The 45,352-nt window shown below is 70.6% G+C and carries 43 protein-coding genes and 1 pseudogene; 28 read left to right on the top strand and 16 right to left on the bottom strand.

The features are described 5' to 3' along the window. The 6 genes from JHN45_RS31900 to JHN45_RS31875 all read left to right on the top strand — a co-directional run. A partial coding sequence (locus JHN45_RS31900) for an aminotransferase class I/II-fold pyridoxal phosphate-dependent enzyme (RefSeq protein ID WP_201052237.1) occupies positions 1–1,050 on the top strand: 1,050 nt, incomplete at its 5' end. Further along, on the top strand, positions 1,047–2,021 hold the full coding sequence (locus JHN45_RS31895) for a diiron oxygenase (protein ID WP_201052231.1): 975 nt from the start codon (positions 1,047–1,049) through the stop codon (positions 2,019–2,021). The genes JHN45_RS31900 and JHN45_RS31895, both read left to right, overlap by 4 nt. Further along, complete coding sequence (locus tag JHN45_RS31890; protein ID WP_201052223.1) at positions 2,018–2,749, top strand: tryptophan 2,3-dioxygenase family protein; 732 nt, start codon at positions 2,018–2,020, stop codon at positions 2,747–2,749. The genes JHN45_RS31895 and JHN45_RS31890 overlap by 4 nt, the downstream gene beginning before the upstream one ends. Before the next feature lie 143 nt (positions 2,750–2,892). After that, positions 2,893–3,864, top strand: a complete 972-nt coding sequence (locus JHN45_RS31885) for a pirin family protein (protein WP_200715684.1) — start codon at positions 2,893–2,895, stop codon at positions 3,862–3,864. 223 nt (positions 3,865–4,087) lie between these two features. After that, positions 4,088–4,480 carry a peptidase inhibitor family I36 protein gene (locus JHN45_RS31880; RefSeq protein ID WP_201052221.1) on the top strand — a complete coding sequence of 131 codons (393 nt, stop codon included), beginning with the start codon at positions 4,088–4,090 and terminating at the stop codon, positions 4,478–4,480. A gap of 63 nt (positions 4,481–4,543) precedes the next feature. Further along, positions 4,544–5,614, top strand: a complete 1,071-nt coding sequence (locus tag JHN45_RS31875) for an AI-2E family transporter (RefSeq protein WP_201052215.1) — start codon at positions 4,544–4,546, stop codon at positions 5,612–5,614. Here the strand turns inward: JHN45_RS31875 and JHN45_RS31870 are convergent. Continuing rightward, entirely contained in the window at positions 5,560–7,728 is a 2,169-nt protein-coding gene (locus tag JHN45_RS31870; protein WP_201052213.1) for a SpoIIE family protein phosphatase, read from the bottom strand. The genes JHN45_RS31875 and JHN45_RS31870 overlap by 55 nt on opposite strands. Before the next feature lie 174 nt (positions 7,729–7,902). Between JHN45_RS31870 and aspS the strand changes: the two genes are divergently transcribed. The 5 genes from aspS (at position 7,903) to JHN45_RS31845 (ending at position 11,920) form a co-directional block, all read left to right on the top strand. Then, positions 7,903–9,666 carry an aspartate--tRNA ligase gene (aspS, locus tag JHN45_RS31865; RefSeq protein WP_201052207.1) on the top strand — a complete coding sequence of 588 codons (1,764 nt, stop codon included), beginning with the start codon at positions 7,903–7,905 and terminating at the stop codon, positions 9,664–9,666. A 155-nt stretch (positions 9,667–9,821) separates the two neighbouring features. Further along, positions 9,822–10,787, top strand: coding sequence for an intradiol ring-cleavage dioxygenase (locus JHN45_RS31860; protein ID WP_200715679.1), 966 nt, complete (start codon positions 9,822–9,824; stop codon positions 10,785–10,787). 153 nt (positions 10,788–10,940) lie between these two features. Then, on the top strand, positions 10,941–11,342 hold the full coding sequence (locus JHN45_RS31855) for a hypothetical protein (protein ID WP_307783249.1): 402 nt from the start codon (positions 10,941–10,943) through the stop codon (positions 11,340–11,342). Positions 11,343–11,480: 138 nt separating this feature from the next. Next, positions 11,481–11,726 carry a Scr1 family TA system antitoxin-like transcriptional regulator gene (locus JHN45_RS31850; protein WP_307783248.1) on the top strand — a complete coding sequence of 82 codons (246 nt, stop codon included), beginning with the start codon at positions 11,481–11,483 and terminating at the stop codon, positions 11,724–11,726. Positions 11,727–11,728: 2 nt separating this feature from the next. After that, positions 11,729–11,920: a DUF397 domain-containing protein gene (locus tag JHN45_RS31845; protein WP_201052205.1), complete on the top strand. Its 192-nt coding sequence runs from the start codon at positions 11,729–11,731 to the stop codon at positions 11,918–11,920. 29 nt (positions 11,921–11,949) lie between these two features. On the opposite strand, the gene JHN45_RS54475 is transcribed toward JHN45_RS31845, so the two are convergent. Then, positions 11,950–14,484, bottom strand: coding sequence for an FG-GAP-like repeat-containing protein (locus JHN45_RS54475; RefSeq protein WP_307783246.1), 2,535 nt, complete (start codon positions 14,482–14,484; stop codon positions 11,950–11,952). 197 nt (positions 14,485–14,681) lie between these two features. On the opposite strand from JHN45_RS54475, the gene JHN45_RS31835 reads away from it, so the two are divergent. Beyond that, the gene (locus JHN45_RS31835) at positions 14,682–15,698 is read left to right on the top strand and encodes an intradiol ring-cleavage dioxygenase (RefSeq protein WP_201052203.1); all 1,017 of its coding nucleotides are present in this window, start codon (positions 14,682–14,684) and stop codon (positions 15,696–15,698) included. Between the two features lie 110 nt (positions 15,699–15,808). Then, positions 15,809–17,170 (top strand): polysaccharide lyase family 1 protein, encoded by a 1,362-nt coding sequence (locus JHN45_RS31830; RefSeq protein WP_200715934.1) that lies wholly within the window; start codon positions 15,809–15,811, stop codon positions 17,168–17,170. A 51-nt stretch (positions 17,171–17,221) separates the two neighbouring features. Here the strand turns inward: JHN45_RS31830 and JHN45_RS31825 are convergent, their stop codons facing one another. Together JHN45_RS31825 and JHN45_RS31820 are read right to left on the bottom strand one after the other, a co-directional pair. Further along, entirely contained in the window at positions 17,222–17,698 is a 477-nt protein-coding gene (locus JHN45_RS31825) for a hypothetical protein (protein ID WP_200715935.1), read from the bottom strand. Positions 17,699–17,744: 46 nt separating this feature from the next. After that, entirely contained in the window at positions 17,745–18,389 is a 645-nt protein-coding gene (locus JHN45_RS31820; RefSeq protein WP_200715936.1) for a TetR/AcrR family transcriptional regulator, read from the bottom strand. A gap of 116 nt (positions 18,390–18,505) precedes the next feature. On the opposite strand from JHN45_RS31820, the gene JHN45_RS31815 reads away from it, so the two are divergent. Beyond that, positions 18,506–19,249, top strand: coding sequence for an SDR family oxidoreductase (locus JHN45_RS31815; RefSeq protein ID WP_201052201.1), 744 nt, complete (start codon positions 18,506–18,508; stop codon positions 19,247–19,249). Here the strand turns inward: JHN45_RS31815 and metG (JHN45_RS31810) are convergent. From metG (JHN45_RS31810) to JHN45_RS31800, 3 genes are all read right to left on the bottom strand, one after another. Beyond that, the gene (metG, locus tag JHN45_RS31810) at positions 19,246–20,835 is read right to left on the bottom strand and encodes a methionine--tRNA ligase (protein ID WP_201052187.1); all 1,590 of its coding nucleotides are present in this window, start codon (positions 20,833–20,835) and stop codon (positions 19,246–19,248) included. The two genes, JHN45_RS31815 and metG (JHN45_RS31810), sit on opposite strands and share 4 nt — an antisense overlap. A gap of 4 nt (positions 20,836–20,839) precedes the next feature. Beyond that, entirely contained in the window at positions 20,840–22,564 is a 1,725-nt protein-coding gene (gene metG, locus JHN45_RS31805) for a methionine--tRNA ligase (RefSeq protein ID WP_201052185.1), read from the bottom strand. 134 nt (positions 22,565–22,698) lie between these two features. After that, positions 22,699–24,642: a VWA domain-containing protein gene (locus tag JHN45_RS31800; RefSeq protein WP_201052179.1), complete on the bottom strand. Its 1,944-nt coding sequence runs from the start codon at positions 24,640–24,642 to the stop codon at positions 22,699–22,701. A 214-nt stretch (positions 24,643–24,856) separates the two neighbouring features. Between JHN45_RS31800 and JHN45_RS31795 the strand changes: the two genes are divergently transcribed. Continuing rightward, entirely contained in the window at positions 24,857–25,390 is a 534-nt protein-coding gene (locus JHN45_RS31795) for a hypothetical protein (protein ID WP_200715845.1), read from the top strand. Positions 25,391–25,485: 95 nt separating this feature from the next. Here JHN45_RS31795 and JHN45_RS31790 read toward each other — a convergent pair. Next, positions 25,486–25,776, bottom strand: a pseudogene (locus JHN45_RS31790) (FUSC family protein); the annotation flags it as partial. 71 nt (positions 25,777–25,847) lie between these two features. Between JHN45_RS31790 and JHN45_RS31785 the strand changes: the two are divergent. Continuing rightward, on the top strand, positions 25,848–26,423 hold the full coding sequence (locus JHN45_RS31785; protein ID WP_201052177.1) for an IS607 family transposase: 576 nt from the start codon (positions 25,848–25,850) through the stop codon (positions 26,421–26,423). Then, the gene (locus tag JHN45_RS31780; protein ID WP_201052174.1) at positions 26,416–28,065 is read left to right on the top strand and encodes an IS200/IS605 family accessory protein TnpB-related protein; all 1,650 of its coding nucleotides are present in this window, start codon (positions 26,416–26,418) and stop codon (positions 28,063–28,065) included. Before JHN45_RS31785 ends, JHN45_RS31780 begins: the two co-directional genes overlap by 8 nt. Before the next feature lie 40 nt (positions 28,066–28,105). Here the strand turns inward: JHN45_RS31780 and JHN45_RS31775 are convergent, their stop codons facing one another. Together JHN45_RS31775 and JHN45_RS31770 are read right to left on the bottom strand one after the other, a co-directional pair. Then, a complete protein-coding gene (locus tag JHN45_RS31775) occupies positions 28,106–29,104 on the bottom strand; it encodes an endonuclease/exonuclease/phosphatase family protein (RefSeq protein WP_201052172.1) in 999 nt (332 codons plus the stop codon). Positions 29,105–29,209: 105 nt separating this feature from the next. Beyond that, positions 29,210–30,148: a hypothetical protein gene (locus JHN45_RS31770; protein ID WP_201052170.1), complete on the bottom strand. Its 939-nt coding sequence runs from the start codon at positions 30,146–30,148 to the stop codon at positions 29,210–29,212. 188 nt (positions 30,149–30,336) lie between these two features. Between JHN45_RS31770 and JHN45_RS31765 the strand changes: the two genes are divergently transcribed. Then, complete coding sequence (locus tag JHN45_RS31765; RefSeq protein WP_200715841.1) at positions 30,337–30,903, top strand: SH3 domain-containing protein; 567 nt, start codon at positions 30,337–30,339, stop codon at positions 30,901–30,903. 80 nt (positions 30,904–30,983) lie between these two features. On the opposite strand, the gene JHN45_RS31760 is transcribed toward JHN45_RS31765, so the two are convergent. After that, positions 30,984–31,430: a hypothetical protein gene (locus JHN45_RS31760; RefSeq protein WP_200715840.1), complete on the bottom strand. Its 447-nt coding sequence runs from the start codon at positions 31,428–31,430 to the stop codon at positions 30,984–30,986. Positions 31,431–31,533: 103 nt separating this feature from the next. Between JHN45_RS31760 and JHN45_RS31755 the strand changes: the two genes are divergently transcribed. From JHN45_RS31755 to JHN45_RS31745, 3 genes are all read left to right on the top strand, one after another. Next, entirely contained in the window at positions 31,534–32,169 is a 636-nt protein-coding gene (locus tag JHN45_RS31755) for an NAD(P)-dependent oxidoreductase (RefSeq protein WP_201052168.1), read from the top strand. 5 nt (positions 32,170–32,174) lie between these two features. Next, positions 32,175–33,359: a PP2C family protein-serine/threonine phosphatase gene (locus JHN45_RS31750; RefSeq protein ID WP_307783244.1), complete on the top strand. Its 1,185-nt coding sequence runs from the start codon at positions 32,175–32,177 to the stop codon at positions 33,357–33,359. Positions 33,360–33,452: 93 nt separating this feature from the next. Beyond that, the gene (locus JHN45_RS31745; protein ID WP_200715838.1) at positions 33,453–34,673 is read left to right on the top strand and encodes a hypothetical protein; all 1,221 of its coding nucleotides are present in this window, start codon (positions 33,453–33,455) and stop codon (positions 34,671–34,673) included. Positions 34,674–34,679: 6 nt separating this feature from the next. On the opposite strand, the gene JHN45_RS31740 is transcribed toward JHN45_RS31745, so the two are convergent. The 3 genes from JHN45_RS31740 to JHN45_RS31730 form a co-directional block, all read right to left on the bottom strand. Further along, on the bottom strand, positions 34,680–35,921 hold the full coding sequence (locus JHN45_RS31740) for an amidohydrolase (protein ID WP_200715837.1): 1,242 nt from the start codon (positions 35,919–35,921) through the stop codon (positions 34,680–34,682). A gap of 98 nt (positions 35,922–36,019) precedes the next feature. Continuing rightward, on the bottom strand, positions 36,020–36,817 hold the full coding sequence (locus tag JHN45_RS31735; RefSeq protein ID WP_201052166.1) for an NPP1 family protein: 798 nt from the start codon (positions 36,815–36,817) through the stop codon (positions 36,020–36,022). Positions 36,818–36,891: 74 nt separating this feature from the next. Continuing rightward, positions 36,892–37,656: an NPP1 family protein gene (locus tag JHN45_RS31730; protein WP_200715835.1), complete on the bottom strand. Its 765-nt coding sequence runs from the start codon at positions 37,654–37,656 to the stop codon at positions 36,892–36,894. A gap of 276 nt (positions 37,657–37,932) precedes the next feature. Between JHN45_RS31730 and JHN45_RS31725 the strand changes: the two genes are divergently transcribed. Both JHN45_RS31725 and JHN45_RS31720 read left to right on the top strand, forming a co-directional pair. Further along, positions 37,933–38,730, top strand: coding sequence for a hypothetical protein (locus tag JHN45_RS31725; RefSeq protein WP_201052164.1), 798 nt, complete (start codon positions 37,933–37,935; stop codon positions 38,728–38,730). Between the two features lie 46 nt (positions 38,731–38,776). Then, entirely contained in the window at positions 38,777–39,379 is a 603-nt protein-coding gene (locus tag JHN45_RS31720) for a Uma2 family endonuclease (protein WP_201052162.1), read from the top strand. Positions 39,380–39,644: 265 nt separating this feature from the next. On the opposite strand, the gene JHN45_RS31715 is transcribed toward JHN45_RS31720, so the two are convergent. Beyond that, positions 39,645–39,962 (bottom strand): DUF6401 family natural product biosynthesis protein, encoded by a 318-nt coding sequence (locus JHN45_RS31715; RefSeq protein WP_201052160.1) that lies wholly within the window; start codon positions 39,960–39,962, stop codon positions 39,645–39,647. A 112-nt stretch (positions 39,963–40,074) separates the two neighbouring features. Between JHN45_RS31715 and JHN45_RS31710 the strand changes: the two genes are divergently transcribed. The 5 genes from JHN45_RS31710 (at position 40,075) to JHN45_RS31690 (ending at position 44,296) form a co-directional block, all read left to right on the top strand. Then, complete coding sequence (locus JHN45_RS31710) at positions 40,075–40,914, top strand: helix-turn-helix transcriptional regulator (RefSeq protein WP_201052157.1); 840 nt, start codon at positions 40,075–40,077, stop codon at positions 40,912–40,914. Continuing rightward, a complete protein-coding gene (locus tag JHN45_RS31705) occupies positions 40,883–41,068 on the top strand; it encodes a DUF397 domain-containing protein (protein ID WP_200715830.1) in 186 nt (61 codons plus the stop codon). Before JHN45_RS31710 ends, JHN45_RS31705 begins: the two co-directional genes overlap by 32 nt. Before the next feature lie 48 nt (positions 41,069–41,116). Then, positions 41,117–42,460 carry a helix-turn-helix domain-containing protein gene (locus tag JHN45_RS31700; RefSeq protein ID WP_201052155.1) on the top strand — a complete coding sequence of 448 codons (1,344 nt, stop codon included), beginning with the start codon at positions 41,117–41,119 and terminating at the stop codon, positions 42,458–42,460. A gap of 139 nt (positions 42,461–42,599) precedes the next feature. Continuing rightward, positions 42,600–43,559, top strand: a complete 960-nt coding sequence (locus JHN45_RS31695; protein ID WP_200715846.1) for a permease — start codon at positions 42,600–42,602, stop codon at positions 43,557–43,559. Continuing rightward, a complete protein-coding gene (locus tag JHN45_RS31690) occupies positions 43,556–44,296 on the top strand; it encodes a TIGR03943 family protein (RefSeq protein ID WP_201052239.1) in 741 nt (246 codons plus the stop codon). The genes JHN45_RS31695 and JHN45_RS31690 overlap by 4 nt, the downstream gene beginning before the upstream one ends. Positions 44,297–44,323: 27 nt before the next feature. Here JHN45_RS31690 and JHN45_RS31685 read toward each other — a convergent pair whose 3' ends face one another. Continuing rightward, positions 44,324–45,106: a hypothetical protein gene (locus JHN45_RS31685; RefSeq protein ID WP_201052153.1), complete on the bottom strand. Its 783-nt coding sequence runs from the start codon at positions 45,104–45,106 to the stop codon at positions 44,324–44,326. Positions 45,107–45,352 lie beyond the last annotated feature (246 nt).

Below are 45,352 nucleotides of genomic sequence, written 5' to 3'. Positions count from 1 at the left end.
CCCGTGACCCCGGCCTCCCGCCAGGCCGCCCAGCTGGTCGCCGGTTCCCCCGCCATCGCGGAGGCGCACTTCCGGGCGGAGGCGTCGCCGTACCACCCACGGCTGCGGCCCGACGGCTGGCTGAATCTCGGGACCGCGGAGAACCGGCTCGTGCAGGACCTGCACACCGAGCCGCCCCGCCCGCTCACCGCCCGCGACACCCGTTACGCGCCCCTGTACGGCAGCCCGGAGCTGCGCGCGCATCTCGCGCGGCACCTCACCGTCCCGGGGGAACGCCCCGTCGACCCCGAAGACCTGGTCGTGGTGGCCGGGGCGACGGCCGCCCTCGACGTCGTCGCCACGGCCCTGTGCGACCCGGGCGAGGCGATCGTCGTGCCCACGCCCTGCTACGGCGCCTTCGACACGGACTTGGCGGACGTGGCGGCCCACCATGGCGTGGACGTCGTCGCCGACGAGATCTACGCGGGCTCCGTGTTCGGGCCGCGCTCCTTCACCAGCCTGCGCACGGTCGCCGCCGACCCCGCCCGCGTGCACACCGTGTGGGGCTTCGCGAAGGACTTCGGGCTCCCCGGCTTCAAGGCGGGCGTCCTGCACACCACCGACCCGGAGATCCGCGCCGCCGCCCGCGCCCTCGCCTACTTCGCCCCCGTCTCCACCCACACCCAGGCCCATCTCACCTCGCTCCTCGCCGACCCCGCCCGGGTGCACGCGTTCCTCGCCGAGAACCGCCGCCGCCTCGGCGCCTCGTACGACCGCGCCACGGCCCTGCTCGACGCCTTCGGCATCCCGTACGCCCCCGCCCAGGCGGGCTGCTCGATCTGGGCCGACCTGGGCGACCGTCTGCCCCACCCCGGCTTCGCCGGCGAACGCGCGCTGTGGCGGGAGATCCTCGACCGCACCCACGTCAGCATCCTGCCCGGCGAGGCCTTCCACGCTCCGCGCCCCGGCTGGTTCCGCGTCTGCCACTCGCTCGACGCGGCCCTTGTGACGGAGGCCCTGACCCGCCTCGGCCGCCTGCTCGCCCGGAACCGGAAGGGGGGTACTCCGTGACGGCCCACGACACACCACCGGGCCCGCTCGACCGCTGGTACGAGCAGGCCGGCGTCCGCACCGGCGTGCGCCGCATGTTCCACGAGGAGACCGAGCGCGGCCGGGTCTTCTTCCCGGTGGCCCTGGTGCCGTACGCCCGCCACGAGGCCGTACGGGAACTGCCGCCCGAGCGGCTGCGCGAGCTGACCGTGCGGCACCTGTACCAGTTCCTGCTGTCGACGACCCACCTGGAGACCCGGGTCGTCAACACGGCCGCCGAGGCCGTCGCCAACGGCCGTACCGGACTCGGCCTGCCCGCCGCCCTGCGCCCGGACGCCTTCAAGGTCTACTGCGACGAGGGCTACCACGCCCTCTACAGCCTCGACCTGGCCGACCAGATCGCCGCCGTCACCGGCATCGCGATACCGGACCAGGACTACGGCGGCTTCGTCGAACGGCTACGGGCCTCCGCGCACCACGCGCTGCCCGGCGCGCCCGCCCTCGCCGGACTCCTCCAGGCGGTGGTGTTCGAGACGCTGATCACGGCCGTGCTGAACGAGGTGCCCGGCGACGCGTCCGTGGTCGGCGTGGTCCGCGACCTGCTGCGCGACCACGCCCGGGACGAGGGCCGCCACCACCGTTTCTTCTCCGCCCTCTTCCGCGAGCTGTGGACCCACCTCTTCGTCACCGACCGGACGGCCGCCGCCCACGCCCTGCCCGAACTGATCCGGGCCGCCCTGACCTGGGACCTCGCCCCCGTCCGCACCTCCCTGCGGCTGGCCGGCCTCGACCCCGACACCGCCCGCGAGGTCGCCGACGACTGCTGCGCGACCGGCCCCGACCCCCGCCGCCTCAACGACACCGCCCGCTCGACGCTACGACTCTGCGCGGCCGTCGGCGTCTTCGAACTCCCGGGCGCCCGCGAGCACTTCGCCGCCCACGGCCTCGGCGACGGCCAGAGCTTCGGCGACGGCCACGAGGAGACCCCGTGAACCCGACCACCACGAGCCTCACCTATGGCACGTACCTGCGGCTCCCGCAGCTCCTCGGCCAGCAGCTGCCCCTCGCCCCCGCCGCGCACGACGAGCATCTCTTCATCACCGTGCACCAGGTGCACGAGTTGTGGTTCAAGCAACTGCTGGTCGAACTCACCGACGCCCGCGACCGGATGCTGGCGGGCGAGAACGCCGTGGCGGTACGACGGCTGCGCCGCTGCCGGGAGATAGAGCGGGCGCTGCTCGACGCGCTGACGCTGCTGGACACCATGGCGCCGGACGACTTCCGGGAGTTCCGCGATGCGCTCGGCACGGCCAGCGGCGGGCAGTCCGCGCAGTTCCACGAGGTGGAGGCGCTCTCGGCGCGCCGGGACCACCGCACCCGCTCGATGCGCTGGCTGACGGCGGCCGAGCGGGCCCGGCTGGACCGGCGGCTGCTGGAGCCGACGCTGTGGGACGGGTTCCTCGCGGCGGCGGCGGATCTCCCGCGTGCGGGCCGGCCCGCGGCCTTCCTCGGTGAGGGCCCGCTCGGGGAACTCGCGGACGCGCTGCTCGGCCACGACGAGGGCTGGGCGCTGTGGCGGGCCCGGCACGTCCGGGTCGTGGAGCGGCAGATCGGCAAGGGGCCTGGTACGGCGGGCAGTTCGGGTGCCGCGTATCTGCGGGAGCGCAGCGGGGAACGGTTCTTCCCGGAGCTGTGGGAGGCTCGGGGCGCCGTGCTGTGAGCCCCTGACGTGCCCGCTGTGTGTGCCCGCCGTGCGGGCGGGTCGGGTGGAAGCCCGGAGGGAATGTCCTCCGGGCTTCTTCTGTTGTGGGGTAGCAGAAAGTTCAACGCTCAACTAAACTCGACGCACAAGGAGGTCCCGACATGCCTGCAGTGACCGTAGAGAACCCGCTGACCCTGCCCCGCGTGGCCGCGCCGGCCGACGCCGTGGCACGTCCCGTGCTCACCGTCACGACCGCACCCGGCGGTTTCGAGGGTGAGGGCTTCCCGGTGCGCCGAGCGTTCGCCGGGATCAACTACCGTCACCTCGACCCGTTCATCATGATGGACCAGATGGGCGAGGTGGAGTACGCGCCGGGCGAGCCCAAGGGCACCCCCTGGCACCCGCACCGCGGCTTCGAGACGGTCACCTACATCATCGACGGCGTCTTCGACCACCAGGACTCCAACGGCGGCGGCGGCACCATCACCAACGGCGACACCCAGTGGATGACGGCGGGCGCGGGCCTGCTGCACATCGAGGCGCCGCCGGAGTCCCTCGTCGTGTCCGGCGGGCTCTTCCACGGGCTCCAGCTCTGGGTGAACCTCCCGGCCAAGGACAAGATGATGGCCCCCCGCTACCAGGACATCCGCGGCGGCCAGGTCCAGCTCCTCACCACCCCCGACGGCGGCGCGCTCCTGCGTGTCATCGCCGGTGAGCTGGACGGTCACCAGGGCCCCGGCATCACGCACACCCCGATCACGATGGTGCACGCCACCGTGGCCCCGGGCGCGGAGCTGACCCTGCCCTGGCGCGAGGACTTCAACGGCCTCGTCTACGTCATGGCGGGCAAGGGCTCGGTCGGCGCCGACCGCCGTCCGATCCACCTGGGCCAGACCGCCGTCTTCGGCACCGGTTCCTCCCTGACCGTCCGCGCGGACGAGCAGCAGGACTCGCACACCCCGGACATGGAGGTCGTCATCCTCGGCGGCCAGCCCATCCGGGAGCCGATGGCGCACTACGGCCCGTTCGTCATGAACACCCGTGAGGAACTCCAGCAGGCCTTCGAGGACTTCCAGAAGGGCCGGCTGGGCACCATCCCCGCCGTGCACGGCATGGGCGAGGGCGGCCTGTAAGCCGCGTAAGCCTTCCTGGAACCTTCGTAGAGCCTTCGTAGCGCTGAACTTCCCGAAGCCCCGTCCTCCTCCGGACGGGGCTTTCGGCATGCGGTTCGGCGGCCCGCCCGGGTCCTCCGCCCGGGTCCTCCGTCCGGGTGACCTCGGCCCGGCCTGGGCATGAAGGTCCCGCTCATGGAAAGGGACGGGCTGAAAGTGGACGTCGAATGCAAGGAAGTCACCCGTGCGTATCCGCATGAGTCCGGCCGTCGTCATGGCAGCCACCTGTCTCGCCCTGACCGGCGCGGCGAGCCCCACCCAGGCCACCACCCCCTCCACCCGACAGGCCGCGAGCGCCGCGTCGCACCGCGCGGACGAGAACTGCGGGGCGGGGGAGATCTGCTTCTGGCACGACAGGAACTACTCGGGCACCCCCTGGCGGTGGACCCCCGGCTCCGGGTACCGCGACATGCCGTCCAACCTGCACGACCACGTGTACTCCTTCAAGGCCAACGCCAACGCGTGCTTCATCGACTGGAGCCCGCAGGAGAAGCGGCCGGTCCTCTCCGGCGACTACGCCCAGGCCTACGACACCAACTTCGGCACGCGGATCGACGCGGTGGGCCCCACCTGCTGAGTCCGTCACCCGGGCGGGCCGTCCCCACGGGACGGCCCGCCTTCCGCGTGTTCGGCTGGGACCGTGCAGCTCCTCCCGGATCCCGTACGACGCCTCGCCGCCTGGTGCGCCGTCCTCCTGCTCGTCTCCGGGGTCGGCTACGTCGGGATCCGGCTCTGTGTGGAGTTCAGGACCGCCGTCACGCCCGTGCTGCTCGCGCTGCTCGGCACCGCGCTGCTCGGGCCGCTGTACCGGCGGCTGGTGAAGGCCGGGGTCAACCGGTCCGTGGCCGCCGCCGTCACCTGTGTCGCCGTCGTCGCCGCGGTCGGCGGGGCCGTCTACATCGTGGTGGCCGCGCTGATCGACACCGGGGACCAGATCGTGTCCTCGCTCAAGGACGCGGCGACCTCCGTATCCGACCACTTCGGGGCCGCCGGGACCTCACTGGACGACCTGGCCTCCAACGCCAAGGAACTGCTCACCAAGTTCGGCGGGACGGCCGCCTCGAACGTGATCAGCGGGGTCAGTGTCGTCGGCGAGGTGATCGCCATGGCCGTGCTGGCGCTGCTGCTCGTGTTCTTCTTCCTGCGCGACTCCCACCTCGCCACCGGACTGCTGCGCTCGCTCGCCCCGCACGGCACCGCCGACCTCGTCGAGGCCATGGCCCGCCGGGCCTTCGAGGGCGTCGAGGGCTTCATGCGCGGGACCACCGTGATCGCCCTCATCGACGCCACCTGCATCGGCATCGGCCTGCTCGTGCTGGACGTGCCGGGTGCGGTGGGTCTCGCCGCGCTGGTCTTCGTCGGCGCCTACATCCCCTACCTCGGCGCGTTCCTCTCCGGCGCGGTCGCCGTGCTGGTCGCGCTCGCCGACCGGGGTGCCGTCATCGCCCTGTGGGCCCTCGGGGTCGTGCTCGCCGTGCAGGTGCTGGAGGGCCACGTCCTCCAGCCGATGATCCAGAGCCGGACCGTCCAGATGCACCCGGCGGTGGTGATGATCGCGATCACCGCCGGAGCCTCTGTGGCCGGCATCCTCGGCATGCTGCTCGCGGTCCCGCTCACCGCCGCCGTCTTCGGCGTCGTCCACGAACTGCGGGAGCGCTACGGCACGGCTGACCCCGCCGTGGAACCGTCGCCGTCGCCGTCGGACTCGTAGAGCTCGAACCAGATGCTCTTGCCCTCGCCCCTCGGGTCCACGCCCCAGGTCTCGGCGAGCAGCTCGATCAGCAGCAACCCGCGCCCGGAGGACGCCAGTTCACCAGGGTGCCGCTTGTGCGGGAGGTCGTCGCCGGCGTCCGTGACCTCGACCCGCATCCGCCGCTCACCGGGCTCACCGGCCACCTCGGCGGTCAGCAGGGCGTCGGCGTCGGTGTGCACGAGAACGTTGGTGAGCATCTCGGAGACCAGCAGCACCGCCGAGTCGACCTGGTCGGCGCCGGTCCAGTCGTGGAGGAGCTCGCGCAGCTGCTGCCGGGCCACCGCGATCCGCTCGGGCTCGGCCTGCGCGACCGTGAGCACCGTGCGGCGGATCTTCGGCGGGTCGGCCACCGTGTCGCCGCAGCCGCAGCTCTCGCCCTCCCGGGAGAGCAGGAGTACGGCGATGTCGTCCTCGCGGCGGTCGGCGAGCGGGCCGGTGGTGTGGTGCGAGGAGGGCCCGTGGACGGCCTGGACGAGCGCGTCGGCCAGTTCCTCCAGGTCGCCCTTGTGCTCCTCCAGGATGGTCCGGATGCGCTGCCAGCCGGTCTCCAGGTCGTGGCCGCCGGTCTCGATCAGCCCGTCGGTGCAGATCAGCATGGTCTCGCCGGGTTCCAGGGCGAGCGTGGTCGTCGGATAGTCGGCGTCCGGGTCGATACCGAGCGGCAGTCCGCCGGCCGTGGGCCGCATCAGCACCGTCCCGTCCGCCATGCGTATCGCGGGGTCGGGATGGCCGGCGCGGGCGATCTCCAGCACGCCGGTCTCCGGGTCTGCCTCGACGTACAGGCAGGTCGCGAAGCGCGGGTCGGTGATCTCCGCGCCGCCGTTGGTGATGCCGTGCAGGAAGCGGGAGGCGCGGGACAGTACCGCGTCCGGGCGGTGCCCCTCGGAGGCGTAGGCGCGCAGGGCGATGCGGAGCTGCCCCATCAGCCCGGCGGCACGCACGTCATGGCCCTGCACGTCCCCGATGACCAGGGCGATGCGCCCTCCGCCAGAGGGGGGACCCCCAGGCAGCGGGATCATGTCGTACCAGTCGCCGCCGACCTGGAGGCCGCCGCCGGTCGGTATGTAGCGGGCGGCGACGCTCATGCCCGGGATCTCCGGGCCCAGCGTGGGCAGCATCGAGCGCTGGAGTCCGTCGGTCAGCTCCCGCTCGGACTCGGCGACACCGGCCCGGGACAGGGCCTGGGCGAGCATCCGGGCGACCGTGGTGAGGACGGACCGCTCGTCCGGTGTGAAGGCGACCGGGTAGGTGAAGGCGGCCATCCAGGCGCCCATCGTGCGCCCGGCGACGGTCAGCGGCAGGAACGCCCAGGACTGCCGGTGGAAGTGCTGGGCGAGCGGCCAGGTGACCGGGTAGCGGGACTTGTACTGCTCGGGCGTGGACAGATACACGGCACGGCCGGTCCGGACGACCTCGGCGGCCGGATAGTCGGTCACCGTGGACATGTGCGAGAACGGGTCCTCGTCCCCGGGCTGGTGCCCGTGGTGCCCGATGATCGTGAGCCGGTCGCCCGACACCCCGAACACGGCGAGGCCGTCCGGTGAGAAGCCCGGCATCGACAGGCCCGCCGCGACCCGCAGCACCTCCGCCGTGGACCGTGCCTCGGCGAGCGCCCGGCCCGCGTCCAGCAGGAACGCCTCGCGGGAGCGCCGCCAGTCTCCGGTGACCGCCGTCCGCCCGGCGGGCGTGCCCGGCGTGGGCTCGGTGACCTCCTGGAGGGTGCCGATCAGCTCGAACGACCGGGTCTCGGGGTCGTAGGACGGCTTGGAACGGCTGCGGACGGTACGGATGACCCGGCCCCGCCCGTCCATGATCCGGATCCGGACCTCGGCGAGGGTGTCCTCGGCGACGGCCAGGCCGACGACCCCGGCGATCTCGTTCCAGTCGACGGGGTGAAGTCTGGCCCGGGTCTGGGCCTCCGTGAGGGTGGTCGGCTCGGCGGGCAGCCCGAGCAGCCGTGCGGCCTCGGCGTCCACCGTGACCAGCTCCGAGGCGGTGTCCCAATGCCACAGACCGGTCGCGAGGGCGGCGAGTACCTCCCCCACGGCGGGCAGGGGCTCACCAGTGCGCATTGCCCCACTCTAAGAAGAGGAGATCGAACCCTGCCACCGAGGGAGCCCTGAGCTAATGGTGGGGAGGCGCTCCATGGGTGGCCGGTACCCTTGGGGGGTCCGGGCTCCGGCCCCGGATGTTTCACGTGAAACACATGAAACAGACTCTGATCCGCGAAGGCTGGATGAACGACGATGCATCGGTACAGGTCCCACACCTGCGGCGAGCTCCGCGCCTCTGACGTCGGCACCGACGTCCGGCTGAGTGGCTGGCTGCACAATCGGCGCGACCTGGGCGGCATCCTCTTCATCGATCTGCGCGATCACTACGGCATCACGCAGCTCGTCGCCCGCCCCGGCACGCCCGCGTACGAGGCCCTCGACAAGGTCACCAAGGAGTCGACGGTCCGCGTCGACGGCAAGGTCGTCTCCCGGGGCACGGACAACGTGAACCCGGACCTGCCGACCGGTGAGGTCGAGGTCGAGGTCGGCGAGGTCGAGCTGCTCGGTGCCGCCGCCCCGCTCCCCTTCACGATCAACACCGAGGACGGGGTCAACGAGGAGCGGCGCCTGGAGTACCGCTTCCTGGACCTGCGCCGCGAGCGCATGCACCGCAACATCATGCTGCGGTCCTCGGTGATCGCCTCGATCCGCTCGAAGATGGTCGCCCTCGGCTTCAACGAGATGGCCACCCCGATCCTCTCCGCGACCTCCCCCGAGGGCGCGCGCGACTTCGTGGTCCCGTCCCGTCTGAACCCGGGCAAGTTCTACGCCCTCCCGCAGGCCCCGCAGCAGTTCAAGCAGCTGCTGATGATCTCCGGATTCGACCGCTACTTCCAGATCGCGCCCTGCTTCCGCGACGAGGACGCGCGTGCGGACCGCTCGCCGGGCGAGTTCTACCAGCTCGACGTCGAGATGAGCTTCGTCGAGCAGGAAGACGTCTTCCAGCCGATCGAGAAGCTGATGACGGAGCTGTTCGAGGAGTTCGGCGGTGGCCAGCCGGTCACCTCCCCGTTCCCCCGGATCCCGTTCCGCGAGTCGATGGTGAAGTACGGCTCCGACAAGCCTGACCTGCGGGCGAAGCTCGAACTCACCGACATCACGGACGTGTTCGAGGGCTCGGACTTCAAGGCGTTCAGGGGCCAGCACGTGCGCGCGCTGGCGGTGCCGGACGTGGCGTCGCAGTCCCGCAAGTTCTTCGACCAGCTCGGCGACTTCGCGGTCACCCTCGGAGCGAAGGGCCTGGCCTGGGTCCGCGTGACCGAGGACGGCTCGCTGACGGGCCCGATCGCGAAGTTCCTGACGGAGGACAACGTCGCGGAGCTGACCAAGCGCCTGTCGCTGGCCGCCGGTCACGCGGTGTTCTTCGGCGCGGGCGAGTTCGACGAGGTCTCGAAGATCATGGGCGCGGTGCGGGTGGAAGCCGCGAAGCGTGCCGGGCACTTCGAGGAAGGCGTCTTCCGCTTCTGCTGGATCGTCGACTTCCCGATGTACGAGAAGGACGAGGAGACCGGGAAGATCGACTTCTCGCACAACCCGTTCTCGATGCCCCAGGGCGGTCTGGAGGCCCTGGAGACCCAGGACCCGCTGGACATCCTGGGCTGGCAGTACGACATCGTCTGCAACGGCGTCGAGCTCTCCTCCGGCGCGATCCGGAACCACGAGCCCGACATCATGCTCAAGGCCTTCGAGATCGCGGGCTACGACCGCGAGACCGTCGAGGAGCAGTTCGCCGGCATGCTGCGCGCGTTCCGCTTCGGCGCCCCGCCGCACGGGGGGATCGCCCCCGGCGTCGACCGCATCGTCATGCTGCTCGCGGAGGAGCCGAACATCCGCGAGACGATCTCCTTCCCGCTCAACGGCAACGCCCAGGACCTGATGATGGGCGCGCCGACGGAGCTGGACGAGACGCGACTGCGGGAGCTGCATCTCTCGGTGCGGAAGCCGCAGCCGAAGTAGGAGGCGGCCGACGGGAGCCGAGGCTCCGGGGCTCGAAACCGGCGACGGTTTCGAGCCCCTTTCGCCTGTGCACAGGATTCACAGCGCATTCTCATGTTCATGTCATGTTGGGTGCCCCTAGCGTCCCGGGCATGACGGATTCCCCAGTACCCCCCATGGATTCTGAAGTCCCTGAGGACAAAGGCCAGTTGGCGCGCCGTACGGTCCTGGTGGCCGGCGGTGTGGTGGTGACGGCGGTGGGCGTCGCCGGAGCGCTGTCGGTGAACGCCTCGGCGCAGGAGCGCGGCGGTCCGCATCCGCCGAAAGGGACACCGCCGGCCTCGGGGGAGGCGTGCTACACGCTCACCTCCGAGCTGACCGAGGGCCCGTACTACATCGACGCCGACAAGATCCGCCGCGATGTGACGGAGGACCAGGAGGGCATCCCGCTCACCCTGGACCTGAAGGTGATCGACGCGGACACCTGCAGACCGCTCCGCAACGCGGCCGTGGACATCTGGCACTGCAACGCGACCGGTATCTACTCGGGCTACGAGGCGAGCAGTGGTGGCGGTGGCGGCCCGGCCCCCACGGGCGCACCGCCCTCGGGCACCCCGACCGGCACCCCGACGGGTGGTCCGCCGCCCGGTGGCGGCGGAGGCCACCAGGAACCCACCGACGCCGACCGCTTCCTGCGCGGCACCTGGCACACCGACCGCCACGGCCAGGTCACCTTCAAGACGGTGTTCCCGGGGTGGTACCAGGGCCGCTGCGTCCACATCCACGTCAAGGTCCACGTCGACGGCGAGTGGACGGACGCGGGCTACGAGGGCGGCCACACCTGCTTCACGGGCCAGCTGTTCTTCGACGAGAAGTCGGTACTGGCGTCGGCGCTGGTCGAACCGTACGTCTCGAACACGACGACCCGCACGACACTCACGGAGGACGGGATCTATCCCCAGAACGGCCACGAGGGCGGCCTGTTGTACCTCAAGTACGACAAGCGGCACATCGGGCGGGGTGTGCACGGGCATCTGACGCTCGGGGTGACGCCGGACGAGACGAACGACGGGGAGGGCGGCGGAGGAGGCCCGGCCCCGTCGGCTTCGGCGTCCGCCTCACCCTCGGCCACGACAGGCTGACGACCGGGTTACGACAACACCGGCCTCGTACGCCCCACTCGCCCCCCCACTCCCCCCACCATGGAAACCTCGCAGCGGACGCACAGGAATATCGATGTGCCTGCACAGAGGCAGGGCGTGTCATGGACGTACGAGGCCGGAACCGTCCGGCCCGTGGACCGTGAAGGCCGGGAGGAAGCGATGGGATACGTCGTACTCGCACTGCTGTTGACAGCCGGGGCGGCGTTCGCCGTCGTCGCGCAGCGCCGCTCGCACCGGCCGCCGGGCGTGTCCGACCTGGACGCGGAGGTCGAGGCCAGCGGCTGGGTACTGCGGCTCGGCGCGAGCCTGTCCGTCCCCGAGGCGAGGATCTGGGCGGGCGCGGGCGAAACGGCGACGCGGGCCCTGACGGCCGCCGCGGAATGCCACCGAGCGGCCGGCGCCCGACTGTCCGCGGCCCACACGGCGGACGAATACGCCCAGGCGACCCGGGTGGCCCAGGAGGGCCTCGCCCACATCGCCACGGCACGGGCCGCCCTGGGGAGCGGGCCGGTACTGGCGGACTCGGCGGCGTAGGCCTGGTCGGTGACGGATTCGGGCCGGGAAGCCTCAGGGGCCCAGACGAACAGGTCTTCGGCCGTGGACGCGGTCAGGGACCGGTCGAACCAGAGGGTGAGGGTGTCGAGGTCGGTGCAGGAGGCGATGCGTTCCCGGATGTCCGACCGGCGTGTGGCGCGGGGGCAACTCGACGAGCTCCTGGAGCCGTCGGAGCGACCCGGTGTCACCGTGCGCGTGATCCCGTTCGATGTCGACGGGTTCGCGGGTGCCAGTGCCGCCCTGCTGTACGCGGGTGGACGCGTGCCTGTGCTGGACACCGTGCAGAAGGACACAGTGGAGTGGGCATCACTTGAACCCGCCCCGTCGCGGGATTTCCTCCATCGCCTCGCCAAGGAGTCGTAGCCGTGGTCGAGTGGCAGAAGTCGACCTTCTCAAGCGGCTCGGACGGTTCCTCGTGCGTGGAACTTGCTTATGGCGAAGGTGAGTTGCTGCTCAGAGAGAGCGACGACCCCGCCCGAATACTCCCCGTCACCTCCACGGGTCTCGCCGCCCTCCTCCACCGCGTCGCCCCGCCCGCGGGCGCCCGGGACCACTGAAGCCCCAGGCGCCCATGGCAACGGTGGTTCTACGACAGGGACTTGTACCCGCCCCACCCGCTCGAGAGCTTCGCCCGCGCCCCGAACGACCCCTTGCCGTCACCGCTGTTGCGGTACAGGTTGCCGCTGGTGTCGCGGGAGACGAGGTCGGTCTTGCCGTCTCCGGTGATGTCGCCGACCCCGACGACCGTGTCGTACGAGCTGCCCCACGCGCCGAACAGCTTCACCCGTGCCCCGAACGTGCCGTGGCCGGTGCCGTAGTAGCGGTACAGGTTGTTCGCCTTGTCCTGCGCCAGCAGGTCGCCGACGCCGTCGCCGTTGAGGTCACCGACCCCGACGAGCTTCTTGTACGTCTTCCAGTTGGCGTACAGCTTCACGCGGGCGGCGAGCTTGCCCGCGCTCGTGCCCTTGTAGAGGTAGACGTCCCCGGTGGACGTGTTGCGCGCGATCAGGTCGGGGCGGCCGTCACCGCTGATGTCGCCGGGGGATGTCAGGACGTCGTACTGGTTCCAGCCGCTCGTGCCGAGGGACGTGTACGACGTCGACGGTTTCGCTGCCGTGCCGCAGGCCGGCTTGTAGAGGCGCAGTGCGCCGCTGCTCAGGCGGACCAGGACGTCGTTGCAGCGGTCGCCGCTCAGGTCGCCGAAGGCGATCGGCTTGATGGTCGCCGGCCAGCCCGTGGCGGTGGTCTTCGCGGAGAAACCGCCCTTGCCCGTGCCCTGCTGATACGTCAGCGCGCCCGAGGAGTTGAGGGTGAGGAGGTCGCCCGTGCCGTCCGGAGTCGAAGACGTGCCGGCGAAGTCGTGGGTCACCGCCGCTCCGCCGGTGACCTTGACCTGACCCGTGGCCAGCTTCACCGCCGTGGTCGCGCCCGTCTGGGTGGCGCTCAGAGTCCAGGTCAGGGGGCCGTTGGGGGCGTAACTCCCGGATGTCGTACGGCCGTTCCAGCTCAGCGTGGCCTTGAGGTCGGCGGCCGTGCCGGTCAGGGTGCGGACGGTTCTGCCCGCCCGGTCGGTGACGGTCACCGTGAAGGCGGAGGTGGGTCTGCTGAGCTGCCACGTCGGCGCCCAGGCGCTGCTGGACGTGCTGGTGCCCTTGAGCGCGGCGGTCGCCGGGACGGTGGAGGAGGTGACGGCGAGCGTGGGCCAGGCGGTCCGCGAGCCGTACAGCACGCCGACGCTGCTGCCGGTCCTGTTGCCCGTCCAGACGGCGGTCGCGGCGCCGTCGTCGCCGACGCTGATCCGACCGCGGACGTACGCGGCGGCCGATCCGGGCAGTTGGGTGGCGGTGGTCCAGGTGCCGTCGCTGCGCACCGACTCCATCAGCACGCGCCCGCCGCCGCCCGTCTGGGTCCACAGGGTGTGTACCGTGCCGTCGTCGCCGACGGCGCTGTCGTACTGCTCGGGGACGTACGACGTCGACAGCGTCCGTACGGCCGACCAGGCGCCGGTGTCCGCGTCACGGGTGGCGGTGCGGGTGCTGAAGGTGCTCGTGTAGTCGACCCAGACGAGGGTCACGTCGCCGTCTGGTGCGATCAGCGGTTCCGGGGTGTCGACGAGGTCGTCCGTGGCGGTCACGGACTCCGGCGCGGACCATGTGCCGTCGGTCGCGGCGCGGGTGGCCGTACGGATGGACTCGGACTGGTCCGTGGCGGTGGCCTCGTAGGCGATCGTCACGGACCCGTCGGCGGCGGCCGTTGCCTCGGGATCGCTGATGGACTGGTAGGAGTCCGTCGCGGCGCTCGGCGCGCTCCACTCGGTGGCGCCGGGTGCCTTGGACACCGTACGGACCGAGGCGGACTCGCCCACGGTCTGCTTGTACACGACGACGGTCGTTCCGTCGGGGGTGACCACGACGCTCGGCGCGTAGGCCGCGTCGGCGCCGTCCGTGTCCGTGGTGCTGAGCTGCACAGGGGCCGACCAGGTGCCGTCCGCGCCACGGGTGGCGGCGTGGACCTCGGCCTTCGACGTACTGGCGGCCCTGGTGGCCCAGACCGCGGTGAGCGCCCCGTCGGGCGCCTCGGCGAGGTCGATACCGCCGTCGTACCAGGCCGTGTCGGCGCCGACGAGTTCGGTGGGCGCGGACCAGGCGGAGTGGTCGGCCGCCAGCACGGAACTGACCAGGCGGATGTCGAAGTCCCCCGATTCCGGGGCGGTTTTGTCCGGGAACTCCACCCACAACGCGGTCACCGTGCCGTCGGCGGAGGCGTGCAGCTTGACGCTGCCGGGCTCGGTCGGGGTCGTGGCGAGCAGCGTGGGGGTGCCCCACGTGTCACTGCCGGCCGGTCGTACGGCGGCGTACAGCTTCCGTTCGCTGCTGCTGGTGCTCGCGAACTGGTTCCACACGGCGACGGCGGAGCCGTCGGACGCGGTGACGACATCCAGCACCGAGGCGTCGACGTCGGTGCCGGTGATCTGGGTGGCGCTCGCGGCCCAGGGCGCGACCGGAGCCGCGGCCGCTGAACCGGCGGCCAGGACCGGCAGCAGGGTGCCGCCCGTCAGGGCGAGCGTCACCGAGGAGATCGCGAGCGCCGTCCGGCGCCGCGAAAGGGCGTATCTGCCCACGTGTTCATCCCTCCCCACGGAGGAGGATGCGCCCCCTCCGCACAAGTGTGCGAACTTTACCAGCGCCTTCACGGAGGACGCGGAAGGGAGCAGGAGGGGAGCAGGAGGGGGGCCCGTCTCTCGACGCCTTCAGGATTCATGGGAAATCACAGCCCACTCCCATGCTTCTTACAGTCCTCTTACCTACCGTCCCGGGCATGACGGGAAACGAAACAGCGAACGAGTCGCCGGAACAACCGCGCAGCCAATCCCCCGCGCACAAACGGGACTTGACCCGACGCAAGGTCGTCGTGGCGGGCGGAGCCGCCGTCGCCGCGGTGGGTGTGGGCGGAGGGCTCGCCGCGAGCGCCTTCGCGGACGGGGCGACCTCCCCCCGGTCCCCGAAGAGCACGGCGACCGGTGCCGAGGCGTGCTACACGCTCACCTCGGAGACCACCGAGGGGCCGTACTACATCGACGCCGACAAGATCCGCCAGGACATCACCGAGGACGAGGAGGGCATCCCGCTGACCCTCACCCTCAAGGTGATCGACGCCGAGACCTGTAAGCCGGTCGGGAACGCGGCCGTCGACATCTGGCACTGCAGCGCGCTCGGCATCTACTCCGGCTACGAGGCGATGGGCAGCGGCGGAGCCGGAGGCGGCGGCGCCCCCACCGACGCGCCCTCGGGCACCCCCACGGACACACCGTCCGGCACCCCCACCGGCGAACCCCCGTCCGGCGCCCCCTCCGGCGGAACCGGCGGCGGCCACTCCGAGCCGACCGACGACGAGCGTTATCTGCGCGGGACCTGGAAGACCGACAAGCGCGGCCAGGTCACCTTCAAATCGGTGTTCCCGGGGTGGTACCAGGGCCGTTGCGTCCACATCCACGTCAAGGTGCACGTCGACGGCGAGTGGACGGACGCCGGTTACGAGGGCGGACACACCTGCCACACCGGCCAGTTGTTCTTCGACGAGAAGTCGGTGCTGGCGTCGGCGACGGTCGAGCCGTACTCCACCAACACCACCACCCGCACGACCCTCACCGAGGACACGATCTACCCGCAGAACGGCCACGAGGGCGGCCTGCTCTTCCTCGACTACGGCAAGAAGCGCACCGCCGACATCGCCAAGGGGGTCCGCGCCCACCTCACGATGGCTGTCGCCCCGGACGAGACCCACGACAGCACGGACACCCAGCCGAGCGCGACGGCGTCGGCGTCCGCGTCCTAGCCGGCCGTAACTGTGCTCAGGGTCAAGAAAGTTGGCGGGACGCGGCAACCTTCTTGATCCTGACGGCCACTGAGGAGTCGTAACCCCTCGCCGCACCAAAGGACTCCCCCGTGGCCACGCCTTCCCCCGCCCCTTCCCACCGCCGCTCCCTCCGCAAGCGCCGCACCGTCGTCGTCACCGCTGCCGCAGCCGTCGCAGGCATCGGTGCGGGCTTCCTCGTACTCAATGCGAACGCCGCCGGTACCGGCGTCGACCTGTATCACCAGACCCTCGCGGCCAAGGACGGCTGGGCCTCGTCCGGTGCCGGGACCACCGGAGGGGCGAAGGCCGATGCCGCGCACACCTTCACCGTCAGCACGCGGGCGCAGCTCGTGAAGGCGCTCGGGTCCGCCAGTGACACCACGCCCCGGATCGTCAAGATCAAGGGCACGATCGACGCCAACACCGACGACTCGGGGAAGAAGCTGAGCTGCGCCGACTACGCGGCCGGGACCGGGTATTCGCTGTCCGCCTATCTCAAGGCCTTCGACCCCTCCACCTACGGCCGCTCGAAGCTGCCCTCCGGTACGCAGGAGAAGGCGCGGGCCGCCGCCCAGGCCAAGCAGGGGAAGAACGTCATCTTCCGGGTGCCCGCGAACACGACCGTCGTAGGCGTGCCCGGCACCAACGCCGGGATCACCGGCGGCATGCTGCAGATCCAGGGCGTGGACAACGTCATCGTCCGCAACCTGACCTTCGCCGCCACCCAGGACTGCTTCCCGCAGTGGGACCCGACGGACGGGGACAGCGGGAACTGGAACTCGCAGTACGACGCCGTGACGCTGCGCGGTGCCACGCATGTCTGGGCCGACCACAACACGTTCACCGACGCGCCGGGGCTCGACACCTCCGACCCGACGTACTACGGGCGCCAGTACCAGATCCACGACGGCGACCTCGACATCACCAAGGGCTCGGACCTGGTGACCGTCGAGCGCAACCAGTTCACCAACCACGACAAGACGATGCTGATCGGCAGCAGCGACACCGACAGCGTCGGCAAGCTGCGCGTCTCCATCCACCACAACGTGTGGAAGGGCATCGTGCAGCGCGCGCCGCTGGCCCGGATCGGGCAGATCCACATCTACAACAACTACTACGACACGACGAACCTCAACGGGTACGTGCTCCAGTACAGCGTCAACTCGCGGGCCAAGGCCCAGGTCGTCGCCGAGGACAACTACTGGAAGATTCCCGCGAGTCAGAAGGTCGGCAAGCTGTTCAGCGGTGACGGCACCGGGTCCATCGCCGGCGGCGGCAACCTCGTCAACGGCACCGCCACCGACCTCGTCGCCGCCTACAACGCCGCCAACTCCAAGAAGCTGAAGACCACCGTGAACTGGACCCCGACCCTCACGGCCGGCCTGGAGACCTCCGCCAAGAACCTCCCGACGGAGCTGGCCACCACGACCGGGGCCGGGGTGCTCAAGTAGCGGTCGCGCTCTGGAGCCGCAACTACCTTGCTGGTGCGGGGAAGTTGCGGCTCAGCTGTCGTACGTGCCGTCCCAGGGCGGTCCGAACGCGTGCCGGTCCGGGTACAGCTCGGCCCAGCCGCCGTCCTCGTCCTCCTCGACCACGAGGCCGAACAGGACGCCGTCGACGGTGCGTTGGAAGGGCCGGACGGCGATGTCGGTGTAGCTGCGGCGGGGGAGGGCGCGCAGCAGTTTCGCCAGGTGGATGCGGGCCTGGGAGAGGACGGAGTCGTCGCCGTGCGGGGCGCGCTGCTGCTCGGCCCAGGTGCCGGCGCACCAGATCTCCGAGTCGCGGTAGCGGCCCGCGGCGTCGAAGGTGTGGAGCACCGTGTAGAGACGTTTCTGCTCTTCCCAGCCGTCGGCGGGACGGAAACCCTGGGGGAACGCGTAGGTGACCGACGCCAGGAACTGACCCTCCGCGTAGCGGCCGACGGCCCCGCTGCGCTGATTCGGGTCGTAGGCGATCGGGATGACCTCGGGGACTGCCATGGCGGCACCTTACGGGTTGGCGCGAACACGTCTACGTCGGGGTCCGTCACCGAGCCCGCATGACCTCGCTGAGTTGACCCGGGGTCAATGGTGGCACCGCGAGGGGACGCGCCGCACCAGCCCGCAGACCGTCGAGGAAGAACCCCAGGCAGCGGCGCCAGGCGTCGGGTGCCGTCGCCATCGACTCGCGGATCACCTGGGACATCGCCCAGATCAGGGTGACCAGGTCCTCCGGCTCGAAATCGGGGCGCAACTGCCCGCTGTCCCGGGCCCGTTCGATGATCTGCTCCGCGCGCCGGAAGCCCCGGTGACAGGCCTGTTCGACCTCCCCCGCCGCCCGGAACCGCTGCGCCAGCGCGTCGTTGAGGCCGTGGTCCTCGGCCTGCAGCGCGAAGAGTCCCTCCAGGTACCCGACGAACCCGTCCCAGGGGTCCGGGGCCGCCAGCGCCGAGTCGACGATCCGCTCCAGCGCGGCCAGCCGCTCCGGGAAGATCGCGTCCCAGAACGCCTCCCGGGTCGGGAAGTGGTTGTACAGCGTGCCGATGCTGACCCCGGCCCGCCGGGCGATCTCCTCCAGCGGCGCGTCCAGCCCGCGCTCGCCGAACACCTCGGTGGCGGCCACGAGCAGCTTGTCGCGGTTGCGCGCGGCGTCGGCCCGCAGGGGCTTGGGGGTGGGGGCGGGCTGGTGCATGACGCCATCATACGGAACTTGAGATGAGCCTCAGGTTCCGTGCTACGGTCGGAGACGTAAGTTGAGGTGAACCTCAAGTTAGCCGTGTCCGTGAATTCGCCCCGGAAGGCTCCGCCATGCCCGCATCCGCATCGCAACAGCCGAGGATCGCCGTCGTCCTCGGGGTCGGCCCCGGCCTCGGCATGTCCGTCGCCCACCGCTTCGGCCGCGAGGGATACACCGTGGTGCTCGTGTCCCGCAGCGACGTCCGGCACGCCGGCTATGTCGCGCAGCTGACGGCGGCGGGGGTCGAAGCGCGGTCCTACGTCGCCGACGTGCGCGACGCCAAACAGCTCGGCTCCGTTCTCGACACCGTCGCCGAGCGCTACGGCCGTATCGACCTCGTCTACTACGGGCCGGGCGCCCTCGACCTCGACAAGAGCCGCCCCGAGCCGATCACCGAGACCGCCTCCGCCGACGTCCAGGAGGCGATGAGCTGGATGTATCCGGCCGTCGACGTGGTGGGCAAGGTGCTGCCCGGCATGGTCGAACGGGGCGCCGGTGCCTTCGTGTTCGCGGGCGGGCTCAGCGCCGTGGTGCCGATGCCCACCCTCGGCGCGCTCGCCGTCTCGGCCGCCGCCCTGCGCAACTACGCCCTGACCCTCAACGCCGCGCTCGCCGACACCGGGGTCTACGCCGGGAACCTCGTCATCGGCGGACTCATCGAGCGCGGTGACATCCACCGGCTGATCACCTCGAACCCCGAGCAGTTCGGGAACGTCGGCGACCGCACCCTCGACCCGGACGAAATCGCCGACGGCGCCTGGGAGTTGGTGGCGCGCCGGGACCGGGCCGAGGACACGTTCAGCGTGTTCGGCTAAGCCTTCGAGGAGTCCTCCGTACGGTCCTCGAGGCGCGGGAAGAGAACCGCGCCCTTCGTCACCGGGGAGCCGGGCGGAAGCGCACCCCAGGCCGAGGCGTCCCGGATCCGCTGGCCGGACAGCGGACCCAGGGTCGCCGCCGCGCCCAGGGAGTCCCACAGCCGCTCCGACGTCTCCGGCATGACCGGTGCGAGGAGGATCGCGATCGCGCGGAGGGAGTCGGCCGCCGTGCAGAGGATCGTCGCCAGACGGGCGCGGGCCCCGGGGGAGTCGGACTTGGCGACCTTCCAGGGTTCCTGGTCGGTCAGATAGCCGTTGACCTGCCGGACGAAGTCGAAGACGGCCAGGATGCCGCCCTGGAAGTCGAGTTGGTCGCCGATACGGCGGTCCGCCTCCGAAGTCGCCGTCAGCAGGCCCGACTTGAGCGCGCGCTCGGCCTCGGTCTCCTCCCCCGGCGCGGGCAGCACGCCGTCGAAGTACCTGGCCGTCATCGCGGTCACCCGGGACGCCAGGTTGCCGTAACCGTTGGCGAGTTCGCTGGTGTAGCGGGCGGTGAAGTCCTCCCAGGAGAAGGAGCCGTCCTGGCCGAAGGCGATCGCGCGCAGGAAGTACCAGCGGTAGGCGTCCACGCCGAAGTGCGCGGTCAGGGACTGCGGGCTGATGCCGGTCAGGTTCGACTTGGACATCTTCTCGCCGCCGACCAGCAGCCAGCCGTTGGCGGCGATCCGGCCCGGCAGCGGCAGGCCGTTGGCCATGAGCATCGCCGGCCAGATCACGGCGTGGAAGCGGAGGATGTCCTTGCCGACCAGATGGACGTCGGCGGGGAAGGTCGCCGCGAACTTCGCCGGGTTCGAGCCGTAGCCCACCGCCGTCGCGTAGTTGAGGAGCGCGTCGACCCAGACGTAGATGACATGTGACGCGTCCCAGGGGACCTTGACGCCCCAGTCGAAGGTCGAGCGGGAGATCGACAGATCCTGGAGGCCCTGGCGGACGAAGTTCACCACCTCGTTGCGGGCCGAGGCGGGCTGGACGAAGTCCGGGTGGGCTTCGTAGTGGGCGAGGAGCCGGTCGCCGTACTCGCTCAGCCTGAAGAAGTAGTTCTCCTCCTTGAGGAGTTCCACCGGCCGGCGGTGGATGGCGCACAACAGGGTGCCGTCCTCCGCCTCGATCAGCTCGCCGGGGAGCTTGTACTCCTCGCAGTAGACGCAGTACGGGCCCTCGTAACCGCCCTTGTAGATCTCGCCCTTGTCGTGCAGATCCTGCACGAACTCCTGGACGCGGTCGGTGTGCCGGCGTTCGGTGGTGCGGATGAAGTCGTCGTTGGAGATGGCGAGATGGTCCCAGAGCGGCTTCCAGGACTCCTCCACCAGACGGTCCGCCCACTCCTGCGGGGGCACGCCGTTCGCCTCCGCCGTGCGCAGGATCTTCTGGCCGTGCTCGTCCGTGCCGGTGAGGAACCAGACGTCCTCACCGCGCCGGCGGTGCCAGCGGGCGAGGACGTCGGCGGCGACGGTGGTGGAGGCGTGGCCGAGGTGCGGGGCGTCGTTGACGTAGTAGATGGGCGTGGTGACGTAGTAGTACGTCACCGGGTCACCCCTGGTCTCCGCCGAACCGCTCCTTGTACGTCTCCAGGTCTTCCTCCGTGAGCTTCGCGAAGAGCACGGGGGGGACGGTGAAGGGGGTGCCTGCGGGGACCGTGGTGAGGGACTTCGCCTCGTCCGACGACACCCAGGTGGCCGTGTCGTCCTTCAGCGCGAACGCCGCGCGCATCGCCGCCGAGGAGGCCGGGATGAACGGCTCCGAGACCACCGCGTAGAGGTGGATCAGGTTCATCGCCGTGCGCAGGGTGAGGGCCGCGGCCTCGGGGTCGGTCTTGATCTCCAGCCAGGGGGCCTTCTCCTCCAGGTAGGAGTTGCCCGCCGACCACAGGGCGCGCAGCGCCGCCGCGGCCTTGCGGAACTGGAGGGCCTCCATCTGGGTCTCGTACTCGGCGAGGAGGTCGGCGATCTGTTCGCCGAGCTTCGCCTCCGCCGGGCCCGCCTCCGCGCCCGCCGGGACCTCGTCGCCGAAGCGCTTCTTCGAGAAGGACAGGACGCGGTTCACGAAGTTGCCGAGGGTGTCCGCCAGGTCCTTGTTCACCGTGGCGGTGAAGTGCTCCCACGTGAAGGACGAGTCGTCGGACTCGGGGGCGTTGGCGATCAGGAAGTAGCGCCAGTAGTCGGCCGGGAGGATGCTCAGGGCCTGGTCGGTGAAGACGCCCCGCTTCTGGGACGTGGAGAACTTCCCGCCGTAGTACGTCAGCCAGTTGAAGGCCTTGACGTAGTCGACCTTCTTCCACGGCTCGCGGATGCCCAGCTCGGTGGCCGGGAACATCACCGTGTGGAACGGGACGTTGTCCTTCGCCATGAACTCCGTGTAGCGGACGGGGTTCTCGCCCGCGTCGGACTCGTACCACCAGGACTTCCAGTCGCGGTTCTCCGGGTCGAGGTCCGACCACTCCTTCGTCGCGCCGATGTACTCGATCGGGGCGTCGAACCAGACGTAGAAGACCTTGCCCTCGGCCGCCAGCTCCGGCCAGGTGTCGGCGGGGACCGGGACGCCCCAGTCCAGGTCGCGGGTGATCGCGCGGTCGTGCAGGCCCTCGGTGAGCCACTTGCGGGCGATGGAGGAGGCGAGCTGCGGCCACTCCTCCTCGTGGGCGGCGACCCACTCCTCGACCTCGTGCTGGAGCTTCGACTGGAGGAGGAAGAGGTGCTTGGTCTCGCGCACCTCCAGGTCCGTCGAGCCCGAGATCGCCGAGCGCGGGTTGATCAGGTCGGTCGGGTCGAGCACGCGGGTGCAGTTCTCGCACTGGTCGCCGCGGGCCTTGTCGTAGCCGCAGTGGGGGCAGGTGCCCTCGACATAGCGGTCCGGGAGGAAACGGCCGTCCGTGGGCGAGTACACCTGGCGGATCGCGCGCTCTTCGATGAAGCCGTTCTCGTTCAGGCGGCGGGCGAAGTGCTGGGTGATCTCGCGGTTCTGCGGGGAGGAGCTGCGGCCGAAGTAGTCGAAGGCCAGCGCGAAGCCGTCGTAGACCGCCTTCTGCGCGTCGTGCGCCTGCGCGCAGAACTCCGCCACCGGGAGGCCCTGCTCCTTCGCGGCCAGCTCGGCCGGGGTGCCGTGTTCGTCCGTCGCGCAGATGTACAGCACGTCGTGGCCGCGCTGGCGGAGGTACCGGGAGTAGACGTCCGCCGGGAGCATGGACCCCACCATGTTGCCCAGGTGCTTGATCCCGTTGATGTACGGAAGGGCGCTGGTGATGAGGTGTCGAGCCATCGGGGGGCTGCTCCCAGGTCGGTGTGTTGCTGTTGTTGCGAACCTTGAAATCGTAGCCGACACGGGTGTGCCGCCCGCCTCCCGTTTTACGGGGTGGGAAGCGGGCGGCACGGGGGTTCTTCTAGGTGGTGCTGCTACGGGCGCCAGTCGATCAGTACGCCGTCGTAGAGCTCCGCGTCCGTGAGCTCCAGGGGGGTCGGGCCCGCGTGGAAGAAGGCCGTGTTGTCGGTCTTCAGCTTGCGGAGGTAGTCGAAGGCCTTGTTGTCGTGGTCGCCGAACGCGACGAACGAGAAGAAGACCGAGGCGTGCGACTTCGCGGCGTCCGTGAGGGACTGGGTCGCCGGGGTCTTCGCGTCCGGGGCGCCGTCCGTCTGGAAGACGACGAGGGCGGGGGTGCCGGGGGTCGCGTTCGCGTCGTAGTGCGCGAGTACGGCTTCTACGGCGGCGTGGTAGCTGGTACGGCCCATGCGGCCGAGGCCGGCGTGGGCCTCGTCGACGGCGTTGTCGGGGGAGGTGGGCGTCAGGTCCGTGGTGCCGTCCACTTCGGTGGAGAAGAAGACGACGTGGACGGAGGGGGTGGGGTCCGGGTCCAGGTGGGTCGCGAGGGCGAGGGTCTGGTCGGCGAGGGCCTGTGCGGAACCGTCCTTGTAGTACGCGCGCATGCTCGCGGAGCGGTCGAGGACGAGGTAGGTCTTCGCTCGGGTACCGGTGAGGGTGGCTTTGGCGAGTGCGACGGCGGCGGAGTCCCCGCCCACGGCCTCGGCTACGCCCTCGGCCTCGATAGTTTCCCCACCCGCACCGCCCGTGACGGATTCGTTGTCGGGTGCGGGTGGCCCCTGTGGGGCGGACTCGCCGTCGGCGGCCGCGGCGAGCGCGAGCGCGGGGGCGGGCTCGGTGACCGGGGCGGGTTCAGCGACGGTTTCGGCGGCGGGCTCCGGCTGGGGCTCCGCCTCCGGCGCGACCTCTTCGGCGACCGGCTCAGCCGCGGGCGCGGCTTCCGCCTCCGCCGGCTCCGGCTCGGCTTCCGCTTCCGGGGCGACCTCGGCGACCGGCTCGGCCTCGGGGGCGGCGGCTTCCGCGACGGGCTCGGCCTCGGGCTCGGGGGCGGCGGCTTCCGCGACCGGCTCCGCCTCGGGCGCGGGGTCCACGGCGGGCGCGGTTTCCGTGACGGGCTCGGTAGCGGGCTCCGGCGTCACCTCGGCCGTGGCCTCGGCTTCCGCCTCGGGTGCGGTCTCCGCGACGGGCTCCGCCTCGGGCTTGGTGTCTACGACGGGCTCGGCCGCAGGCTCGGTGACCAGTTCCGGCGTCACCTCGGCCGTAGCCTCGGCCTCCGCCTCGGGTGCGGTCTCCGCGACCGGCTCCGCCTCAGGCTCGGTGACGGGCTCCGTTTCAGGGGCCGCCTCGGCAGTAGGCTCAGCTTCCTCTGTCGTCGCCTCGACGACTGCCTCGGTGACCGGCTCCACCTCGGGCTCGACGACCGCCTCGGGCGCAGCTTCCGCGGCGGTCTCCGCGACCGGCTCGGACTCGGGCTCCGCCGCCACCTCAGCCGCAGCCGCAGCCTCGGCTTCTTCCGCCACCGGCTCTGCGGCTGCTTCTGCCTCGGGGGCCGCCTCGACCACAGGCGCAGCCTCCGCGACCGGCTCGGTCACCGTCTCCGTGACCGGCTCGACCACAGGCGCAGCCTCGACCGTCGGCTCAACCGCAGCCTCAACCGTCGATGCAACCTCAACCTCGGCCTCAACCTCAGCCGTCGCCGCACCCCCAGTGCCCTCCGTACCCTCTGTCCCTTCCGTCGACGTCGCCGGCTTCGGGACCGTCACGTTGTCGAAGGCCAGGGCCACGAGTTCGTGTTCGTCGTCCTCCAGGGTGGAGGACGGGCGGGGTTCCGGGACCTGGGCGACTGCCGTGGGGGCCGGGGTGGTGAGGTCGGGTTCCGGGGACGGGGACGGGACCTTGGCGTCCGGTTCCCGCGTGGTCTGCTGCTCTTGCGAAGGAGTGCGTTCCGCACTCTCTGCTTCCGCGGCACGCTCCTTGCGTGACCTGCCGAACGCATTCCGCAGGAGAGTGAGAATGCCCATGTGCGCAACCCTTCGCGTGAGTTGAAGCCGTCAATCCCTGGCCAGGACGGACACGTAAGGTTAGCGGCCTCGGACGGCGATCTTAGGCAGGGGCGACGCGCGTGGGACGCCATCTGTCAACACCCCCTGTTTCAGCCACCACTTCGCTCACCCGTTCACCTGCCACTTCACCGACCGACGGGCACTGTCAGTGGGTCGCCCTACCGTGCCTTCCATGACACACGTGACGCACCGCACGTACAGCACCCACTGGATCCACGGCCCGCTCGCCGGTCCTGAGGATGTCAACGTCGTCTTCTTCCGGGGGATGTCGTTGGACGCGCTCACGCGCGGGCTTCTCTCCATACGGCGCATCCCGCTCGCCTACGCCAAGGGTGCCGAAGGCGAATGGGGGCTGGTCATGCATGACATGTTCGGCTGGGACGAGGACGACTACGACCGCCCCGACTACCGGCCGTTGTGCGAAGACGGCGGTGAACTCGCCGTCTTCACCACGGAACCCTGCGTCGCCAAGGCCCACGGCCCCGACTTCGAATACCTTCGCAACGGCCGCTTCGTCTGCGGGTTCAGCTTCGAGAACCTGTCCGGTGGTGTCGGGGAACAGCCCGATCTGCTGGCGCCCGCTCTCACCGCCGCGCGGTTCATCGGGCCGCACGCGGAGTACGACCGGGAGTACAGGGAGGAACGGACCGTCCAGACGATCTCGGCCTTCTTCTCCCTGCCCGATCCCGACTTCTCCCTGACCTGAGCTGACCTGAGCTGACCTGAGCTGGCCTGGCCTGACTGGACCTGATGACCGGGCCTGATGACCGGGCCCGACCGGCCCCGAACTCGGCGCAGCGCTCAGTGCGGTGAGGCGATCGCCCGTGCCGCCGCGACCTCCTGCCGGAGCGGTTCCAGCACACTGCCCGCCGGCCCCGTCAGATCCGTACGGACCTCCACCAGCACCTCCGACTCGCGGACGCCCTCCGCCAACTCCCGCAGCTGGAGCGCCACTTGGGTCACCTCCGCCGCGGATGGCGGCGGCGCCCCGTGTTTCACCCGGACCCTCGCCGCCGTCGTCGCGTCGACGATCCGTTCCACGGCGACGACGAGGGGGAGCCAGCCGGCGGCGAGGCGGCCGGTGGGCGGGGGTGCTCAGCTGTTGGCTCTTAAGGTCGTTTGAGTGAGTTTTAGAGTGTTCAAGCGATGTTACGATCTTGCCTATGAACCTTACGGAGTGGGCGGAAGCGAACGGTGTGCATCGGCAGACCGCGTATCGCTGGTTCCGTGAGGGCACATTGCCGGTCCCTGCTGAGCGGGTCGGGCCGCGCACGATCCTGGTCAACATCGAGGCGAACTCCTCACCAGCCGCGACGGGTGGTGTTGGTTTGTACGCCCGTGTCTCCTCCCACGATCAGAAGGCGGACCTGGAACGGCAGACCGCCAGGCTTGCCCTGTGGGCAGCGAAGGCCGGGCATCGGGTGGTGCGGATCGAGTCCGAGGTCGCCTCCGGCATGAACGGCGCTCGTGCGAAGGCGCGTCGTTTGCTGGCCGACCCGGACGTGACCACTGTCGTGGTGGAGCACAAGGACCGGCTTGGGCGGATGAACGTCGAACTGGTCGAGGCCGCTCTCGCCGCGACCGGGCGTCGTCTGGTCGTCCTCGACGACGGTGAGGTCGATGACGACCTGGTGCGCGACATGGTTGAGGTCCTGACCTCGTTCTGCGCCCGTCTGTACGGCCGTCGCTCTGCGAAGAATCGCGCCCAGAAGGCTCTTCAGGCGGCAGCCGATGGGTGAGCCGAAGAAGAAGCAGTTCCGGACCATCGACGTGCCGTTCGTCGCCCTCGGGCCGTCCGGTGTGGCGATACGCGACCGGCTCAAGCACCTCACCACCGCGGACGAGAAGGTACTGCGCCTGGTCGGTGAGCACCTCGGGCACCTCGCGTCGCTGGACCTCAAGGCCCGCTGCGCGGACGCGGGCGACCACAGCGCGGACACGTGGGCGGCCCGCAAGAGGAGCCTGACCGCAGACTCGTCGTCCCGCTGGGCCGGGGCGATCACGAAGGCCACACACGATCAATGGGCGCTCTCCCGGCGTTGCCAGCTCGCCCACATCCAGAGCCTTGAGACCGGTGTCCGCACCTTGATGCATCGGCTGTCCCTCCCGCTCGGAGAGAAGGGCACCAAGAAGGCGGCGGGCGGCTACCGCTCGAAGAGCGAGTGGTTCCAAAAGGCCCGGCGCCTGCATGTGCTGGAGCACCGTCTCGACGTCGCCCGCGCCGAGCGTGAGGACGGCATCGTGCACGTCGTGCGCGGCGGCCGGAAGCTTCTCAACAACCGGCACAACCTCGAAGCCGCCCAGCTCACCGAGGAGCAGTGGCGAGAACGCTGGGAAGCCGAACGCTGGTTCCTCGCCGCCGATGGCGAATCCGGCAAGAGGTTCGGCAACGAGACGATCCGCGTCGCCCCGGACGGCGAGGTCAGTATCAAGCTGCCCGCACCGCTCGCGGATCTGGCCAACAGCAGGCATGGCCGGTACATCCTCACCTCGAAGGTGGCGTTCGCGCACCGGGGCCAGGAGTGGGCCGACCGCATCACCGGTAACCGGGCTGTCGCCTACCGCATCCACCACGACGTGCGGCGCGGGCGCTGGTACCTCACCGCGTCCTGGCAGCGCACTCTTGTCAAGACCATCCCGCTCGATACGGCACGGGCCAGGGGCATGATCGGCGTCGATACCAATGCCGATCACTTCGCCGCCTACCAGCTCGACGTGCATGGCAACCCGGTCGGCGACCCGCGCCGCTTCTTCTACGATCTGGCGGGCACCGCCGATCACCGTGACGCGCAGATCCGGCACGCCATCACCCAAGTGCTGCACTGGGCCAAGGACTGCAATGTCGCCGCCATCGCGATCGAAGACCTGGACTTCACCGCCGAGAAGACCCGCGAAAAGCACGGGCGGCGGAAGAGATTCCGCCGGCTCATCTCCAGCATCCCCACCGGCAGGCTCAAGGCACGGCTCGTCTCGATGGCCGCCGAGCAGGGCTTGGCGGTCGTCGCGGTCGATCCGGCCTACACCTCCCAGTGGGGAGGCCAGCACTGGCAGAAGCCGCTGGTCACCCCAGGACGCAAGATGACCCGTCACGATGCCGCCGGCATCGCGATCGGGCGACGCGCCCTCGGGCACCCGATCCGGCGACGGACGGCACCGCCCCCACACGACCAGAGTGATCGTGTGGGGCATCGGACCGTCCAGGCCGGAACAGATGCACGAGGGCGTGAGGGAACCCGCCCACCCGTCACGGAGCGTGCACACGATGCACGTGCCCGAACGGAGACACAACAAGGAACGCGGGCAACCAGTGCATCCAAAACCGTTCGGGATGCGCGCAGTGTCAGGCAGTGGGTCCAAGACTCACTCCTGCCCACTGACTAGGAACGGTTGGAGGTTCCTCATCAGCCAGCAGCCCCCCACGTTATTCGTGCTGGTGGAGCGCGACGTCCACCAGCAGCGCGCGGTGGTCGGTGCCGGCGAGGTCGAGGAAGCGGGCGCTGTTCGCGGAGAAGTCCGGGGAGAGCAGGACGTGGTCGATCTGGGTGCCGAAGGTGGGGAGCAGGCGCTCGGGCCAGCTGGGGGTGCGGGGGTGTCCGGCGAGGCGGGCCGCGTCGCGCAGGCCGGTGTCGAGGATGCGGCGGAACGCGGCATGGTCCTGGGAGGAGTTGAAGTCTCCGGCGAGGACGGTGGGGGTGGTGGGGTCGGTCGCGGCGAAGGTGCGCAGCCTGCCCAACTCGCGGCGCCACAGGCCGACCTGCCTCGGCAACGGGGGCATGGGGTGGGCGAGTTGGAGGCGGACGGCATGGCCGTCCACGTCCGCCACCGCGCCGGGCATGCCCATCGTGCCGGTGACGCCCTTCGTGCCCTGGAGGGGGAAGCGGCTGATGATGATCGAGCCGTGCGAGCCGGCCGCCACCACGGCCTGGCGGTAGGGGAGTTGGGTGCCGAAGTCCCGGCGCAGGGTGGCCTGGCAGGTGTACTCGCACTCCTCCACGAACACCACGTCCGGTCGCTCCCGCCGGATCACCGGCACCAGGGCGCCGGTCCCCCGCCCGAACTCGACGTTCGAGGTCAGCACCCGGAACTCGGCGATCGCTGGCCCGCCCGGCTCACCGCTCTTCCCGTACGGCTCGATGAACCACGCCAGCAGTCCGAGCAGCGCCACTCCCCACACCAGCCCGAGCCGCCACCGGGCGAGCAGGGAGAAGAGGAGCCCGAGGCCGGTCGGAGCCAGCAACCACGGGAAGAAGGCGAGGAGTTGGGGGACGGGCGTGATCGCGTCGGTGTCGGCCGTGCGGCAGCCGACGACCACGCTCACGGCGGTGAACAGCAGGCCCGCGCACCAGACCGTGAAGTGGCGGCCCCGGTGGCGTTCGGGCACGAAGTCGGCGGCGGTCCACTCGGAGGTCACGGTGCCCACGTGATGACCTTCCGCCGGTGGACGCAGATGCCGGATGCCCGAATCATCCCACGTGTGCTGTGAACTCCCCTGGGAATCAGGAATCTCGGGGCGGTCCTCCAGGAGTCACGCCTGGGCCCGCGTCGCCTGCTGCGCCCGGTCCGCCGCGGTCGCCGCGGGCGCTCTCCGGCGTCGTACGAACTCCCGTGCCGGGCGCAGGTATCGGGTGAGCCAGGCCGTCGCGGCGACCGTGAGGCCGAGGCCGAGGAGCAGCCAGGCGACCGTGCGCAGGGTCGAGGTGAGGGCGTCGTAGATCGCGCCGCCCGCCGCCTGGGAGACCTCGGCGGGGAGGTCGGAGACCGTGAGCTGGCGGCCGATCGCGAGGGCGAGACCGAGCAGTGCGCCGCCGAGGGCCGTGCCGAGCGCGGTCGCGGTGATCGCGCGGCGGCGGCGTACGGCGACGGCGATGCCGGTGACCGCGAAGACGGCGGCGGTGACGGGGAGCCAGAAGCCGGCGACCTCGAGCACGTGGAACTCCTCCCGGAGCGGGCCCAGTTCACCGGCCGGGAGGACCGCGACCTCGGTGTGCTGGACGGGGATGCGGTCCGCCAACGGCACGTGCTCGTGGGCGAGTCGGTGCTTGACGTGGGCGGCGACCGGAGCGAGGTCGACGGTGACGGCGCCGCTGCCGTCCTCGTCGCGCAGGGCGTGCAGGACGGCGTCGTGGGTGGCCCGGTTGCTCTCGTCCCAGGCCAGCCGGAAGGCCTCGGTCTTGGTGAAGGAGCGCACCGCGTCGTGCACGAAGGGGGCCATCGTGCCGCGCATCCCGCCCACCGTGCCGCGCATGCCCTCCACATGGATCCCGCGCATGATGCCCGCGCCGACGGTGTCCGCGACGACGTCCCGTACGGCCGGGTCGGCGGCCAGCGGTGCCATCGCCGTGACGTAGCGGCCGGAGTCGGTCAGCCCGTACGCCGCCCAGGCCGCCAGCGCGCCGAAGGGCGTCAGGAAGCAGGAGAGGGCGACGAGTACGGCCGACAGGGCGCTCCGGAGTCGTGGGGGCACCTCCCCAGGACACGGGCGGGGCGTGCGGGGCGCGAGCCGGGTGCCGGTATTTGGCTGCATTCGGGTGCGATGTCAAGCCGAACGGGTGCCCTGGCCTCGGAACCCTTGGCGGAACTGGCCGTTCCGCTCTCGGGTGGAGGGTTGACCCGAACGGGTGTTTCCTGGAACCGGGGAGAAGGAGGCCGAACATGCGCACCACTCCGGCCCTGCGGACTCTGGCCGCGGCCCTGCTGACCGGTGGCACACTCGCCGTCGCGGCGGCGGGCACCACGGCGGCGGCAGCACCGACCACGTACGCCGAAGGACATGGCGGTGGTGGCGGTGGCGGCAGTCCGATCTGGGGCACGATCGTCTCCCGCACGGATCTGAACGTGCGGCAGTCACCCACCACGCGTTCCCCCGCCGTCGACACGCTCTCACCGGGCAGTCAGGACCGCGTCCAATGCGTGGTCAGGGGACAGAGCGTCAACGGGAACTCCGACTGGTACTGGCTCGCCGGAGCACAGGGCTGGGCCAGCGCCGCGTTCGTCGACACCGGCGGCCAGTGGGTGCCGTCCTGCTCGGACCCGTGTCCGGGCTGGAAGGACGGCAGCAGCAACTCCGGCAACTCGAACTGGAACAACGACCCCAACTGGAGCGACAACTCCAACTCGTGGAGCACCTCGGCCTCCGGGTCGTGGAGCGTCTCGGGCTCGTGGAGCTGGAGCGCCTCCGGGTCCTCGAACGGCGGCGGCATCTGGAACTGGGCGCCGTAGCAGTCGTAGAAAGCGGGCAAGTCGTGGGCCCCGGAACCGAGTTGGTGCCGGGGCCCACAGCTGTGCGCGGTCCGTCCGGGTCAGCGGATGCGGTTGCCCTCCCCGTCCTCGCGCGTGTAGTAGCGGTAGAAGAACACCAGGAACACGCCCGCCGTGGTGGCGAGGCCGATCGCCGCGGACCGCAGCACGCTCTCGCCGGTCTGGCTGTAGAGGAAGCCGAGCGCGGCGCCCGCGAAGCCGGACTTCACCAGCGAGTGCAGTTCGCGCTTGAGGAGCGGGGCGAACCGGGCCACCGCCAGGCACAGCACGATGAACGCCAGCGCCGTCACGAAGCCGAACAGGATGTTCCAGCCCGTGATGGGACCGCCGCTGCGACGGTTGGCCGCCGCCCAGTAGCCGTAGACGAGCCCCAGGACGACCGGGATCGCGACCTTCGCCACGCGGTGGACGCGGGCGTCGAAGATGTCGGGCAGCCCGCTCGGGGCGGTGAATCCGCCGGAGCCGGGTGTGGGTGCCGCATGAGCCATGAGAGCACTCCTCTCTCTCGCCCCCGTCTACCAATGCACACCCCGGGGGAGGCGGTGGCAAGTCGGGGTGCGGGCACGGTTGCCCCATGTTTCGCTGGGGCGCATGAAGCTCGTACTCTTCGGCGCCACCGGCATGGTCGGCAGCCGGATCGCCACCGAGGCCTCGGCCCGCGGACACCAGGTGCTGGCGGTCAGCCGTTCCGGCCAGTCGCCGGTTCCCGGGGTCACCGCGACGGCGGCCGACGCGGCGGACGCGGCGAAGGTCGCGGACCTCGCGCGCGGCGCCGACGCCGTCGCCTCGGCCTGTGTACCGCCCCGGGACGGGAGCGACCCGCGCGGGCCCTTCCTCGCCCTCAACGAGGGGCTCGTCGCGGGCGTCCGCGCGGCCGGTGTCGGGCGGCTCCTGGTGGTCGGCGGCGCCGGCGGCCTGGAGGTCGCCCCCGGCCAGGCCCTCAGCGACCAGCCCGGCTTCCCCGAGGCCTACCTCCCCGAAGCCCTCGCCCACCGCGACGCGCTCGCCTACTACCGCACCCTCGACGACCCCGACTGGACCTACGTCTCCCCCGCCGCCGAGATCGCCCCCGGCAAGCGCACCGGCCGCTTCCGCGTCGGCGGCGACGCGTTCATGACCGACGACCAGGGCCGCAGTTTCGTCAGCGCCGAGGACTACGCGGTCGCCTTCGTCGACGAACTCGAACAGCACGCCCACCCGCGCACCCGGATGTCGGTCGCGTACTGACGGCCGTGAGCGGCCGTGGACTCATACCGGTGCGCTCCGGGTCCGGGGCCGGGTCCGGCTCGGGCTCCGGCGACAGCGACGCCCTACGGCGGCAGCAGCTGCTGCGGGTGCGCGGGCGGAGCGTCGCCTGGCTGCCGCCGCTGCTCGTGCTCGTCACCATCCTGCTGGTCGACTGGTACACCGGCGGCGAGTTCCGGACCGTCTCCTGGATCGTGCTCGTGCCCGGAATCGCCGCCGCGATCTGCGGGGTGTGGGGCACGGCCGTGTTCGCCGCGCTCTGCACGGCCACCTACGCGGTCGCCGACCACGCCTGGCCGCGCCAGTACCAGACCGGCCTGCCCGACTTCATCCTCGTCGGCATGGGCGGTGTCCTCGCCGTGCTGGCCTGCGTGGTCCGGGTCCGCGGCGAACGCCGCATGCTGCACATGCGGGACGTCGCCGAGACCACCCGCCGCACCCTGCTGCGCCCGCTGCCGCCCGGCTTCGGCGGCCTCGACCACGCGGCCGTCTACCTCGCCGCGGACGCCGTCGCCCGCGTCGGCGGCGACTTCTACGACATCCAGCCCGGCCTGCACGGCACCCGTGCCCTCGTCGGCGACGTCCAGGGCAAGGGGCTCGGCGCGGTGGAGGCGGCGGCAGCGCTGCTCGGCACGTTCCGCGAGACCGGCTACCACGAGACGGACCTCGCGACCGTCGCCGCCCGGCTCGATGTCCGGATGCTGCGCCACGGCCGGCATCTCGCCGCCCTCGGCCGCGAGGACGTCGACCGTTTCGCCACGGCCGTCCTGCTGAGCTTTCCCGCCGGCGACCCGGGCACGGTCGAGGTCGTCAACTTCGGGCACGAACCCCCGCTGGTGGTCGGCCCGTTCGGCGTACGGTCGCTGCCGCCGGGGCACGGACTCCCGCTGGGGCTGGGCGAGTTGGCCGGCCTGGAGGGACCGCCGCCGACCCTCCGCATCACCCTCGCCCCCGGCGAGACCCTCCTCATCGTCACCGACGGAGTCACCGAGGCCCGCGACGGCGCAGGCGCGTTCTACCCCCTCAAGGACGACGTCATCGAGGGCGTCCACCTCGACCCGGGCACCGCCGACCCGCACCGCCTGGTCGCCTACGTCCGTGACGGCACCCTGCGCCACTGCGGCGGCCGCCTCGCCGACGACACCACGATCTTCGCGGTACGGCGGTCCTGAGATCGCCGGTTCCGGCATCACCCTTTGCAGCAGCAGAGGTTGGGCAGGTTACGGTGCTGCGGTACGAAGTGATCGACGGTTCGGGGAGGGCACATGCCAGGAACGGTGTTGCTGCTCGCGGCCTCGCCGGTCGGCAAGGGGCGCCTGGTGGACGCGGCGTCCGTGCTCCCGGTGCTCGCGGCCGTCGCTCCGCCCGTCCTCTCCGGCACGGAGACGGCCAACGTCGTCGAACTCGCCGACCCGTTGGAGCCGCAGGCGGTCCTGACCCGGCTCCGGGCCGCCGCGACCGCCTCCGGACCGCTGACGGTGTTCATCACCGGGCAGCTCCAACTCGACCGCAAACAGCACCTTCCGCATCTGGCGCTGGCGCGGACGACTCCGTCGACGGTCCGCTATACGGCGTTCCCCTGGGCCTGGATCCGCGAGGAACTGCGCCTGCGCGCGCCCGGCACGACGACCCTCCTCCTCGACCTCCACGCCGACGCGGAGACCTGGCAGTGGCTGCGGGCCCACCCGCTCGACTCGGGCCGCACACACGCCGTTCACGGTCGCATCGCACCGCCGCCGCCCCGGCGGGGGGTGGCTGTGCCGACGTACATGAAGGCGGTGGCCACGGTGTTGCGAAGCGGACACCGCCCGCCGGTGGAGCAGTTGCACCAACTGGCGGTGGGCCGCCTGGGCGCGGAAGCCTATGCGGACGTGCTGCTCTCCACGCCGGGGCTTGCCGGTGCGAGCGCCCCTGGGGGCTCCGCCCCCAGACCCCCGTCGGCCCTGAAGGGGCCTCGTCCTCAAACGCCGGACGGGCCGGAAAATGACCGGAGTCGGGAAGGCGACCGGAGCCAAAAGGACACCGGCCGAAGTCAGGAAGAGGGCGCAGCCCCAAGCCAGGACCAGGACAACGACCCCCACACCGCCATCTCCTCCGCCGTTCAGGCCGGTCGTCACCCCGCCGCCGACGCGCTTGCCGCCGAGCATGAGCAGGCCGCCGTGCGGGCGCACGGTCGGGGGTCCGAGCAGGCGTTGCACTGGACGGAAGTGCGGGCCGATCTCGCGATGTTGGCGGGGGACCCGGTCCGCAGTTGCCGGGCCTGGCTCGCCGTGGCGGCCGCGCGGCTGGCCGTGGGGCAGTCACCCGGTGTGCCCGCCGTCGAGGCGGCGGTCGACCGCGCCCATCATCAGTGGGGACAGATCCACGACCCCGCGACCGCCCGTGAACTCGGCCTCGCGCTCGCCGAGTTGAGAGGCCGGGTGCCGGGCCGCCGCGCGGGCGCCCTGGACCACGTACGGAAGCAGCTGCTGCAACTCCAGCCGTAGGGCTGGTCAGTTGACGCTCAGGATCTCCAGCGCCCCCGACACCAGCGTCCGTACACCCGGCACCACCGTCACCAGATCCGGCGCGAAGTTCGGGCTGTGGTTGCTGGGGACGGCGTGGAACTTCTCCATCAGGTCGGTGCCGGGGGCCGCGTCCCAGATGGCCGCCGGGGTGCTCGTCACGAACCAGTAGGAGTACGGCACCCCGTCCGGGACGAGGTTGGGGAAGTCCTCGCTGCCCGTCGCCGGACCGGGGTCGAAGACCGTGCCCGCGCCGAGCACCTCGGTGTGCACGGCGGCGATCCGACGGTCGGTGTCCGCGTCGTTGACCACCGTCGGGATGCTGGTCCCGATGGTCACCTCGGGCTCGCGCGGGCAGCCGGCCGCGATGCACTCGCCGGACGCGATACGGCGGATCGCGGCGATCATCCGCTCCCGTACGTCGGCGGACTGGGTGCGCAGGTTGAGGGAGATCCGGGCGGTGGTCGGGATGATGTTGTGCCGGGTGCCCGCCTCGATACGGCCCACGGTCAGGACCGCGGAGTCGCGGGCCGCGATCTCACGGGACACGACCGTCTGGAGACGGGTGACCAGGTAGGCGGCCGTGACCACCGGGTCGACCGTCGACTCGGGGCGGGAGCCGTGGCCGCCGAGTCCGTGGATCACGATGTCGATGTCCGTGGAGGCCGACATGATCAGGCCGGGCGAGTGCGGGTAGAACCCGGCGGGGCCCGGTGCCGCGTGCTGGCCCAGCACCGCGTCCGGCCGCGGCACGCGCTCGTACAGGCCGTCGGCGACCATCGCCGCCGCGCCCCCGCCCGTCTCCTCGGCGGGCTGCCCCACCAGCACCAGAGTCCCCGACCAGGTGTCCCGCCCGGCGGCCAGCGCCTCGGCGGCGCCCGTCAGCCAGGTCACGTGCAGATCGTGCCCGCAGGCGTGCATCACACCGTCCACGGTGGAGGCGTACGGCAGCCCCGTCTCCTCCTGCACCGGCAGCGCGTCCATGTCGGCGCGCAGCAGCACGGTCGGTCCCTCGCCGTTGCGCAGCACCGCGGCGACGCCGGTGCCGCCGATGCCCTCGACGGTGTCGTAGCCCGCCTTGGTGAGGCGTTCGGCGAGCTTGGCGGCGGTGCGGTGTTCGCGGCCGGACAGCTCCGGGTGGCGGTGCAGGTCCCGGTAGAAGTCCTCCAGGTCGGGGACCGGGAGGTCGGCGGTGAGGTCCAGTGCGGTGCGCGCGGCGGCAGACGTCATGGCGTCAGCGTAGGGCGATCGCGAGGGGGATCACATGGCACGTCCCCCAGGCGATGACGTAAGGGATCGCCTGGGGGCGGCCGTGGTGCGGGACGCGGTCAGAACGCCGGGACCGCCGACGGACGGGCCTTGTTGATGTTGCTCACCAGGTTGTTGGTGAGCGGGAAGTTCGCCTTGCCCCAGGTCGAGTTCCACAGGGCGTCGCGGGGCGCCTTGGCCATGTTCTCCATGGTGACCAGAGCGGGTGTGTCCCAGGTGCCGTTGCCCCAGGCCACCGGCGTCTCGCCCCACTTGGCGAAGCGGAAGGCGTGGGTGCTCGCGCCGTCCTTGTGGTAGACGATCTCGACGTGGTTGCCGCTCATGGGCACCTCGTCGATCGGGTGGGTGCTGTAGCCGCCGTGCCGGGAGGCGGCCAGGTAGCTGGGCCGTTCGTCGCCCTGCCTCTGGAAGACGACGACGGACTCCCAGTCGTGACGGTGCCCGAAGGCGTCGGCGCCGTTGAGGGTCTGGTCCTTCTCGAAGTAGAGCCCGTAGACGTACGCGCACCAGCCGTTCTTGCACAGGGACTGCGAATACGTGTTGGCCTTGCCCAGGTGGTCGGTCCGGCAGCCGCCGGTGATCGACCCGCTGTTGTTGAGGCCGCCGTTGAGCTTGCCGCTCGCGTCGACGGCGGCCGCCGGGAAGCAGCCGTCGGAGTCGTAGTCGAAGACCGGCATGTACTTGTTCTGGAAGGTGCTCGCGTTCCAGGGCAGGGGGGGAAGGATCGCCGCGTCGGCGCTGCCGGCCAGGCCGACGGCGAGTGCGGTGGCGGTGCCGACCACCAGGGCGGCCCTGGCGATCCGGGCTCTCCTGGCGGTCCGGGTGGCCCTGGTGCTCGTGCTTGCTGCGGTGAACATGTGCGGGGGTCTTCCCTTGCTCGGTGGGGGCGGGGACCCGTGCGGGTCCCCGTGCTACGAGAGGGGCCTGTCGGTCAGGCGTACGGGTCGAAGGTGATGCCGCTCGGCAGGGCCTTGTTGAGGTGGTCGTCGAACTTCGCGTCCTGGAGCGGGAAGTTGGCGCTGCCCCAGTCGGAGGCGTTCAGGATGTCGCGGAGGTTGGACGCCATGTTCTCCCAGGTGAGCAGGTTCTCCTGGTGCCAGGCGCCGTCGTCGTTCTCCGGGGTCTCGCCCCACTTGGCGAACCGGAAGTCGTGGGTGCTCAGGCCGTCCTTGTGGTAGACGACCTGGACGCGCTGGCTGCTCATCGGTACGTCGGCGACCGCCTCGGTCTCGAAGTCGCCGTGCTGGGAGGCGGACAGGTACGACGGGGTGGAGTCGCCCTGCTTGACCCAGACGACGATGCATTCCCAGTCGTGGCGGTGGCCGATGCCCGGGGACGCCTCGTCCTTCTCGAAGTAGCTGGCGTAGATGGTTCCGCACCAGCCGTTGTTGCACTTGGTGCGCGAGTAGGTGTTGGCGTGGTCGAGGTGGCCGGTGCGGCAGCTGCCGGTGACGGAACCGGTCGGCTTCAGACCGCCGTTGAGGTTGCCGTCGGGGTCGATGGCGGCGGCGGGGTAGCAGGAGTCCGTGTCGTAGTCGTACAGCGGCTCGAAGTTCTTCTCGTACGTGGTCGCGTTCTCGGGGAGGTTCTGCAGCACGCCGGCGGAGGCGGTGAACGGCAGAGCGACGGTGAGGGCGACGGCGCTGCCCACGACCGCGGCGGCTCGGCCGAGGCGGTGGGTGCTGGTTCGGGACATCGGGGGCTCCAGTCGACGGTCCATGTCCACGCTCGCCCCGGACATGACAGCCGGGGTGCGCGAAGAGAGATTGGCAGACGGGGCGAGTCCGATGGAAGGGCTTTCTACGAAACGGAGGGAGGCATTTCGCCGAACTGGCGAACACGCCCCCACGGCGAGGGGCCGACCGGACGCCCCTCACCCGTACGGCTCAGCCCACGCGGCCACGCTTCCGCCGCGCTGCTCCACTTGTCGGTGACAGGGGGCTGGTAACACCCACCGAAGGAAGTGCCGCTCATGGCTGTCCCTGAATCCACCCTCGCCATCAACTTCACCCAGGGGCTGAACGACGCCTGGTCGAAGGTCGCGCAGTTCGTGCCCAAGCTCGTCGGCTTCCTGGTCATCCTGGCCATCGGCTGGTTCGTGTCGAAGATGATCGCCCGCGTGCTCGACCGGGTGCTGCGGCGCGTCGGCTCGGAGAAGCTCTCCGAACGGGCGGGTACGGCAAGGATGTTGCAGGACTCCAAGTACGACATGACCGGCATCGTCTGCAAGATCGTGTACTACGCGCTGATGCTGATCACCCTCCAGCTCGCGCTCGGCGTCTTCGGCTCCAACCCGGTCTCCACGATGATCAACGGCATCGTCGCCTGGCTGCCGCGCGGCATCGTCGCGGTGGTCCTGATCGTCGTCGCGATGGCCATCGCCAACGCGGTCCGCGGGATCGTCGGCAGCGCGCTGTCGTCGATGTCGTACGGCCGGATGCTCGCGACCATCGTGTGGGCCTGCATCATGGCGCTCGGCGTGATCGCCGCGCTCGGCCAGGCCGGCATCGCGACGTCGGTCACCCAGCCGGTGCTGTACGCGGCGCTCGGGACCGTCGCCGGAATCCTGATCGTCGGTGTCGGCGGCGGCATGATCGCGCCGATGCGGCAGCGCATGGAGCGCATGCTGATGGCGGCGGAGCGCGAGACGACCAACGCGAAGGGCAGCCTCACGGCGTACCAGGCGGGCCGCGCGGACGCGATGGGGAACCAGCCGGTGCGGGAGCGGACGGACATGGGCAGGGAGATGCCGGGGTCGTCAGACATGTGAGAGTTCCGGCTACGCTGGGTCGTACTGTCGCGAAGGAGATGGCGGTATGACCCAGCAGACCATCTACCAACATCTGCGCGAGTTGCGGGATCACTTCACGCCGCCGCCGGGCTTCACCTATCCCGAGATCAGCGACGGGACGTTCGTCATGATGATGAGCCCCCGTCCCCGGCACCAGCTCACAGCCGTGGACGTGCGCGATCAACTGGCCGGACAGCTACCGCCCGGAATAATCGCAGTGGAGGCCACGGACACGGGTGACGCGTCACACGGCACACTGCGCATTCCCGATCTTCTGGTGGTCCCCCGCTCGGCCATGGAGACGGACGATCCGCTGGACGCGCGCGAGATCCTTCTGGCCATCGAGATCGTTTCCCCGTCGAACCCTGGCACTGACTACGACGTCAAGAGCCGTGACTACCCGGCGATGGGCATCCCGCACTACCTCATCCTGGACCCTCGGGACGGCACCTGGACGTACCAGTGGGAAATCGACACTGGCGGCGGGCTCCCCGTCTACGGCAACCGTCTGCACAAGCAGCCGTACGGGACCCCGCTCGCCGTCACCACCGAGCTGGGCACCTGGAAGCTCGACACGAGTGGTCTGCCGCTCTACTCGCGCAAGGACATGATGCTTCCGCCGGAGTGAGCGGTGCGAGCGGCATGGTTCTCGGCCGGCAGGCGGTCCGCCGCCTTGGCCGGGCTTGCCGCTGCCGCGCCGATCAGGGCGGCCACGGCGATGACGGCGGCGCAGAATCCTCTGACGTAACGCGCGGACATACCAACCTCGCAACGACAGTGACGGCGACGGCAACAGCGAAGAGTTAAGCACGCTTAATGCGTGCCTAACTTAAGGGGTTGGAGTGCGCAACGGGAAGGGCTTCAGGGGGAGTTGAGCCAACGGAAACCTGTTTTCAGTCACCCCGGCGCTGCTCCGGAAGCAGCCCGTGCCGGTGTACCAGCCAGCTGATGGCCGTCAGCCTGCACACCGCGTAGTCGTGCCCGACCGGCTCCCGCCAGTCCAGCTCCGCGAGCGCGTCCAGAAATCCGAGCGCGTAGTCGGTGAGGTCGGCGTGGTCCGGAGCGGGCGGTGCGAGATCCGGGCCGCCCGCCGACAGCCGTTCCCGCAGCTCCGCCACGTGCTGGTCCACCGCGGCCGTGAAGGCAGGCTCGAAGGCGAACTCCGCGAAGCGGGGCCCGTAAGCGCTGCTGATCTTGGCCAAAGGGGACATTTCTCCACGGTACGGCACGTGTGTGAGGGAGAGTTCGTGATTCTCATCACCGGGGCGGCGTCGAATGGTTACTCTCGGCGACAGGCCGTAACTACTCGGAGGTGACCGTCGCATGGTCCACGTACGCGAACTCGACCCGAGCGCATCCCCGTTGGACTACTTCGGCTACGAGTGCCGTCGCTTGAGGGAAGCGGCGGGCCTCACGCAGGAGGCCCTCGGCAAGATCCTCTACTGCACCGGCTCCCTGATCGGGCAGATCGAGACGGCCCAGAAGGTCCCGACCCGGAATTTCGCCGAACGCCTCGACGCCGCGTTCATGACGGACGGGGTCTTCTCGCGAATGATCGGCATGGTGCTCCGAAGCCAACTGCCGAACTGGTTCCAGCCGTACGCCGAAATGGAGGCGAAGGCCGCCTTCATCTCCACGTATCAGTGTCAGGTGGTTCACGGCCTGCTGCAGACGCCGGAGTACGCGGCGGCGGTACTGGCCGTCGACTACCCGGACAAGATCGAGGAGATGGTCGCGGCCCGGATGGAGCGGCAGCGCATTCTGGAGAAGAAGCAACCGCCCGCCGTGTGGGTCGTCCTGGACGAGGCCGTGCTGCTCCGGGAGATCGGCGGCCGTGAGGTCATGCGTAAGCAACTCGCCCGCCTGGTTAGCTATCGCGACAACCCCTGGGTGAACATTCAGGTGTTGCCGTTCTCCATGGGAGCGCACGCCGCGACGATGGGTTCCTTCAACCTCCTGCGCTTCGACGACGACCCCGACATCTACTACTCAGATGGCTACGACCAGGGACACATGACCGCCAACCCGGACGTCATCAAGGAGCGTTCGGTCGGATACGCTCGCTTGCAGGCTGGGGCCCTCTCTGTGGAGGACTTCGCCGACCTGATCGCGCGCGTGATGGAGGAACGTTATGGAGACCGGGCGACAGACGACGTGGCGTAAGTCCAGTTACAGTGGCAGCAACGGCGGCGATTGTGTAGAGGTCGCTGACCGCACCCCCCACATCGCAATCCGTGACTCGAAGAACCCTGGCGGAGCCGTTCTCACCGTTTCCCGTCGCCGCTTCGAGGACTTCATCAACTCGCTCTCCATGTAACTGAGTTACCGGCCAGTCTGTAACTCGGCTTACTGGCATGATTAATGCATGGTGAGACGGGACGACCCGGAAGTCATCGGGCGCAGGGTCCAGCAGTTGCGACATGAACGCGGGCTCACCCAGCGGCAGTTGGCCGAGCCCGCCTACACACCCGCGTACATCTCCACGCTCGAGGCCGGCCGCGTCCGCCCCTCCGACGACGCGCTGCGCCACCTCGCGGAACGGCTCGGCGTCGCCTACGACGAACTGGCCACCGGCCGCCCCGCCCACCTCGCCACCGAACTTCGGCTACGGCTGACCGGCGCCCAACGCACCCTGGCGACAGGGGAGTCGGAGGAGGCGGCGGAGCAGTACGCGGAACTCCTCGCGGAGGCGGAGTCGCACGGACTGGTCGACGAGGAGGCCATCGCCCTGCTCGGACTCGGCGAGTGCGGCCTCGACACCGGCGACCTGACCGCGGCCCGCATGTACTTCGAGCGAGCGGAGCAACGCCTCGCCGACGACCCCCTCCCCGCCCGCGTCCCCGCCCTGCGCGGCCGCGCCGTGGCGCACTACCTCACCGGTGAACTCCGTTACGCCGTCTACCTGTTGGAGTCCACGCTCGACGAGCTGAACCGCGGCGGCCTGCACGACCCCGACGCGCTCCTGCTCCTCTATGCGAGCGCGATAGGGCCGTACATGGACATGGGCGCGCACGCGAGGGCGGCCCAGGCGGCGGAGCTGGCGCTCGCGCTCGCCCCGCAGGTCGCGGACCCGGCGCTGCTGGCCCGCATGCACCGCTCGGTGGCGCGCACGCTGATAGCGGAGGGCAAGGTCGCGGAGGCCGACGCCTCGCTCGCGAAGGCCGCCGATCTGTACCGCCAGCTCCAGTTCCGTACCGAACTCGCCAACTGCCACTGGATGCGCGGCTACGTCTACGCCCAGGACGGCGAACTGGAGCGCGCCGAGGTCGAGTTGAGGCAGGCGCTGGCCATGCTGACGGCGAAGCGCGCGGCGCTGTACAGCAGTCAGGTCGCCGTCGAGCTGGCGGACGTCCTCCATCGGCGCGGCAAGTCCGACGAGGCCGCCACCCTCCTCCACGACGTCCTCAGCGACCTCAGCTCCGAACGCGGCGCCCTGCACTCCGCCGCCGCCCACCGCCTCCTCGGCATCATCGCGGAGGACGCCCGCGACACGGACGCGGCCGAGGAACACTACGTCCGCGCCCTCAGCCTCCTGGAGCGCGCGGGCGCGGCCGGTGACCTGGCCGACCTGTGCCGGATGCTTGGCGATCTGCTCCGCCGTACCGGCCGGGTGGAGGCGGCACTCGACGCCTACCGCACGGGCCTCGGCCACCGTACGGCCCCCGGAACCACGACCCTCGGGCCGGCCCCCGCACAGCCTCCTCTTTGACAAACCGGGGATACCGCACAGCGCCGACGGTTACCGTGCCACGTACGAGTACGAGGCGTAATCGTGCGAAACGGGATGAGACAGGCGCGTGCAGAACGAACGGACCGTGGCAGACGGCCTGCGCCTGGCCGTACGCGCCATGGTCTACGCGGTACTGGGCGGTGCCGCCCTCATAGCGATCGCCACGGTCGTGTCGGTCCTCGGCCCGATGCTGGCGATCGACCTCTACACCCCACCCGTGGCGGCCTGGTGGACGGTCTTCACGGCGGTAGCCGTACAGGGCGTCCCCTTCTTGCTCCTGGGCACGGTGGTGTCGGCGGCGATCGGCGCGTTCGTCCCCGAGCGGGTGTTCACCCGCCTCCTCCCCCGCAACCAGGCGCTGGCCGTCCCGATCGCGGGCGCGGCAGGAGTCGTACTCCCGGGTTGTGAGTGCGCGTCGGTACCGGTGGCGAGCAGCCTGATGCGGCGGGGGGTGGCTCCGGCCGCGGCGCTGGCGTTCTTGCTCTCCGCCCCGGCCATCAACCCGGTTGTCCTGGTGGCCACTTCGATCGCGTTCCCGGGCCAGCCGAAGATGGTGCTGGGCCGCCTGGTCGCGTCCCTGGCGACGGCGGTGGTGATGGGCTGGCTGTGGGCGCGCTTCGGCAGGGAGGAGTGGCTACGACTCCCGAAGCGCACACGGACCGCCGCGTCTTCGCCCGCGGGTATGAAGGCGTTCGTCGCGGGCCTGCAGCACGACTTCCTCCACGCGGGCGGCTTCCTGGTCCTGGGCGCGGCAGCGGCGGCGACCTTCAACATCGCGGTCCCGCGCTCGATCCTGGACATCTTCACGGGCTCGTCCTGGCTGTCACTGCTCCTGTTGGCGCTGCTGGCGGTGGTGCTGTGCGTATGCAGCGAGGCGGACGCGTTCGTCGCCGCCTCGCTGAGCGGCTTCTCACCAGCCGCGAAACTGGCGTTCATGGTGGTGGGCCCGATGGTCGACCTGAAGCTGATCGCGCTGCAGGCGGGCACGTTCGGCCGTTCCTTCGCCCTCCGCTTCTCCTCGACGACGTGGCTGGTCGCCGTGACGAGCAGCACGCTCGTGGGCTGGTGGTTGCTGTGAGGCGCTACGGCCCGGCGGTCCTCCTCCTGCTGACGGGCGGGGCGGTCCTGCGGATCTCCCTCTTCAGCGACCTGTATCTGCGGTATGTGCAGGCGGCGTTGAGGCCGTATCTGGTGATCTCCGGTGCGCTGCTGATGGTGTTGGGGGCGGTGGCGGCGGTCAGGGGCATGCTCCACGGGGACCACGAGGGCGAGCATGAGGGCGAGCACGAGGAGGAGGAAGCGCACTCCCATGGCGGCCCCCGCATCGCCTGGCTCCTCACCCTCCCCGCCCTCGCGCTGCTCCTCTTCCCACCCCCCGCGCTGGGCTCGTACAGCGCGGGCCGCGAACAGGCACAACTCGCGGCACAGGGAGTGGGCACCTTCCCCGCGCTGCCCGCCGCCAAGGTGCTGGACATCTCGGTGGCCCAGTACAGCTCACGGGCGATCTACGACACCGGCCACTCCCTCAAGGGCCGCACGGTCCGTATGACGGGCTTCGTCACCCACGGCTCGAACGGCGCCTGGTACGTCACCCGCCTCGTCGTCACCTGCTGCGCAGCCGACGCGACGACCAGCAAGGTCGAGATCAGGGGCACCGAGTCCGACGACGCCCCCCAGACCGACACCTGGGTCACGGTCACCGGCACCTGGCTCCCCAAGGGCAAACTCGGCACGGACGGGGCGTGGCCTCCGCTCCTCGACGCGAAGACCGTCACGCAGGTGAAGCAGCCGGCTGACCCGTACGAGAAGCGGTAAACGGTAAGCGGTGACCGTTGCCGGTCGTCAGATCTGCACCCGCCCCTGCCGCTGCACATCCGTAAGCCGTTGCGCCCCGATCTCCAGTGCTCGGCTCATCGCGTCCGGGGGGACGTTCGCCAGGCCCCCGTTCGTGAGGGTGATGGTGTCGTCGCCGATGCGGACGGCGGCGGTGTCCAGGGTGAGGGTGGACTGGTCGCCCTCCGGGGTGGTGCCGGTGAGGGTGACGTGGAGGCCCTCGCGGGCGTCGCCGACGTTCGGGAGAGTGGCCTCTGTGACGGTCACCGTCTGGGGGCCGGAGCGGGTGGTCGTCGCTGTGAACTGGGCGCACTTCTGCGGGAGTGTCTTCAGCCAGGCCAGGGCGCGGTTCACGTCGGTGGAGCGGAACGCGGCCACCTGGTAGTGGAGTTGGGCCTCGTCGTCGGTGTCGTCGAGGGCGATCGTCGCCTGGGCGGTGGCAGGGGTGCCGAGGAGTTCGTCGGCGTAGAGCGCGTCCAGGAGGCGCTGGCAGTCGGGGTCGGCGGTCTTCGCCTTGAGGAGGCTGTCGCGCCAGGTCGCCGTGCCCTGGGTCGGGGTCCAGGGGGCGCCCAGGTCCGTGTCCGCGATCAGCGCGGTCTGCGCCTGTGCCTGGGTGAGGACGGGGGCCGCGGCGGGGGACGCGTGTGCCGCGGGGGTTCGTACGGCCGAGGGGGAGGGCGCGCTCGTCACCTTGTGCAGGGCCGCCTCGTTCGCGCAGCCCGCGGCCGTGAGCAGGGTGCCCGCCGACAGTGCCGAGGCGAGGAGGAGGACACGGGCCGGGGAACGGGTCATCGAGGGTCCCTCCTGGGGCGGACGCGTGACGCGGATGCGTGGCGCGGATGTCGGCGCGTGCTCCCACGGCACCATCGCCCGCGCCCGCCCACCAGCGCTCCGGGCCGTCCGGGTGACTGCCGGCCCCGGCGCGCACCGTCGGGAAACCAATGCCGGGCATTCGGTTCCTCATTGGCCACCCGTCCGCGCCCCGCCTACTGTCGAAGGCACCTCATCGACCACCGCCCAGGAGACTTCCCAATGACG

Origin of the sequence: Streptomyces sp. MBT53 (assembly GCF_016654115.1) — a bacterium.
Lineage (GTDB): Bacteria > Actinomycetota > Actinomycetes > Streptomycetales > Streptomycetaceae > Streptomyces.
This window is presented reverse-complemented; position numbering and strand designations above follow the sequence as displayed.

Bases quoted from the DNA above. Each gene is read 5' to 3' on its own strand.
- JHN45_RS31800 (WP_201052179.1), bottom strand. From the start codon at position 24,642: ATGGGCATTCTCACTCTCCTGCGGAATGCGTTCGGCAGGTCACGCAAG.
- JHN45_RS31725 (WP_201052164.1), top strand. From the start codon at position 37,933: ATGGCTGTCCCTGAATCCACCCTCGCCATCAACTTCACCCAGGGGCTG.
- JHN45_RS31720 (WP_201052162.1), top strand. From the start codon at position 38,777: ATGACCCAGCAGACCATCTACCAACATCTGCGCGAGTTGCGGGATCAC.
- JHN45_RS31795 (WP_200715845.1), top strand. From the start codon at position 24,857: ATGACACACGTGACGCACCGCACGTACAGCACCCACTGGATCCACGGC.
- JHN45_RS31730 (WP_200715835.1), bottom strand. From the start codon at position 37,656: ATGTCCCGAACCAGCACCCACCGCCTCGGCCGAGCCGCCGCGGTCGTG.
- JHN45_RS31735 (WP_201052166.1), bottom strand. From the start codon at position 36,817: ATGTTCACCGCAGCAAGCACGAGCACCAGGGCCACCCGGACCGCCAGG.
- JHN45_RS31695 (WP_200715846.1), top strand. From the start codon at position 42,600: ATGGTCTACGCGGTACTGGGCGGTGCCGCCCTCATAGCGATCGCCACG.
- JHN45_RS31700 (WP_201052155.1), top strand. From the start codon at position 41,117: ATGGTGAGACGGGACGACCCGGAAGTCATCGGGCGCAGGGTCCAGCAG.
- JHN45_RS31780 (WP_201052174.1), top strand. From the start codon at position 26,416: ATGGGTGAGCCGAAGAAGAAGCAGTTCCGGACCATCGACGTGCCGTTC.
- JHN45_RS31740 (WP_200715837.1), bottom strand. From the start codon at position 35,921: ATGACGTCTGCCGCCGCGCGCACCGCACTGGACCTCACCGCCGACCTC.
- JHN45_RS31765 (WP_200715841.1), top strand. From the start codon at position 30,337: ATGCGCACCACTCCGGCCCTGCGGACTCTGGCCGCGGCCCTGCTGACC.
- JHN45_RS31715 (WP_201052160.1), bottom strand. From the start codon at position 39,962: ATGTCCCCTTTGGCCAAGATCAGCAGCGCTTACGGGCCCCGCTTCGCG.
- JHN45_RS31760 (WP_200715840.1), bottom strand. From the start codon at position 31,430: ATGGCTCATGCGGCACCCACACCCGGCTCCGGCGGATTCACCGCCCCG.
- JHN45_RS31745 (WP_200715838.1), top strand. From the start codon at position 33,453: ATGCCAGGAACGGTGTTGCTGCTCGCGGCCTCGCCGGTCGGCAAGGGG.
- JHN45_RS31785 (WP_201052177.1), top strand. From the start codon at position 25,848: ATGAACCTTACGGAGTGGGCGGAAGCGAACGGTGTGCATCGGCAGACC.
- metG (WP_201052185.1), bottom strand. From the start codon at position 22,564: ATGGCTCGACACCTCATCACCAGCGCCCTTCCGTACATCAACGGGATC.
- JHN45_RS31685 (WP_201052153.1), bottom strand. From the start codon at position 45,106: ATGACCCGTTCCCCGGCCCGTGTCCTCCTCCTCGCCTCGGCACTGTCG.
- JHN45_RS31820 (WP_200715936.1), bottom strand. From the start codon at position 18,389: ATGCACCAGCCCGCCCCCACCCCCAAGCCCCTGCGGGCCGACGCCGCG.
- JHN45_RS31705 (WP_200715830.1), top strand. From the start codon at position 40,883: ATGGAGACCGGGCGACAGACGACGTGGCGTAAGTCCAGTTACAGTGGC.
- JHN45_RS31870 (WP_201052213.1), bottom strand. From the start codon at position 7,728: ATGCGCACTGGTGAGCCCCTGCCCGCCGTGGGGGAGGTACTCGCCGCC.
- JHN45_RS31860 (WP_200715679.1), top strand. From the start codon at position 9,822: ATGGATTCTGAAGTCCCTGAGGACAAAGGCCAGTTGGCGCGCCGTACG.
- JHN45_RS31835 (WP_201052203.1), top strand. From the start codon at position 14,682: ATGACGGGAAACGAAACAGCGAACGAGTCGCCGGAACAACCGCGCAGC.
- JHN45_RS31825 (WP_200715935.1), bottom strand. From the start codon at position 17,698: ATGGCAGTCCCCGAGGTCATCCCGATCGCCTACGACCCGAATCAGCGC.
- JHN45_RS31755 (WP_201052168.1), top strand. From the start codon at position 31,534: ATGAAGCTCGTACTCTTCGGCGCCACCGGCATGGTCGGCAGCCGGATC.
- JHN45_RS31815 (WP_201052201.1), top strand. From the start codon at position 18,506: ATGCCCGCATCCGCATCGCAACAGCCGAGGATCGCCGTCGTCCTCGGG.
- JHN45_RS31850 (WP_307783248.1), top strand. From the start codon at position 11,481: ATGTCCGACCGGCGTGTGGCGCGGGGGCAACTCGACGAGCTCCTGGAG.
- aspS (WP_201052207.1), top strand. From the start codon at position 7,903: ATGCATCGGTACAGGTCCCACACCTGCGGCGAGCTCCGCGCCTCTGAC.
- JHN45_RS31885 (WP_200715684.1), top strand. From the start codon at position 2,893: ATGCCTGCAGTGACCGTAGAGAACCCGCTGACCCTGCCCCGCGTGGCC.
- JHN45_RS31710 (WP_201052157.1), top strand. From the start codon at position 40,075: ATGGTCCACGTACGCGAACTCGACCCGAGCGCATCCCCGTTGGACTAC.